Source organism: Streptomyces sp. NPDC014801 (assembly GCF_043082085.1).
Classification (GTDB): Bacteria; Actinomycetota; Actinomycetes; order Streptomycetales; family Streptomycetaceae; genus Streptomyces.
The window spans coordinates 225320-281583 of sequence record NZ_JBIBXG010000009.1; the positions used below are offsets into that span (position 1 = coordinate 225320).

Sequence of the window (56264 nt, forward strand, 5' to 3'; positions counted from 1 at the left end):
CAACGTGATGTCTTCGTTACTCACGGGACGACAGTACTGTCCCCGACCCCCACGGGCGCGAGAGCGCCGGCGACGGGGACTGACGTCGGGCGCCCGGCGGCCCTACGGCCCAGGCCACCGCGTCGGTGGACGCCCGGACCCCGGACCGCCCGGCCGCGGCCCTTCCAGCGCCCGCGGACCTCCCGGCGTACCGCGTGCCGCGTGCAGCCGCGTGCCGGGTGCTGACCGACCGCGGCCCGCGGATCGCAGCCCGGGGATCGCGGCCCGGGGATCGCGGCCCGGGGATCGCGGCCCGGAGACCACCAGCGCGAGAGCGGCGGCACTCGGTGCGCGGGGCTTGTCGGCGGGCGGGCGGGCGGCGGCCCTGCGGACCAGGCCACCCGGGGCGCAGGGCCCCCGACCGCGCCGGATCGCGGGCCCTCCCCTCATCCGCGTGCCGGGGGCAGCCGCGCCGCCCACGACCGACCGCGGGCCGGGGCGAAGCCCCCGGGCAGGGCGGCGGGCCAGGGGCGAAGCCCCCGCGCGGGAGCCGTACCGGCGGCGCAAGGGCCGGCCGGTGCCGGGGCTCGGCCGGTGCCGGGGCTCGGCCGGGCGGGCCGGTCTCGGCGATGGCGGCCCTGCGAAGACCGGGCGGCGGGTTCGGTCAGTGGCGGCGGCGGAGGACTCGGCCCACCACGATGGCCGAGGCGAGGACCGCGACCGCGGCGGGGGCGACCCAGCGCAGGGTGGTCGCTGCCGACGAGGACTGGGGTGCCGGGACGGGGGCGTAGCGGCCGCGCGGCGGGGCGTGGTCGACCTCCTCCGCGCTGCGGCCGATCATCGTGCGGCGGGCGTGCGCGGCCTCGGCGGGCGGCCGGTCGGCGTCCGGGAAGTCGTCCGCGTCGTCCATGGCGTCCGTGGCGCCCACCTCGGCCAGAGCGCCCGCGTCGTCCGTGGCGTGCAGAGCGTCCGCCGTCGGCTCCGCAGTGCCGTCCTCGTCGGACAGCGGGTCCAGGGACGGCGGTGGTACGTCGACGTCGAAGACGGACGGCGCCGGGTCGTCGTCCGCGTCGGGCGCGGTGTCGAAGTCGCTGGTCGCGGCCGTCTCGAAGGAACCGGCGGCCAGCTGCTCGGGCGACTCGGGCACGTCCGGCGTCTCACCCTGCTCCTCGGTGGCCCTTTCCGACTGCTCCGGCCCCTGCGTCGCCTCCTCGCCGAGTTGTTCCGCGGTGCGGTTCAGGAGGCGGGTCAGGGCGGAGGTGACCTCGTCCGGAGGGAGTTCCGTGATGCGGCCGTCGGCCGTGGCGGTGGCCGACACGGTGAGGGTGGTGCCGCCCTCGGTGGGCGTCGCGCGTGCGGTGAGCGTGAGTTTCACCGTGCCGCTGCCGCGGGCCTCCGTGGCCTCGCCCTCGAGGGCGCAGCCGTCGTCCCGGCCGGTGAGGCGCAGGGTGCCGCGGTAGGTGACGGAGTGGCTGCCGACGCGCAGCTTCAGCCGCCCGGTGAGGTCCGTGCCGTCCTGGGCGCCGGCGTCCCGCTGGAGCCCGGGGACCGCCCGGGCGAGCCGCGCGGGGTCGGCGAGCGCCGCCCGAAGCCGTTCGGCGGGGACCGGAACGAACACCTCATGCTCCATGTCGACGGAGCCTACCCAGCGGCACGCGAACTGCACCCCCACTCGCGCGGATCCCCGGGCCCTCAGCCGTCCGGACTACCGCGAACGGTCGTGGGCGCGGCGTCAGCGGGTGTACCGGGGGTGCACCAGCGTGGACGGCGGCAGCCCCGGCACCCGGGTGGCGGCCGCGGCGCGGGCGTCGGCGGCGAGCACGTCCGGGGTGAGGGTCGCGGCGCGGGGCCCGCGGGGGTCCAGCCGCAGCGCGGGCGGCCGGTCCCCCGTCCCGGCCAGCACGAAGCCCCAGTCCCGTGGCGCACGGGAGGCACCGACCGCGCGGTCCGGCCCGTCCGCGAACCCGGCGTCGCGCCCGCCCACCCGGTAGGGCGCGGTCCGCAGTCCCACGGCCCGCAGCGTCGACTCGACCGTCCAGAACACGCGGGGCCGGGAGGCGACGGGCCCGGCGTGCACGACGAGCCGCCCGCCGGGGGCGAGCGCGCGCCGGGCCAGCCCGTAGAACTCCTGCGAGTACAGCTTGGTGGAGGCGGTGATGCCCGGGTCCGGCAGATCCGCGATCACGACGTCGTACGACCCGGGGGCCGCCGTGCGCAGCCAGCCGAAGGCGTCGGCGGTGGTGACGGACAGGCGCGGGTCGCCGTAGACGTGGTCGTTGAGCCGGGACAGCGCCGGGTCGGTGCGGGCGAGGCGGACGACCTCGGGGTCCAGTTCGACGATCGTCAGCCGCCGCACGTCCGGGTGGCGCAGCACCTCGCGCGCGGCCAGGCCGTCCCCGCCGCCGAGGACGAGCACGCGCGCGTGCTGTCCGGCCATCGCGGGCTGGACGAGGGCCTCGTGGTAGCGCCGCTCGTCGCGGCCGCCGACGCGCAGCCGGCCGTCGAGGAAGAGGTCGAGGGGGCGCCCGGCGGTGCCGCCGGTCAGGACGATCTCCTGGACCTCGCTCTGTACGGCGACGCGCACCCCGTCGCCGTACACGGCGTGCCGCGCGGCTCGTTCGAAGTCGTCGACCTCGGCGGCGGCGAAGCCGAGGACGCCGAGCACGGCGAGGCCGACGGCGAGCAGCACCCGCCGGGCGCGCCGGCTCAGGTCGCGGCGGAACAGCCCGAGGACGAGCGCCCCGCCGGCGACGACGTTGACCGCGCCGGTGAGCAGCGAGCTGGTCAGCTGGCCCAACAGCGGCAGCAGCAGGAAGGGAAAGGCGAGCCCGCCGACGAGGGCGCCGACGTAGTCCGCGGCGAACAGGTCGGCGACCGCCCCGCCCGCGTCCTGGCGGCGGATGCGCTGGATGAGCTCCATCAGCAGCGGCACCTCGGCGCCGATCAGCAGCCCGATGGCGAGGGAGAAGGCGACCAGCAGGCACCGCGGTCCGCTCGCCCACACCCCGCCCCAGGTCCCGGTCCAGGCGAACACGGCGTACAGGGCGAGCGCGCTGCAGCCGCCGACCAGGGCGAGCGCCGCCTCCAGCGCGGCGAACCCGAGGGCCGCGTGCCGGCGCAGCCGTTTCGCGGCGAGGGAGCCGATGCCCATGGCGAAGACCATGACCGACAGCACGACCGAGGCCTGGGTGACCGAGTCGCCGATGAGGTAGGAGGCGAGGGCGACCAGTTCCAGTTCGTACACCAGTCCGCAGGCGGCGCACACGAAGACACCGGCGAGGACGAGGAACCTGCCCGTGCCCGGGCGCACGGGCAGGCGCGCGGGGCAGCCCCAGGGCGGCGGCGCGCCGGGCGGGGCGGGGGCGTGCGATTCGATCACATCTGTGACGTTACGTCAGAGGTGCGGGACGCTTCGTCACCCACACGTGTGGTGTTGGTGCTTCGCAGGTTTGCCTAGGCGGCTGCCGGTACCCGGGTGCCGACGCGGGTACGGGTGGCCACCAGCTGGCCGTCCTGGGGGTAGGCGTGCCAGGTCCGCCAGTGGACGTGGCCGTCGTGCGCCTGCGCCAGCAGCGCGGTGAAGGCGTGCGGGCTGCCGGGGAAGACGCCCGCCAGGCCGTTGGGGTGGTCGGAGACCAGCGCGAGCAGTTCCTGGGCGCGCCCCGCGAACGAGCCCGGGGAGAGCATCTCGACGCGGGCGGCGAACTCGTACTCCCAGTCGCCGACGCGCTTGGCGACGCCGAGCGGCAGCGGGGTGCTGCTGCCCGGGATGCAGGCCACGGTCTCCGAGCACACGCCCCGCTCCTCCTCCAGGAGCACCTGGTGGGAGGCGCCGAGCAGTCTCAACTGCATCTTGGCTCCGGCCAGTTCGAGATCGAGCGTGGCGAGGGCGGGGAGCGGTTCGCGTCCCAGGGCCCAGGCGAGGTCGGCCGCGCGCGTGTCGGTGTAGGAGGTCTTCAGGGTCGTGAGCATGGATCGGCTCCGCAAGCACGCAAAAGAAGAAGGGCGTTGGTCCGTCACACCCCGGTCGACACCGGGAGATCGGCCCGGTCAGCCCGGCGGGGCAGGCGTCCGCGCGAGACGTCCAGGGCGTGTCCGGTCCTTCCCGTCGTCGGCCCGGACGGCGGACGGGAAGTGTCGGGCAGGCTCTCGGGCTGGGGTGGTGATTTAGAGGGAATCATGAACTGTGCGGCCGCCACAGCGTTTTTACCCAAGTTCGGAGGGTTTCCATCCCTCAGAGGGCTGCAACGCTCAACTGTTCAACCACGGCGTGCGCCGTCCCCCGCGAGGCGTACGCCCGCGCACCGCACAGGTGCCGGAAGCCCACCGCCATGAGCCCGCGGCGCCCCCCACGGCGCGCGCCCGTCGCGCGGGCGCCGGGCGCGGAACGCCGCCGGGACCACCGTGCGGCGGCCCCCGCACAAGCGCGCGAAAGGAACGACCGCGGGGTCCGGCCCAGGCCCGGACCCCGCGGTGCGGATGCGGTTCCCTCGTTCGAGACCCGGCTGCCCCGTGTCAGCCGCTGCCTCCCCCGCATCCGCCTCCGCCGCCGCAGGACGACCCGCCTCCGCAGGACGAGCCGCCACCGCACGACGAGCTGCTGCCGCAGGAGGAGGAGTGCCCTCCCCCGCAGGAGTGCCCGGAGTGGTGGCCTCCGTGATGCCCACCGTGGTGCCCGCCGCCCGAGGACGACCCGGTGTCGCCGCCGCCGGCCCACCAGCTGCTGTCGGAGCTGCTGCTCCCCCCGTAGGCGGCGCCGGCGGCGGCGCTCCGCCGGCCGGGACGCCGGGCGGGCCGGCGGCTGCCGGTGCGCGCGATCATCACGACCAGCGCGACGATCCCGGCGAAGAAGACGATCGGTACCAGTACGAAGAGGACGTTCACAGCGTCACCCTCCTTCCTTCTCCCCCGTGGACCGCGCCGGGCGCGGGGCCCGGCACGGTCCGGCGAGGCGTCCCCCGTCGGCCGTCCCGCTCTCGGTGTGACCGAGAAATGCCCGCCCCCCGCTCGAGCCAAAGCAGAGTTGAGCAACTTCAGAGGGTTCTCACACACCAACGGCCCCTGACCTGCGCAGAAGTGCAGTTCAGGGGCCGTCCGGGCTTCACTGGGCCGTCTGGGGTGAAGGGAGGAGGCGGGGCTTCGCCCCCCTTGATTTCGTCAGTACAGCTTCACCTGAAGCTCAAGGCTGGGAAGGTGTGGGTCCGTTGAGGCGGTCTGATCGACGGCGACGGTGACGGCGAACGTCTTCAAGTCGAGGACGCACACGGTCTTTCCGTTCAGGTTCCGCACGTCGAGATCGAAGTTGCTGTCCCAGTTCTGGTTGCGAGCCGCAGCGGCGCACTCGTGTCGGCGGCTGGAATGCCCTCTACAAGCCCCTTGGTTCCTCCGAAGTCCAGGGTGGAGACGGTGCCGTTGACGTCGTCGCGGCAGGCGTTTCCCTTGTAGAGCATCAGGCGCTGGTCGTAGAGGGCTGCGTCGCCAGGGGCATCTCTGTTGCTGTCCGTGGTGACCACCTTGAGATCCGGAGTGATCACTTCCTCGGTGCTGGTGCCGTCCTTGGGGTCCTTGCACTTCAGGGCGGGAACCTTCAGGGTCTTGGTCCCTGGCACTGCCGGGGCGGCGGCGGAGGGCGCTGTGGTGCGGGACTGCGAACTCCCCTCGGCGCCGCCACCGCCACCGTCGGTACAGGCGCAGAGAGCCAGAACACACACAGCGAGCATGGGTAACAGCCTGGGCATCGTCCCACTCTCCTAGAGGAACCGATGGTTCTTTGCTCGTCGTGGTCATCATCGACAAGACCGGCACTGGCGTTTCTCGAAAGCCGTATCGCGGTGATCCCCGAGGAGGACGACGACAGACGATGACGCCCGCGACGGCTCAACCCTGGTCAGAGATGGCGCCTGGGCGCGACCGCAGCTGCGGATCGGCGGACGCGGTTGAGGAACTCCGGAGCTTCGGCGCAGGATGGCCCGCATGACCTCCAGCGCTCGCCCCCTGCTGAACCGCCGGCTCGCCGAGTTCGGGACGACGATCTTCGCCGAGATGTCCGCCCTGGCCCTGAGCACCGGGTCCATCAACCTCGGTCAGGGCTTCCCGGACACCGACGGCCCCGAGGAGGTCCGCGAGGCCGCGGTGCGCGCGCTGCGCGACGGCCGCGGCAACCAGTACCCGCCGGGCCCCGGCGTCCCCGAGCTGCGCACCGCGATCGCCGCCCACCAGCAGCGCCGCTACGGCCTGGCCGTCGACCCCGACACCGAGGTGCTGGTCACCGCGGGCGCCACCGAGGCCATCGCGGCCGCCCTGCTGGCCCTGGTCGAGCCCGGCGACGAGGTGGTCGCGCTGGAGCCGTACTACGACTCCTACGCGGCGTGCATCGCGATGGCGGGCGGCACGCGCGTGCCGGTGACGCTGCGGGCACGCCCCGACGAGGGCGCCTTCCGCCTCGACCTCGACGAACTGCGCGACGCCGTCACCGACCGCACCCGCCTGCTGCTGATCAACACCCCGCACAATCCGACCGGGACCGTCCTCACGCGCGAGGAGCTGACCGCGATCGCCGAGCTGGCGGTGGAGCGGGACCTGCTCGTGGTGACCGACGAGGTGTACGAGCACCTGGTGTTCGACGGCGAGCACGTGCCGCTGGCGAGCCTGCCGGGGATGCGGGAGCGGACGCTGACCATCTCGTCGAGCGGCAAGACCTTCTCGTACACCGGCTGGAAGGTCGGCTGGGTGACGGCGGCGCCCCCGCTGGTGGCGGCGGTGCGCTCGGCGAAGCAGTTCCTGACGTACGTCTCGGCCGGGCCCTTCCAGTACGCGGTGGCCGAGGCGCTGAACCTGCCGGAGTCGTACTTCGCCGGGCTGCGCGAGGACCTGCGGGGCAAGCGGGACCTGCTCGCGGCGGGGCTGGCGGAGGCGGGCTTCGGGGTCTTCCGCACGGCCGGCACGTACTTCATCACCACCGACATCCGCCCCCTCGGCTTCGACGACGGCTTCGCCTTCTGCCGGGCGCTGCCGGAGCGGGCGGGCGTGGTGGCCATCCCGAACGCCGTCTTCTACGACCACCGCGAGGCGGGCGCCCCCTTCGTACGGTTCGCGTTCTGCAAGCGCACGGAGGTGCTCCAGGAGGCGGCCCAGCGCCTGAAGACCCTGGCCGGCTGACGCCAAGGCCCTTCCCGGCCGACACCCCTCCGCCCGGCCGAGGAAGCCGTCCGGACACCTCCGGCCGACGTCACCCCTGCCGCTGCTCGGCGCCCGCGCGCCGGGCCGCGATGACGATGTCCTCCAGGGCGGCCAGGTGTGCCTCCAGGGCCCGGCGGCCCTCTCGGGTGAGCCCGACCCAGGTGCGGGGCCGTTTGCCGACGTAGCCCTTGCGGACGCTCACATAGCCGAGCTTCTCCAGCGCGGAGACGGTCTTGCTGGTGACCGAGTCGGAGATGCCGCAGTAGTCCCGCAACACCCCGAACTCGGCCTCCGTGCAGGAGGAGAGGTAGGCGACGAGCGTCAGCCGGGTGGGGTGCTGCAGCTCCCGGTCCAGGGCCGGGGGCGGGGTGTCGGTCACGCGTGCTCCGTTCGTATGGCGCGCCGCCCGAAGTCCAGGGCGCAGACGACCGCGAACACCACCAGCGCGCCGGTCATGCCGTACGGGATCGCGGCCAGGCCGCCCGCGGCGATCGTGGCGAGCGGTGGCACCAGGATCCGCCACAGCGGGCGGCCCTCGCGCCGGGGCCAGGGCACGCTTCCGCTGTGCCGGACGCCGGCCCACATCAGGGTCATGAAGGCGACGAAGCCGGCCAGGCCGAGCGCGAGCAGCGGCCCGGACCACCGGTCGTCCCGCGCGGCGAGCCCGAGGGCGCCGAACTCGACGGCGCAGGCGACGCCCTGCGCGATCACATAGCGGCGCGGGGTGTGCTGCGCGGCCCGGGCGGCGGCCTGGGCGTCGCGCGCGGTGTGCAGGGCCGCCGCGGCGGCGTGCGGGTCGTACGGCTGGTCGGTGCCGTGAGTCGTCATGTGGTCCTCCCCGTGTCCGGGGCGGTGGTCGGTCCGCCCCCGTGCCACCACTGTAGGCAAGTACTTTCCATATCGGCAAGTACTTTCCCTGCGACTCCCTCGCGTGGGTGACCGGCGGGCCACCCGCCTGGGTGCCCTCTGCTCGCGCCGCCCCTTCGCCGGCTGCAAGGTGCGGGATGTGAGCCACGCCGGTACGACCCTGCTGCCCCCTGCCCGCAAGCGGTCCGTCGGTGCGGTGCGGGCGCTGCCGGACACCGCGGGCGCCGGCACCGCGCTGGGGCTGTTCGCCCTGGCCCGGCTGACCGGGACGCTCGTGCTCGCCGCGGTCGCCTGGGCGGGCGGCCGGCAGCCGCTCGCGCTGCTCGGCCGCTCCTGGGACTCGCTGTGGTACCTCGGCATCGCCACCCACGGCTACGGCCGCACCCTGCACCTCGGCGGCGGGGCGATCCACAGCGACCTGGCGTTCTTCCCGCTCTACCCGCTGCTCGTCCGGGCCCTGCACGAGGTGGCCCCGCTGAGCGGCGGCGCCTGCGGGCTGGTCGTGTCCTGGCTCGCGGCGGGCGCGGCCGCCTGCGGGATCCACCGCTGCGCGGCCCTGCTGTACGGCCGGGCGGTCGCCACCGTCCTCGTCGTGCTGTGGGGCCTCATGCCCCACTCCGTGGTGCTGTCGATGGCGTACACCGAACCGGTCCTGACCGCGTTCGCCGCCTGGGCGCTGTACGCGGTGCTGCGTCGCGACTGGGTGTGGGCGGGGACGCTCGCCGCGCTCGCGGGGCTGTCCCGGCCCAACGGCTGCGCGGTCGCCGCGGCGGTGCTCGCGGCGGCGGCCCGGGAAGTGGTGCGGCTGCGCGGCCGCGGAGTTTCCCACAGGCTGTGGACGGGCGCCGCGCTCGCGCCGCTCGGCTGGACGGCGTACGTGCTGTGGGTCGGCCGGCGCACCGGCGACGTGCCCGGCGGCTACTTCGCGGTGCAGCGCCGGTGGGGCTCGACGTTCGACTTCGGTCACGGCGCGCTGCGCTTCGTACGCCACCTGCTGCTGCACGGCGACCGCTTCGCCTTCGCCATGGCCCTGGTGATCGTCGCCGCGGGTGTGCTGCTGTACGCGCTGCTGCTGGCCGACCGCGCGCCGCTGCCGCTGCTGGTCTACAGCGGGGTCCTGCTGCTGGTCGCCCTCGGCGGCTCGGGCTTCTTCGAGTCCAAGCCGCGCTTCCTGCTGCCCGCGTTCCCGCTGCTGCTGCCGCTCGCCCACGCCCTGGTGCGGACGGCGAAAGCCCGGCCCTGGCACGCGGCCGTGGTGGCCGGCGCCCTGGCCGGGCTGTCGTTCGCCTACGGCGCGTACCTGGTGGTACTCGCCCGAACGCCGTTGTAGATCAGGGTCTACTCGTCGCCCTCCTCGGGCTGGTCGGCATCGTTGATCTCCTGCTCCAGGCCCAGCTGCTCGACGAGCCACCGGTCGAACTCGATGGCGGCGCGTACCCAGCTGACGGTCGAGGAGACGAAGTGCTCCAGGCTCACGCCCATGCCGATCAGCATCTGCGCCTCGCCGATGAGGCGGACGGTGCCGTCGTCGTGGGTGTGCGTGTAGACCTTGGGCCACAGCGTGCGGCGGTTCCAGTCGTCGACGGACTCCAGCAGCTGCGGCTTCTCGTCGATCTTGTGGGGGCGGTCGTAGAACGTCCGCACCGAGAAGACCTGCTGGTCTGCCTCGCCGCGGAACATGAAGTACGTACGGAACTGCTCCCACGGCGCCGCGAGGTCACCCTCGTCGTCGACGACGTACTTGAGCTCCATCTGGTCGAGGAGCTGCTTCACGAGGTCCTGATCCGGGACGACGGGGCCCGCCGGTCCTTGGGGCTGCGGCTGGGGCTGGCCCCCGAAGTTCGGAATCGAGGACGGGTCGATGGTCACCGTGAATTTCCCTTCGTACGGATTCCGCCATCCTCCCCCAGAGGGGGAGGGGGGTGGCAAGCCCCGACGGCGCCTGTCAGCCCTGGGCTGACATGATCCGGCCGGTCGGTGGAGAGCACCGCGAACGGGAGGGGAACGGCATGAGCCGACGAGGGAAGAGATGGGGGCTGGTGGCGGCGGTCGCGGCCCTGCCCACGCTCCTGCTGATATGGCTGGTCGTGGCGGTGGTGCGGTTCATGACCAGCGACTATCCGATGGGCGGCGGCCCGGAGCAGGTCTCGTGCGAGGAGGCCCTGGCCTTCGGCGGGGCCGGCCTGCCGGAGGGGGCGTACGACACCGACTGCACGGTGCGGACCTGGCTGGACACCGACTACCAGGTCACCTTCCGCATGCCGCGGGCCGGTGTCGCGGACTGGCTGGCGCACACCTACCCCGGGGAGCGGTCGCGGACACAGTTCTGCGCCGAGGGCGCGGACCTGTGCCTGCGGCTGGACAGCGAAGGCCACGCGCCGCCCGCCGGTTCCGGGGCGAACGCCGTGACGGTCGACGTGACCTACGAGACCACGTCGACCGCACGCGTACGGTTCTCGGCGTTCACCGTGTGACCGGCGGTGAGCCGTCAGAGCGTCTTGCCCGTCGCCGGGCCCACCAGCAGGCCCTCGCCGAAGCGGTCCACGCGGACCGTGTCGCCGTCCTTGATCTCGCCGGAGAGGATCTCCTTGGCGAGCCGGTCGCCGATCGCGCTCTGCACCAGGCGGCGCAGCGGACGCGCGCCGTAGGCCGGGTCCATGCCCTCGTCGGCGAGCCAGGCCAGCGCCTCGGGGGTGACGTCGAGGGTGAGGCGCCGCTCGGCGAGCCGCTTGGCCAGCCGGGCGATCTGCAGCTCGGCGATCCGGCTCAGCTCCTGCTTGGTCAGCGCGGAGAAGACGACCAGGTCGTCCAGGCGGTTGAGGAACTCCGGCTTGAAGGAGGCGCGCACGACCTCCAGCACCTGCTCCTTCTTCTCCACCTCGCTGGACAGCGGGTCCATCAGGAACTGGCTGCCCAGGTTGGAGGTCAGCACCAGGATGGTGTTGCGGAAGTCGACCGTGCGCCCCTGACCGTCCGTCAGACGCCCGTCGTCCAGCACCTGGAGCAGGACGTCGAAGACCTCCGGGTGCGCCTTCTCCACCTCGTCCAGCAGCACCACGCTGTACGGCCGCCGCCGCACCGCCTCCGTCAGCTGGCCGCCCTCCTCGTAGCCGACGTACCCGGGGGGCGCGCCGACCAGCCGGGCCACGCTGTGCTTCTCGCCGTACTCCGACATGTCGATGCGGACCATCGCCCGCTCGTCGTCGAAGAGGAAGTCGGCGAGCGCCTTGGCCAGTTCGGTCTTGCCGACACCGGTCGGTCCGAGGAAGAGGAAGGAGCCCGTCGGGCGGTCCGGGTCGGAGATGCCCGCGCGCGAGCGCCGCACCGCGTCCGACACGGCCCGCACGGCCTCGCTCTGGCCGATGAGCCGCTTGCCGATCTCGTCCTCCATGCGCAGCAGCTTCTGCGTCTCGCCCTCCAGCAGCCGGCCGGCCGGGATGCCGGTCCAGGAGGCGACGACGTCGGCGATGTCGTCGGAGCCGACCTCCTCCTTGACCATGGTGTCCCGGGCCACCTCCTCCTCGGCCTCGGAGGCGGCCTCCAGCTCCTTCTCCAGGGCCGGGATCTCGCCGTACAGCAGCTTGGAGGCGGTGTCGAAGTCGCCGTCGCGCTGGGCACGTTCGGCCTGGCCGCGCAGGTCGTCCAGCTTCTCCTTCAGCTCACCGACCCGGTTGAGGGACTGCTTCTCCTTCTCCCAGCGGGCGGTCAGGCCCCGCAGCTCCTCCTCCTTGTCGGCGAGGTCGCGGCGCAGCTTGTCCAGGCGCTCACGGGAGGCCGCGTCGGTCTCCTTGCTCAGCGCCAGCTCCTCCATCTTCAGCCGGTCGACGGCACGCTGGAGTTCGTCGATCTCGACCGGCGAGGAGTCGATCTCCATACGGAGACGGGAGGCGGCCTCGTCGACCAGGTCGATGGCCTTGTCGGGCAGGAAGCGGGAGGTGATGTACCGGTCGGACAGGGTCGCGGCGGCCACCAGGGCGCTGTCGGCGATCTGCACCTTGTGGTGCGCCTCGTAGCGGCCCTTGAGGCCCCGCAGGATGGCGATGGTGTCCTCGACGCTCGGCTCGGCGACCAGCACCTGCTGGAAGCGCCGCTCCAGCGCCGGGTCCTTCTCGATCCGCTCCCGGTACTCGTCGAGCGTGGTCGCGCCGACCATGCGCAGCTCGCCGCGCGCCAGCATCGGCTTGAGCATGTTGCCTGCGTCCATCGCGGAGTCGCCGCCGGCGCCCGCGCCCACGACGGTGTGCAGCTCGTCGATGAACGTGATGATCTGCCCGTCGGAGTCCTTGATCTCCGCCAGGACGGTCTTCAGCCGCTCCTCGAACTCGCCCCGGTACTTCGCGCCCGCCACCATCGCGCCCAGGTCCAGCGCGACGAGCCGCTTGTCCTTCAGCGACTCGGGCACGTCCCCCTTCACGATCCGCTGGGCGAGTCCCTCGACGACGGCCGTCTTGCCGACGCCGGGCTCACCGATGAGGACGGGGTTGTTCTTGGTGCGCCGGGACAGCACCTGCACCACGCGGCGGATCTCGGTGTCCCGCCCGATGACCGGGTCGAGCTTGCCCTCACGGGCGGCGGCCGTGAAGTCGGTGCCGAACTTCTCCAGCGCCTTGTACGACCCCTCCGGGTCCGCGGTGGTCACGCGACGCCCTCCCCTCGCCTTGCGGAACGCTTCCTGGAGCTTGCCGGCCGTGGCGCCCTGGCCGGTGAGCACCTCACCGGTCCGGCCGCCCTTCGCGGCGATGCCGATGAGCAGGTGCTCGGTGGACAGGTACTCGTCGCCCAGCTCCTGCGCCCGTGCCTGCGCGTCGGCGATGACCGCGAGCAGCTCGCGGTTGGGCTGGGGCGGCGCGACCGTGGACCCGGTCACGCTGGGCAGGGACGCGAGCACCTTCTCGGCGCCCGTGCGCACGGCGGCCAGGTCCGCGTCGACGGCGGCCAGCAGGTCCACGATGTTCTCGTTGTCCTGGCCCTGCAGCAGCGCCAGGAGCAGGTGAGCGGGCGTGAGGTCGGGGTGTCCCTCCGTCACGGCCCGGTTGCCGGCGGCGTTGATCGCGTCCCGGCTCCGGTTGGTCAGCTCGGCGTCCACTGTCGCTTCTCTCCTCCTGGGCGTGCCTCGGTCAGCCGTCTCCCCGTACTGACTCAATCAACGTACACAAAGTTGAGTCTATTCCACTCAAGGCTGCGATGGGGAGCCCTTCCGCGGCGGATCACACGGTCGGCGCCGCGGCGCCGGGCCGCCGGAGGTAGGTTCCCCTCATGGCCGCGTACCCCCAGGACCCGGGCGCACCGGACGAGCCGTATCTCGCCTTCTGGCGGGAACGGCACCTGTGCACCCTGACGACACTGCGCCCCGACGGCACACCGCACGTGGTGCCGGTCGGAGTGACCTACGACCCCGAGGCGCGACTGGCCCGGGTGATCACGAACAAGGCGAGCGCGAAGGCGGGTCATGTGCGGGCCGCCGGCCCCGAGGGCGCGCGGGTCGCCGTCTGCCAGGTCGCCGGGCGGCGCTGGGCCACGCTGGAGGGCCGCGCGTACGTCCGCACGGAACCGGAGCGGGTCGCGGAGGCGGAGAGGCGCTACGCCGAGCGCTACGAGCGCGTGCCGTCGCCGAACCCGTCCCGGGTGGTCATCGAGATCGAGCTCGACCGCGCGATGGGACGCGGCTGAACGCGGGCCGCGGCCTCCGCCGGGCTGCGGGCGGCCCCGACCGGAACCAGCCGTTCGGCACCTGCGACCGGAACCGGCCGGAACCCGCGCAAAAGGCGCGGAAAATGCAGCGGCGTCACCGTGTTCAGGTCACGGTGACGCCGCTGCGGGGGGAAGCACCTGAGCGATCTGTTACGACGGGGGAATCGCGTCAGGCACTGCGGGGGGTGGCCGAGATGGTCCTCACATCGGAGATGTCCGGCTCCGACAGCCGGTGGTCGCGCTGGTCGAGGTTCACGAAGATCATTCCGTACCGGATGGCGCACCGCACCGGCTGCGGCGCCCCCCGAGGCCGCCGCAGACACCGGTACGCCCGTACGTCGCCTTCCTCGTCGCGCGTGACGACGACCGGCTCACCGAAGACGGTCACCATCAGCGAGTCACCGTTGTGGGGGATGGCGGTGACCAGGTCGATGAAGTGCCAGCCGGACCGGTAGGCGGTGGCCATTTCCCGGCGGAAGGAGCGGTCGTCAGGTGGAGTAGTCATGTCACGCCCAGACACTGTCGTCCGTGTGCACGGGAGCGGCCGCCCAGACACTGTCGTCCGTGTGCACAGGGGCCTGTGCCCAGACGCTGTCGTCGGTGTGTGCGGGAGACTCCGCCCAGACACTGTCCCCGGCGGGAGCCGGCGCAATGATCGGCGGCCAGGTGCTGTCCGCCCGAGTGTCCACCGTCGCCCCGGAGAGGTCGCCCAGCACCCCGAGGGCCGCACCGACGGAGAAGGCGGCGACAAGCACCGAGCGAAGCATTCTCTTACCCATAGTCGGCTTCGTCCTCACTTGAAGGTCCCCTCTTCCCCCGTCGAGTACGACGATGGCTTATTCAGGCACGTCAATGCCACACGATCGGTGCATCATGTTCCTGCATGTTCAGGACCCTGGGGGGTGGAGATTTGGTGACGAACCGGAAAATAACGGCACATCCCCATGCGGTGACTGAGCTGTGCGAGGAGGGTGCCCGGCTGTACGCACATGCACTCCGCTCGGGACGTATCGCCCGAGCCGACGTGGAACCGGCGCCTTGTCTGATGGAGTTCGCCCTTCTTCATCCCGATCCGGACGACGCGAGCTGGCTGCGCCCCGTCCTGCCGGCGGTCGCCCTGTCCCAGCGACTGGGCCCGCTGGAGCGCGAGATCAGCGAGCGCAGGCAGCTGTCCATGGAACTCGCTGACGCTTTCGAGCCGTTCATGGGGCTCAGTGCCCAGGAGATCGCACCCACCCACTCCATCACCGTCCTCGAGGGCAACGACCGCATCAACCACGCCCTCGACCTGGCCACCGCCCAGTGCCAGTCGGAGATGCTGACCATCCAGCCCAGCGGCTACCGGCCCGAACGCAGCCTCCTGCAAGGGCTCGAACGGGACCGGATGATGACCGAACGCGGCGTACGCATCCGGACTCTCTACCAGCACACCGCACGCTACAGCCCCGAGCGGCTGTCCTACGTGGAGCAGTTCGCCAACGGCAAGGTCGAGTACCGCACCATCGACGAACTGGTGGAGCGCCTTATCATCTGCGACGAGACCGTCGCCTTCATCCCCGTCCGCGACGACCGGCAGATCGCCCTGGAACTGCGCCACACCGGCCTCGTCCGCTACCTGATCAAGGTCTTCGAGTTCATGTGGAACCGGGCGGTGCCGCTCAGCGCCGGCGCCCCCTACGAGACCGCGCCCGACGGCATCACCGAGATCCAGCACTCCATCGCCAAACTTCTCGTCGAGGGCCACGTCGACGAGGCCATCGCCCGCCGCCTCGGCATGAACGTGCGCACCTGCCGCGCCCACATCGCCAAGCTCGCCCAGGCGCTCGGCAGCGGCAGCCGCGCCCAACTCGGCTACCTCATCGCCCAGTCCGGGATCCTCGACCAGCACCACCGGGAGCCGGGAGCGCAGGACCCCGCCTGACACCGGCGCCCCGTCCCCGGGGCTCTCACCGGGCAGTCGGGGACTCCTGGCGCGGCAGCGTGAGATGGGCCGGCGTGTCCAGCCCCACCTGGGCGATCCGCACGCCCAGCTGGGTGCGGCTGGCGGCGCCCAGGGTCTCCGACAGCCGGGCGATGTGGGCCCGGCACGTGCGCACGCTGATGCCGAGCCGCTCGGCGATGACCGCGTCCTGGTGGCCCTCCGCGAGCAGCGCCGCGATCGACTGCTCCCGGTGGGAGATGCCCTCGATGCCGCTGTCGGGGATGGGCGCGTTCAGCGGCACGCCGAGGCGCCACAGCCGCTCGAAGACCGTGACCAGGTAGGAGATCAGGGCCGGGTGGCGCAGTTCCAGGGCCATCGTGCGCTCGGTGTTGGCGGGGATGAAGGCCACCGTGCGGTCGAAGAGGATCAGCCGGTCCACGACCTCGTCGAGCGTGCGCGCCTCCACCGCGTCGCCCATCAGCTCCAGATACGTCAGCAGGCCCTGCCCGTGGCGCGCCACGTGGTTGTACAGGTCGCGCATCCGCACGCCCCGCCCGCGCAGCGCCAGCGCCCGGTGCAGGCCCTCGGAGAGCTCGTGCTCGCGGCGGATGCCGCCCGGCTGCACGGTCAGCACCTCCGTGGTGCAGGCCTGGGTCGCCTCGTCCATCGCCGCCTGGATGCGCGCCAGGCCGTCCAGCACCCGGATCGCGCTGCCCTCGCCGGCGCCGGGCCCCGTGGCGGGCGTACGGCCGCCCAGGCCCGCGTACCACTCGACGGCCGCCACCGCCGCGCCCACCCGGCGCTGGCTCTCGGCGACCTCGGCGTGCACGCCGCGCAGCAGGCGCGTCATGACCTCCTGGGGCGCGGTCGGCACCAGCCAGTCCATGTCGTCCGGGTCGGGGTGCAGCAGCGCCAGGTCGAGCAGGCAGGGCACCTGTTCGGCGTCACGGCGGGGCACCCGGCCGCGCCGTACCGCCCGGGAGTACACCCGGTCCGCGGCCGCGCACAGTCGGTCGGCACCGTGCGGGTGCTCCTCCGTCCCGTGCCCGGTCATCGCCCATCCACCCCCGGTTCACGCCTCTTCCGCAGCGCAACTATGCGCGGACGGAGCGTGCTGTGCAACACGGCTCGACCGCCTGTGACCGTGGGAAACCACCAGTTCGTACCGTTTCCTCCCGGCCTCCGTCCCACCCGGTTGCAACAAGCTGACGACCGGCCCCCTCCCCCTTCCCGTGCCACGCCCCGACAATGCCGGACATGGTCCACACAGGCCGCACGACCCCGACGTATCCCCCGATTCCACCCACCCGGAAACACGGGCCGGCCGCCCCGGCGGACGGCCCGACGGCTCACGCGGGCGGTCCGACGGCTCGGGCGGCCGGGCAGTCCGCTACGGCGGGCGGGCTGGCCGCTCCTGCGGACCTGCGGGCTGCTCGAACGGGCTCGCCGACGGCTTCGGCGGACGCCCCGGCCGCTCCCGCGGGGACGCGGGACGCTCGGCCGGGCCAGCCGGCCGCACCGGCGGCCACCCAGGGCGCTCCGGCAGGCGTTCCGGCCGTCCGAGCGGGGACCCAGGCCGCTCTGGCGTGCGTTCTGGCCGTCCGGGCGGGGGCGCGGGCCGCTCCGGCGGACGCGGGAGCCGCTCGAACGGGCGCGCCGACGGCTTCGGCGGATGCAGCGGCCGCTCGGCCGGGCCAACCGACCGCTTCCGCAGGCGCCCAAGCCGCTCCGGCGGGCAACCAGGCCGCTCGGGTGGGCGTCCTGGCCGCCCGAGCGGGGGCGCGGGCCGCGTCGGCGGACGCGGCCGCTCGGACGGGCCAGCCGATCGCTTCGGCGGGCGCGCGGGCCGCTTCGGCGGGCGCGTCGGCCGCTCGGACGGGCCAGCCGATCGCTTCGGCGGACGCGCGGGCCGCTTCGGTGGGCGCGCGGGCCGCTTCGGCGGGCGCGTGGGCCGCCCCGGCGGACGGCCCGACGGCTCACGCGGGGGCGCCGGCCGCGTCGGCGGACGCGGCCGCTCGGACGGGCCAGCCGATCGCTTCGGCGGGCGCGCGGGCCGCCAGGGCGGGCGTTCCGGCCGTGCGGGTGGGGGTGTTCGTCCTCGCCGTCGCGATGGGGCTCGTCGGCTGTGGCGCGGGCGGTGGTGGCGGCTCGCCGGCCGTCTCCGCGGGGTCCGTGCAGCGGGCCTCGGGGGAGTACCGGGACGGGCATCTGGTGTTCAGCGTGCTCGCGCTGCGTTGCGGGCTCACCGCCGTCGCCGGGACGCACAGCGAGGCGCAGCCCGACGGGCAGTTCTGCACGGCCCGGCTGCGGGTGCGCAACGCCGACCCGGCCTTCCACACCTATGTGGCCGACGCGCAGCGCCTGGTGAGCGCGGACGGCACCCGCGCGCGGCCCGACTCCTTCGCCATGGCGGTGCGCCGCCAGCACGAGCGGGTGGAGATCGGCGGGCACGACCTCATCGAGATCGAGCTGTGGTACGACGTGCCGAAGCGGGCGCGGGTGACCGGGATGCGGGTGTCCGGCGACCGGGACCCGGACGGCTACCTCAGCGGCGCGACCGTCCGGCACGCCCCGGACGGCGTGTTCGTGCCCATGACGCCGGTCACCGGGCCGTGAGCGGCCGCCCCTTCGGGCCGAGCGGCTACTTCAGGCCGATCGACGCGCACGCGCTCGCGTACTTGCCCGTGCAGATCTCCGCCGGCTTGTAGATGCCGTCCTTGACGACGGTGGCCTTGATGTTGCTCTTCGTCAGCGCGACGACGCTGACGAGCTGGGCCGGGATGTCCTTCCGCGTGGGGCTGTCGACGGTGTCGGAGGCGAGGGCGTCGAACTGGATGTCCTTGCCCTGGACCTTGGCGACGGCCATCTCCGCGGCGGCCTCGGCCTCGTCCGGGTAGGGCTTGTACACGCTCATGTACTGGTCGCCGGCCACGATCCGCTGCACGGCGTCGAGTTCGGCGTCCTGGCCCGTGATGGGCGGCAGGTCGGTGACGCCGGCCGCCTTGAAGGCCTTGATGATGCCGCCGACCATCGCGTCGTTGGCGGAGTAGACGCCGTCGATCTTCTTGGCGCCGAGCTTGGCGATCGCCTCGGCCATGTTGGCCTGGGCGTTCTTCGGGTCCCAGTCCTTGGTGTCGTAGGACTCGGCGATGGTCACCTTGCCGTTGAGCTCGCTGAGCGCGCCCTGCTTGAACTGGCCCGCGTTCGGGTCGGTCGGCGAGCCGTTCATCATCACGATCCGGTCGGACATGCCGGCCTTCTCGCCGAGCGCGTCCAGCAGGGAGCGGCCCTGCACCTCGCCGACCAGTTCGTTGTCGAAGGAGACGTAGGCCTCGATCGGGCCTTCGGCGAGGCGGTCGTAGGCGATGACCGGGATGCCGGCGTCCTTGGCCTTCTGCACCTCGCCGGCGATGGCGTGCGAGTCGACCGCGTCCAGCAGGATGACGTCGACCTTGTCGTCGATCATCTTCTGCATCTGGGCCGCCTGCTTCGAGGCGTCCTGCTCGGCGTTGGCGTACTCGACCTTGCCCTGGTTGTGGGTGAGGGAGGCGACCTTCGCGGCGATGATGGGGTGGTCGAACTTCTCGTACCGGGAGTTCACCTTCTCCGGCAGGAGCAGACCCACGGTGAGGTCGTCGCCCTTCGTGGGGCTCGCGGTGCCGCCGCCGCCCGTCGCGTTCAGCATGCTGCAGCCGGCGAGCGCGAGGATCATCGAGGATGCGGCCACGGATATGGCGATACGACGCATGCGGGGGCTCACTTCAGGTGCGGTACGAAACGCGGGTGCAGCGGCACGACCCACGTGACTGAAAAGCCAACGCGGGGGCGCCACCCTGCGTCAAGACCGGACACCTAACGAGATGACAACATCACGCTCCGCTCAGCCCGTGAAGGCCCGGAGAACTCCGGCGTATTCGCCGCCAAACACCCTTTACCGGTCCTTCACCGAAGGCCACCGACCTTCACGTACGGGCACGAACGAGCGGACGTTTTCGGCCAGGGACGAACCACGGTCACCTGTGCCGCTGTTGCGAAGTGGTGACGAAGCGCCTGTTGATCACTCGTGGAGGCGGGGTGAAGATAGGTGCACCGCGCACAGACCGGGGGTGGGTACGACCGGGGTGACTGACGCGGGTCCTTCGCTCTTCGCCTCGCCGCCGGGTTCACCGCGCCGTGCCGTGAACCCTCGTCCTTTCCTGGGGGAGTCCATGTCCGCTCGCCTCGCCGCCCGCCGTCTGCACACGGCCGCAGCGACCGCCGTGGTGCTGACCGTCGCCGGTGCCGCCTTCCTGCCCGCCGTCGCCGGCGCCGCCGAGCAGCAGCCCGTCGGCAAGCCGCTGACGATGACGCTCGGCAAGCCCGCGCCCGACGCGCCGCTCAGCCGCGGCGGGGCGACCGCGTCGATGACGCTGACGGTCAGCAACTCCTCCGACGAGCCGCAGGACTTCTCCGCCTGGCTGCTCGGCAAGGCCGACGGCCCGGCGCCCATCCAGACCGACTCCGTCGTCTTCGACGTCACCGCGCTGGACGCCCCCGCGACCAAGGCCTCCGTGGGCCGGCAGGACGGCGGCTGGCAGGGCCTGTTCTACCCGTCCTCCGGCAAGCTCGGCGACGGCTTCTCCGTCCCCGCCAAGGGCGCCCTCACCTGGAAGGTGACCGTCGGCCTCGGCAAGGCCTACCCCACCAACGACGGCGACCTCACCCTGCAGGCGAGCCCCCTCACCGGCTTCGAGCGGATCGACGCGGACAAGTCCCGCAACACCGCGGTGTTCAAGTCCGACCCGCAGATCAAGCCCGGCAAGCTCACCACCTCCTGGAACTGGGACCGCAAGGTCGCCCGCCCCGGCCAGTGGGCCGGCGTGACCCTGAACACCACCGCCACCGGCCCCGGCGAGTTCCCCGCCGAGCTGCGCCGCCGCATCACCGCCCACACCCTCTACGACACCGGCGAGCACGACTTCGTGCTGGAGGCCGAGGTGGGCGGCAAGCGGGTGCGTCTGCAGCAGGCCGAGGGCGACACCTGGGACCTGCCGCCCCTCCCCAAGGGCTTCGGCTCCTCCTCGGGCACCGCCTCCGTCAAGCTGTTCCTGAGCCTGGGCGACCACTCCGACCTGGAGGCGGACAGCGTCGTCCACCTCAAGGCCGTCTACTCCATGGGCGCCACCTACGACTTCGCCGAGTCCGACACCGAGGTCGAGGCCGGCCCGGTGCGCACCACGCCGAAGCCGCCGACCACGCCGCCGGCCGGCACCGGCTCCCCGAGCGCCTCCCCGTCGCAGTCGGCCTCCCCCAGCCCGACCGGCACGCCGTCCGCCACCGCGAGCGTCACGGCGACCGTCGCGGCCGGCACCACCGGCGGTTCCGGCACCGGGACGACCACCACGACCGCCACCGGTTCGCTGGCGTCCACCGGCTCCGGCTCCAGCGGGCTGCTCGCCGCGGCCGCCGCCGCGCTCGTCGCCCTCGGCGGCGCCGCCGCCTACGCCGGAGCCCGCCGCCGGCGCACGGTCCGCGGCTGACCGCCCACAACATGTGCGAAGGGGCCCGGAGGCAATCGCCTCCGGGCCCCTTCGCGGTCACCCACGCTAGTCCTTGGCCTTCTTCGGCCGCCACACCACCAGCGCGCTGGTCTGCTGGACCTCCTGGTACGGGACCAGGTCACGCCGGTAGGAGGCGTGCACGGCGGCCTCGCGCTGCTGCATCGCCGCCGCCGCGCCCTCCAGGGCCGCCTGCAGCTCCGCGACACGGGACTGCAACGCGGCGACCTGGTTCTCCAGTTCGATGATGCGCTTGATGCCGGCCAGGTTGATGCCCTCGTCCTGCGACAACTGCTGCACCTGGCGGAGCAGTTCGATGTCGCGGGCCGAGTAGCGCCGGCCCCGTCCCGCGGTGCGGTCCGGGGAGACCAGGCCCAGACGGTCGTACTGGCGCAGCGTCTGCGGGTGGAGACCGGAGAGCTGGGCCGCCACCGAGATGACGTAGACCGGGGTGTCCTCGGTCAGTTCATACGGCCCACGAAAATTGTCACCGTGTCGACGGCCGTCCATCCCACTCAAGCTCCCTTCGCGGCCTCGAACAGCTCCGCCCGCGGATCTTCTCCCGCGGTCGCCTCGCGATACGCCTCGAGCGCGTCACGAGCCTTCCCCGACAGGTCCTTGGGAACACTCACCTCGACGGTGACCAGCAGGTCGCCGCGGGTGCCGTCCTTGCGGACCGCGCCCTTGCCGCGGGCGCGCATGGTGCGGCCGTTGGGCGTGCCGGGCGGCAGCTTCAGCGTGACCGGCGGGCCGCCCAGGGTGGGCACCCTGACCTCCCCGCCGAGCGCCGCCTCCGCGAACGTCACCGGCACGGTCACCGTCAGGTTGTCGCCCTTGCGGCCGAACACGGGGTGCTCGCCGACGTGCACGACGACGTACAGGTCGCCGGCCGGTCCGCCGCGCTCGCCGGGCGCGCCCTTGCCGCGCAGCCGGATCCGCTGCCCGTCGGACACCCCGGCGGGGATGCGGACCTGCATGGTGCGGGAGGACTTGGCGCGGCCGCTGCCGTGGCAGACCTCGCAGGGGTTCTCCGCGATGAGGCCCCGGCCCTTGCAGTCGGGGCACGGGTCGGTCAGGGAGAAGCCGCCGCCGGAGCCGCGCGCCACCTGGCCGGTGCCCACACAGGTCGGGCACACCCGCGGCGTGCCGTTCTTGTCGCCGGTGCCGGAGCAGGCCTTGCAGGGCGCCTGCGACGACATCCGCAGCGGGACCGTCGCGCCCTCGATGGCCTCGGTGAAGCTGAGCGTGACCTCGGACTCGATGTCCTGGCCGCGCCGCGGCTGGGTCCGCGTCCCCGCGGCACCGCCCCGGTTGAACAGGCCCCCGAAGACGTCACCGATTCCGCCGCCGAAGCCTCCGCCCTGGGCGGTGCCCCCGAAGAGGTCGCCCAGGTCGAAGTTGAAGGAGCCGCCGCCCGCGCCCGGCCCCGGCCGGAAGCCGCCGTTGCCGAACAGGGCGCGGGCCTCGTCGTACTCCTTGCGCTTCTTGGGGTCGCCGAGCACGTCGTTCGCCTCGGAGATCTCCTTGAAGCGCTCCTCGGCCTTGGCGTTGCCCTTGTTGGCGTCCGGGTGGAACTCGCGGGCGAGCTTCCGGTACGCCTTCTTGATCTCGGCCTCGGTGGCGTCCTTGGGGACGCCGAGGACCTTGTAGTAGTCCTTCTCGATGAAGTCCTTGGTGCTCATCCCCGACGTCCCTCCTTCCCCTCAGTGTGTCCGACGTCAGCCCTCGTCCGGGCCACCGTTCTCCTTGTCGTCGGCCGCCTTGTCCTCGGCGCCCTCCGCCTTCGCGCCCTGCGCGCCGGGCTGCGGCTCGGCGACGGCCACCCGAGCGGGGCGGACCGTGCGCTCACCGATGCGGTACCCGGGCTGCAGGATGGCCACGCAGGTCGTCTCGGTGACGTCCGGCGCGTAGGAGTGCATCAGGGCCTCGTGGATGGTCGGGTCGAAGGGCTCGCCCTCCTTGCCGAACTGCTGCAGGCCCATCTTCGCCACGACGGTCTCCAGCGACTCGGCGACCGACTTGAAGCCGCCGACCAGCTCGCCGTGCTCCCGCGCGCGCCCGATGTCGTCGAGCACGGGCAGCAGTTCGGTCAGGAGGTTCGCGATGGCGACCTCCTTGACGGCGACCCGGTCCCGCTCGACCCGGCGGCGGTAGTTCTGGTACTCGGCCTGGAGGCGCTGGAGGTCCGCCGTGCGCTCGCCGAGCGCGGTGCGCACCTGGTCCAGCTGGGCCACCAGACCCGCGTTGTCGTTACCGTCCCCGGCCGGGGCCGCCCCCTCCTCGGAGGCGGCCTTCGGCTCGGCGTCGTCAGGGGCGGCGCCGGAGGGGACGTCGGGCTTCTCCTCGAAGCCCGGGGTCTCCTCCGTCATTACGCGGCACCGTCCTTGCGCTCGTCGTCCACGATCTCGGCGTCCACGACGTCGTCGTCGGCCTTGGCCTGGTCACCGGCGGAGGCGCCGCCCGCGGCCTGGGCGCCCTGGGCGTCGGCGTACAGCGCCTGGCCCAGCTTCTGGGACACGGCCGCGACCTTCTCCGTGGCGGAGCGGATCTCGGCGGTGTCCTCGCCCTTGAGCTTCTCCTTCAGCTCGGCGACCGCTTCCTCGACCTCGGTCTTGACCTCGCCGGGGACCTTGTCCTCGTTGTCCTTGAGGAACTTCTCCGTCTGGTAGACCAGCTGCTCGCCCTGGTTGCGGGCCTCGGCGGCCTCGCGGCGCTTGTGGTCCTCCTCCGCGTAGCGCTCGGCCTCCTCGCGCATGCGGTCGACCTCGTCCTTCGGCAGCGAGGAGCCGCCGGTGACGGTCATCTTCTGCTCCTTGCCCGTGCCCAGGTCCTTCGCGGTCACGTGCATGATGCCGTTGGCGTCGATGTCGAAGGAGACCTCGATCTGCGGGACGCCGCGCGGCGCCGGCGGCAGACCGGTCAGCTCGAACATGCCGAGCTTCTTGTTGTAGGCCGCGATCTCGCGCTCGCCCTGGTAGACCTGGATCTGCACCGACGGCTGGTTGTCCTCGGCCGTGGTGAAGATCTCCGAGCGCTTGGTCGGGATCGTGGTGTTGCGCTCGATCAGCTTGGTCATGATGCCGCCCTTGGTCTCGATACCGAGGGACAGCGGGGTGACGTCCAGCAGCAGGACGTCCTTGACCTCACCCTTGAGCACACCGGCCTGGAGGGACGCGCCGATGGCGACGACCTCGTCCGGGTTCACGCCCTTGTTGGCCTCCTTGCCGCCGGTCAGCTCCTTGACGAGCTCGGCGACGGCGGGCATGCGGGTGGAGCCACCGACGAGGACGACGTGGTCGATCTCGTTGATGGAGATGCCGGCGTCCTTGATGACGTTGTGGAACGGCGTCTTGCAGCGCTCCAGCAGGTCGGCCGTCAGCTGCTGGAACTGAGCCCGGGTGAGCTTCTCGTCCAGGTGCAGCGGGCCCTCGGCGGACGCGGTGATGTACGGCAGGTTGATCGAGGTCTCCGTGGAGGAGGACAGCTCGATCTTGGCCTTCTCGGCAGCCTCGCGCAGACGCTGCAGGGCCATCTTGTCCTTGGACAGGTCCACGCCGTGACCGGACTGGAACTGCTTGACCAGGTAGTCGACGATGCGCTGGTCCCAGTCGTCACCACCGAGGTGGTTGTCACCGTTGGTGGCCTTCACCTCGACGACGCCGTCGCCGATCTCCAGCAGGGACACGTCGAAGGTGCCGCCACCGAGGTCGAAGACGAGGATCGTCTGGTCGTCCTTGTCGAGGCCGTAGGCCAGCGCGGCGGCAGTCGGCTCGTTGACGATGCGCAGGACGTTCAGACCGGCGATCTCACCGGCCTCCTTCGTCGCCTGGCGCTCGGAGTCGTTGAAGTAGGCCGGGACGGTGATGACCGCGTCGGTCACCTTCTCGCCCAGGTAGGCCTCGGCGTCCCGCTTCAGCTTCTGCAGGATGAACGCGGAGATCTGCTGCGGGTTGAAGTCCTTGCCGTCGAGCTGGATCTTCCAGTCGGTGCCCATGTGGCGCTTGACCGAACGGATCGTCCGGTCCACGTTGGTGACGGCCTGGCGCTTGGCCACCTCACCGACGAGCACCTCGCCGTTCTTCGCGAAGGCGACGACGGACGGCGTGGTCCTGGCGCCCTCGGCGTTGGTGATGACGGTGGGCTCGCCGCCCTCGAGGACCGAGACCACCGAGTTCGTCGTGCCCAGGTCGATGCCGACCGCACGTGCCATTGCGATTCCTCCAGCTGACTTGAGTGGAACAGGCTCAAGTGTGCCTGACGCTCACCGCTGGGTCAACAGACCTGAGTCAGTCAGACTCAACTCTTATCCGTTCCTTACACGCAACGGCGCTCTGACCTGCGACGATGGCGGCCGACGGGGTGGTTGAACCCCAGGAATCGGTGGACGCCGCACCGGCTGAGGGGACTGCCGGGGCGTCCGCGCGGGCCGCGCCACGGTCTCCACAGGCCGGCGCCGCGGCGCGTACACGGGCACCCGCAGCAGCGCCAGTACGACGAGCAGCGCGCCCCCCGCGACCCACAGCGCGGCGCTCGGGCGGGCCCAGCCGGCATGCACCAGCACCCCGACGAGTACCCCGCCGCCGGCGGCCACGCCCAGGATCACGGTCGTGCCCTGCCCGGTGAGCCCGAGCCGCCGCAGCCGGTGCCCGAGGTGGTCGGGACCGCCGCGCAGCAGTGGCCGTCCGGCCAGCCGCCGCGAGAGGGCGACAAGGGCGACGTCGGCGGCGCCGAGCGCGACCAGCGGGCCGAGCACGGCGGCGGTGCCGGCCAGGTCGTAACCCGAACGGGTCAGCACGGCCGCCGAGGCCAGCAGGAAGCCGGTGAACAGCGAGCCGCAGGCGCCGAGCCCGGTGCGCGCGGGCGGCCAGCCGTGCATGAGGAAGCCGGTCAGCGCGGCCGCGAGCACGCTCAGCAGCACCGCGAGCCCGTCCATCACCTCCGCCGCCGCGCACGCCGCCGCCCCGAAGGCGGTGAGCACGCCCACGGTCCCGGCGATGCCGTCGGCGTGGTCGAGTGAGCGGAAGGCGAGTGTGGCGGCGGCGACGAAGGCGACGGCCAGCATCCCGCCCGGGACGCCGGTCTCGTCGTAGGGCACGACGAAGGCGGCCGCCACGGCCGTCCCCAGCAGCAGGAACCGCGTCTTGAGCCGCCAGACGTCGGCAGCCAGGCCGAGCGCGGCGACCGCGGCGCCCGCGATCAGCACCCGATCGACCCCGTCGCCGAGCGGCGCGAGCCGGGTCCAGTTGCCGGCCGCGGCGACCAGGCAGGTGGCGAGCGCGACGGCGGCCCCGCCGAGCAGCGGCACCGGCCGCGTGCGCCGGCGCCGGTCGACGAGCCCCAGGCGCAGGGCGGGCGTCCGGAGCGCTCCCGCGAGCAGGGCGGTGAGCAGCAGGGCGGCGGTGGCAGCGGCGATCCCGTAGAGCACGGATATAAGTTAGAGGTGAATGTACCAATTTGGTACGAATAACACGATCAGTTTGTGACCCGGGTTCCGAAAGCGCTGAGGCAACCCTCAGCGACGCAGATCACCGAACGGCGGGCTGCATTGCATCGGAAGATAGGGGTAGTCTCAGACGGACTGGATAAGTTACCGCTTAGTAATGTCGCTCGCCCAAGTACTCGCCCAGTACGAGGCCGCCTCAGGAGCCCCCAATGCAACTCGCCGCGATCATCGTGTCGCTGGTCCTGATCGTGGTCGGCGTGGCACTGTTCGGCCGCGCCCTCCTCCAGATCTTCAACCAACTGCGGATGGGCCAGCCGGTACCGGCCGGAACGCGCACCGACAACCCCGCGCAGCGCACCCTCACCGTGGTCCGGGAGTTCCTCGGCCACACGAGGATGAACCGCTGGGGCGTCATCGGCATCGCGCACTGGTTCGTCGCCGTGGGCTTCTTCACCCTCCTGCTGACGATCGTCAACGCCATCGGCCAGCTGTTCCAGGCGGACTGGATCCTTCCGGTCATCGGCGACTGGGCCCCGTACAACGTCTACGTCGAGTTCATCGGCACCATGACGGTCGTCGGCATCCTCGCCCTGATCGTCATCCGCCAGCTCAGCCACCCGCGCAAGCCGGGCCGCAAGTCCCGCTTCGCCGGCTCCAACTTCGGGCAGGCGTACTTCGTCGAGGCCGTCATCCTCATCGTCGGCGTCTGCATCTTCATGCTGCACGCCCTCGAAGGCGCCCAGCACCACGTCGAGGGCTACGAGGCCTCGTTCTTCATCTCCTACCCGGTCGTCAAGGCGCTGGCGGGTCTGAGCGTCTCCACGCTGCAGAACCTCACCTACTTCTTCGCCGGCCTGAAGATCGCGACCTCCTTCATCTGGATGATCACGGTCGCCCTCAAGACCGACATGGGCGTGGCCTGGCACCGCTTCCTGGCGTTCCCGAACATCTTCTTCAAGCGCAACGCCACCGGTGAGACCTCCCTCGGCGCCCTGCTGCCGATGACCTCCGGCGGCAAGCCGATCAACTTCGAGGACCCGGGCGAGGACGACGTCTTCGGCGTCTCCCAGATCGAGCACTTCTCCTGGAAGGGCCTGCTCGACTTCTCCACCTGCACCGAGTGCGGCCGCTGCCAGTCGCAGTGCCCCGCCTGGAACACGGGCAAGCCGCTCTCCCCGAAGCTGCTGATCATGTCGCTGCGCGACCACGCCCACGCCAAGGCGCCCTACCTGCTCGCGGGCGGCGGCAAGACCATGGAGGGCGAGGAGAAGGCCTCCGAGGAGCAGCTGAAGAACGTCCCCGCCGCGGCCCTGGCCGAAGCCGAGCGGCCGCTGATCGGCACCGCCGAGGAGAACGGCGTCATCGACCCGGACGTCCTGTGGTCCTGCACCACCTGCGGCGCCTGCGTCGAGCAGTGCCCGGTGGACATCGAGCACGTCGACCACATCGTCGACATGCGCCGCTACCAGGTCATGATCGAGTCCGCGTTCCCGTCCGAGGCGGGCACGATGCTCAAGAACCTGGAGAAGAAGGGCAACCCCTGGGGCCTGGCCAAGAAGCAGCGCCTGGAGTGGACCAAGGAGGTCGACTTCGAGGTCCCGGTCGTCGGCAAGGACATCGAGGACCTGACCGAGGTCGAGTACCTGTACTGGGTCGGCTGCGCCGGCGCCCTGGAGGACCGCGCCAAGAAGACCACCAAGGCCTTCGCCGAGCTGCTGCACATCGCGGGCGTCAAGTTCGCGATCATGGGCGGCGACGAGAAGTGCACCGGTGACTCCGCCCGCCGCCTGGGCAACGAGCCCCTGTTCCAGGAGCTCGGCATGGAGAACGTGATGGCCCTGAACACGGCGTTCGGCGAGGAGCTGGACGACGAGGGCAAGGTCGTGCCGGAGTCCGCGAAGCCGAAGTCGGCGAAGAAGATCGTCGCCACCTGCCCGCACTGCCTCAACACGATCGGCAACGAGTACCCGCAGCTCGGCGGCGACTACGAGGTCATCCACCACACCCAGCTGCTGCAGCACCTGGTGGACGAGGGCAAGCTGATCCCGGTCACCCCGGTCGAGGGCATCATCACCTACCACGACCCGTGCTACCTGGGCCGCCACAACAAGATCTACACGCCCCCGCGCGAGATCATCGGCAAGGTCCCCGGCCTGCGCAACGAGGAGATGCACCGCCACAAGGAGCGCGGTTTCTGCTGCGGCGCCGGCGGCGCGCGCATGTGGATGGAAGAGCGCATCGGCAAGCGCATCAACAACGAGCGCGTCGACGAGGCCCTGTCCGTCAACCCGGACATCGTCTCCACCGCCTGCCCGTTCTGCCTGGTCATGCTGACCGACTCGGTCAACGGCAAGAAGAACGACGGCAAGGCCAAGGAGTCCATCCAGGTCGTGGACGTCGCCCAGCTGCTCCTCGACTCCGTCAAGACCCCGGTCGACCCGGCGGGCGAGGCGGAGGCGGAGAGCGAGCCGGAGCCGGAACCGGTGAAGTGACACCCCGGTGAGGTGACACCCGGTGAGGTGACCACCGGCCCGTGAAGCCCGACGGCGCCCCCTGACCCGCACAGGCAGGGGGCGCCGTCGTCTGTCTGTCGCCGGGTGTTCCCGGCGTTCCCGGGTGTTCCCGGGTGTTCCCTGGCGTTCCCGGGTCTCCCGCCGGTCAGGCGCTCTTCGGGGCCGCCTGCTGGACCACCTCGAAGGACCACAGGGTGGAGCCGGAGGCCGCGGGCCTGGGGCGCTCGCCCTCTCCGCCGCCCTGGTGGGCGGCCTTCATCGGGCCCTCCATCCACGCCTGGAAGGACTCCTCGTCCCGCCAGCGGGTGTAGACCAGGTACTGGTCGGTGCCCTCGACGGGGCGCAGCAGCTCGAACCACTCGAAGCCGTCGGAGTTCTCCACGGCGTGGGCCCGCGAGGCGAACCGCTTCTCCAGGACTTCCCGCTGCTCGGCGGGAACGGTCAGCACATTGATCTTGACGACGCTCATGCCCCCATCCTCGCCCACGGCTGCCGACGGGGCCCGCCGCGGGGCCCCCGCTCCGGGGCCGCCCCCGAAGGCTGTCCTCCCGCCTCGAACACGTGCATGATTGCAGGGTTGTTGTCCGCGGGGTGGGTGAGGTGAGCGGTGCACGTGCGCCACGTACGAAGACGAGTGCTGCGTACGGCGGCCACCGGCGGTCTGCTCCTGCTCGCCGCCGCCTGCGACGTGGCGCCCGAGGCGGAGCACCCCCCGGCCCGCGTGGCCCAGGCCCCCGCCGTTCTGCCGGTCCCGCACGGCACCGGCAGCAAGATCCCCGACGACTTCAACGGCGACGGCCACCGCGACCTGATCCTCAACGACCTCGCCAAGACACGGGCGCACACCGACGACCCCGGCATCGGCATCGTCTACGGCAGCCCGCGCGGACTCGTGCCGGGCGCCCACCAGCTGCTCGCCCCGCGCACCCACGCGGCCCGCGCCGGCGGCGAACTGCCGGCGCTGTTCGAGGCGGAGGCCTCCTGCGACCTCGACGGCGACGGCTTCACCGATCTCGTCGTCTCCACCGACCCGCCCTACGACGGCCAGGGACGGCCGCCGGTGCCGCTGCAGCTCCTGTTCGGCTCGCCGTCGGGCCTGACCGGCCGGGGCGTCCAGCTCACCGTCCCCGACCGCGCCCGGGAGGGCGACGACTGGCCCGACCAGCCGGTGTGCGGCGACTTCGACGGCGACGGGCGGGCCGACCTGGTGCTGCACGCCACCGGCGGCAAGCTGAGCTATCTGCGCGGCCCCTTCACCCGGGCGGGCGCCCCCCGCGCGGCCGCCGCGCCGATCCCGTCCCCCGGCAACCTGCCCACCGGCCCCGCCGCCGACGTCGACCGCGACGGCTACGACGACCTCCTCATCCGTACGGCGGAACGGTCCGGGACCACCGCGCTCGTGCTCGGCGGCCCCGACGGCCCCACCCGCACCGGCGCCGTGCTGCCCGCCGGCATCGACGTGGCCCTCGGCCGCTTCGGCCGCGGCAAGGCGCTGGACGCGGCGGTCGGCACGATGGGCGGCACGGCCCTGCGCTACGACCTGCCGGACGCCGCCCGCGCCACGCTGGACTCCCCCGGCTCGGTGCTCGACGCCGCCGACTTCGACGGCGACGGCCTGAGCGAGCTGGTCTCCAGCGGCTCCCGGCTGAAGCTCTTCCGGGGCGGCGCGTCCGGCCTGTCGGCACGGGAGACGGTGACGGTGGCGCCCGTGACGCACGGCACGTCCCGCGTCGTGACCGCCGCCGACTTCGACGGGGACGGCCGGGCCGACCTCGTCGTACGCACCTACCGCGACGAGACACAGGACACGGTCACGGTGTATCCCGGGGCGCGCGAGGGACTGGTGGCGCGGCGGCCGGCGGTGAGCTTCACGACACGGGTGTTCCTGACGGCGCCGTAGGACGGACGGACCGGGCCGGGTCCTGGTCGGAGGGTGACCGGCGAGCCGGGTGGAGGGTTGAGCGGACGCCCCCGAAAGCTCCCCGAACCCGCCGCTGTTGACCCCCTAGGGGATGTCACAGCTCGGCAGCAAACCCCCGCCGGGGACTCGGCCGTGGGCACGTCACTCAGCGGAACCAGGTACGTTCGATGACGTGGCTGGATTCAGGATCGGACGCGGCGGCCGGGACGGCCGTGCCCCGCAATCGCGACCGCAACACCCCCCGTACGGACAGCAGGCGCCGCAGGGACCGTCGTACGGCTACCCGCAGGCGTACCCACCGGGCGGGGCGTACCCCCCGGGCGGCGGCGGTGGCCCGGCCTCGCCATGGCCGCAGGCCGGCGGGCACCCGCCGCAGGGCGAGCCGGAGTACTTCGGCGGCGACCCCGGCTACGGGCCCGGCCCGGCCGACCCGTACGCGGCGGGCCAGCCCGGTCACACCCAGGCCTTCTCCATCGACGAGCAGGCGCGCTACGACGAGGACTACAGCCAGGGCGGCACCTACCAGGCCGGCGCGGCGGTCCCGGCCGGCCCGATCGGCCCGCGGCTGCACTGGAAGGACCTGCTGAAGGGGATCGTGCTGTCCCCGAACCAGACCTTCCTGCAGATGCGGGACTACGCGATGTGGGGCCCGGCCCTCATCGTGACGTTCCTCTACGGCCTGCTCGCCGTCTTCGGCTTCGACGGGGCCCGGCAGGACGCGATCAGCGCCACGCTCTCCAACGCCATCCCGATCGTCCTGACGACGGCCGTGGCCATGGTGATCTCGTCCTTCGTGCTGGGCGCGGTCACCCACACGCTGGCCCGCCAGCTCGGCGGCGACGGCGCCTGGCAGCCGACGGTCGGCCTGTCCATGCTGATCATGGCCCTGACGGACGCGCCGCGTCTGGTGGTGGCGATGTTCGCGGGCGGCGACGCGTCGTTCGTGCAGGTGCTGGGCTGGGCGACGTGGATCGCGGGCGGTGCGCTGCTGACACTGATGGTGAGCCGCTCCCACGACCTGCCGTGGCCGAAGGCACTGGGCGCGTCGGCGATCCAGCTGATCGCCCTGCTGTCGATCGTGAAACTGGGCACGTTCTGACCACCCGCCCACCGCACGCCAAAGGCCCCCGGCATCCCCCCGGGGGCCTCAACGTCCCGCCGCCCGACTCAGGCGTCGAGCACCTGGCCCGCCCGTCCTCACCAGCGGGCCTGCAACACACTTGGCCCGTGACCCTCAATTCCGGCGGCGCGGCGATCGACCCCTGGGCCCTTCTCCTGGAGACGGACTGGAGCAGCGTCGAACATTGCTGCCCCGACACAGCCCCGTCGACCCCTGTCATTCTGGCCAGGCTGCTGGATGACGACGAGGACGTCCAGCGCATCGCCGTGCACGACCTCGGTCAGGCCGTGACCCACCAGAACAGCATCTACGGCGCCACCGCCCCGGCCGCGCGCTTCGTCGTCGCCGTCCTCGGCCACCCGCGAACGATGACCTCGGGGGTCTACTTCCACGACGAGCGCCGTCGGCCCATGCGCGCGGCACTCCTGCAATGGCTGGGTGACCTCGCCGACGACGCGACCTACGACGCAGACGGTCCTGGCGAACCCGACGACGTCGCCGCGGTGCGTGCCGTCCTCCCCCTGATCTACGAGGCGGCGCGGCCCTACCTTGCCGACGCGGACCTCCTGATCCGGGAAGCCGCGGTACACGCGGCAGCGATGACGCTCGCCGCGCCCGACCTGGCCGTACACATCCCGGAGATCGTGCCGCTGGTCCGCAGCACGCTGAGCACCAGCGATCACCGGGTTTATCGACATCTCGCCGAGCGGTGCCTGGTGACGTGGGGTGTGGAGCCCGGCCCCCTGCCAGGCCCGCGGACGTCGGGTTCCGAACCGACGGACGGCCCCTGGGCGGGCGGCCATTCCGACGACCCGCCCTTCTGAAACCGGCGATCGGCGGAATCACAGTGGTTTTCAAGACCGTGGACGGATCGACTCTCCCAAGACGTCGAGTGCGCCCACGGCCGTGTGGAAATGAGCCGAACCGCGACGCAACCGTTCTCCCGCACACCACCAGGACACTTGCCCCTCTGCGTCCTCCCTTGGATGCATGCCCAGGCCATGCTCGGGACACAGGGGCCACGCCTGCCACAGAAGCTCCGTGACGGTCTCCTGTGCAGCATCGGCGACGCTCGCCAGCGCAAAGGCGAGGCTGTCTCGCGAGTTCGAGTCCAGGTGATTTCCGTGCCACTCGCCGTTGGCCATGGCGACGTAGACGTTCTCCGGCTCATCCGCATCGTAGGGCGGAAGGGCCAGCAGTTGCAGGGGTTCCAGCTGGGGAAGCGTCGCCGCCAGGTCCCGGTTCAGAAGGGCGAGAGCCTGGTCCCACACCGGGTACTCGCCCGGCGAGACGCGGCGAGGCTCGGGAGGGTCGAAAAGAGCGCACATGAGCACCATCGTCCGCCACACCAGGGGCAGCCTCAATTGCTCAACAGCGCCGCCTTCCGCAAAGACCGCGTGCGGCGGCTGACATCAGCGGCTGACACCAACAAGCGCGAACAGCAGCGCTCGGCGGCGGACCTCAGCGCCTGCAAGCGGTGCGTCTAACGGCGGGGTCCCCAAACAGACGCTGGGTGGTGCCCCACTTCGTGAAGTGCGGCACGACCCAGTTCACACGATCACGAAGCGCTTGATCCAGCGCTTCTTTGTTCTCCTCGGGCGCTTCCCCCGACCAGCTCAGGCGTCGAGCACCTGGCCCGCTCGCTTCACCACGGGCGGTTCGACGCTCCAGGGGAAGTTGATCCAGTCGTCGGTGCGCTTCCAGACGTACTCGCACTTCACGAGGGACTGCGACTTCTCGTAGATGACCGCGGAGCGGACCTCGGCGACGTGGTCGAGGCAGAAGTCGTGGACCAGCTTGAGCGTCTTGCCGGTGTCGGCGACGTCGTCCGCGATCAGCACCTTCTTGTCGGTGAAGTCGATCGCGTTCGGGACCGGGGAGAGCATGACCGGCATCTCCAGGGTGGTCCCCACGCCGGTGTAGAACTCCACGTTCACCAGGTGGATGTTCTTGCAGTCCAGGGCGTAGGCGAGGCCGCCCGCGACGAAGACGCCACCGCGGGCGATGGAGAGCACGATGTCGGGCTGGTAGCCGTCGTCGGCGATGGCCTGCGCGAGCTCGCGCACGGCCGTACCGAACCGCTCGTAGGTCAGATTCTCGCGTACGTCACTCATGCTCGCGCTCACACCTGCGTCCGATGGAAGTTGATGTAGGACCGGGAGGCGGTGGGGCCGCGCTGCCCCTGGTAGCGCGATCCGTACCGCTCGGCACCGTAGGGGAACTCGGCCGGCGAGCTGAGCCGGAACATGCACAGCTGGCCGATCTTCATGCCCGGCCACAGCTTGATCGGCAGTGTGGCGAGGTTGGACAGCTCCAGCGTGACGTGCCCGGAGAAGCCGGGGTCGATGAACCCGGCGGTCGAGTGGGTGACGAGCCCGAGCCGCCCGAGGGAGCTCTTCCCCTCCAGGCGGGAGGCGATGTCGTCCGGGAGGGTGATCACCTCGTACGTGCTGGCCAGCACGAACTCACCGGGGTGCAGGATGAACGGCTCGTCGCCCTCCGGCTCCACCAGCCGGGTCAGGTCGGCCTGCTCGACGGAGGGGTCGATGTGCGGGTACCGGTGGTTCTCGAACACCCGGAAGTAGCGGTCCAGCCGGACGTCGATGCTCGACGGCTGCACCATGTCTGCGTCGTAGGGATCGATGCGGACCCGCCCGGCATCGATCTCGGCCCGGATGTCCTTGTCTGAGAGAAGCACGCCCCGAGGATACGCAAGGCGTGCGGAGCCCCCACAATCGCGACGGCCCCGCACGCCGGTGATGACCTTGGCGGGCCTTGGCAGGCCCCGGTGAACCCTGCCCGCTACCGCTTCCCGACGAGGGTGACCGGCACCGCGCTGCGGAGCCTGGCGCACCGGGGGCACCGGACGAGCCGTCCGGGGCCGAGGCGCTCGGCCTGCTGCATCGGGAACGAAGCGGTGGTGAACACGTGCCCATCGGCACAACGGACGACGGTGCGCTCCATCAAGTCCTGAAGTCCCTTCCCCAAAGAGCCGCGCCGGGCTGGACTGCCCTGACGACGGGGCCCCACATTACGGGACGAAAGGGGCGCCCCTCCAGGCGGCACTCCGACCTCGCGCAGCCCCTCTGCGACCCCTCCACGGTACGCCCCAACTCCGGTCCCCCGCAGCCGCATCCCCCACCCTCCGGAACGCACGGAGGCCCCCGTCCTTGAACACCGGGGGCCTGGGATGAGGTACAGTGGGCGACGGTTCCGACACCACCCGAGCGGGGGCGTCGGTGACTTACGCGGGTGTAGTTTAATGGTAGAACATCAGCTTCCCAAGCTGAGAGCGCGAGTTCGATTCTCGTCACCCGCTCCACAGAAAACCCCCAGGTCGACGACCCGGGGGTTTTGTCGTCGGTGAGGGTCTTCACGTCGCGAATCTTCGCGTCGCGCCTGGACCTCACCGTCTCCTTCTCCCTTACTGTCGTGCTCATGCCTCATGGGTGGCCGACGAGTCGAGGGACGACATGACCGACGATGAACTGATCGCGGTGATCAGGACGCAGACGCCCGCCGGACATCTCACACCGGTCGCCACGCCCTCCGTCGTCGCCGCCGTCGAGGCGGAGGTCGGTCATCCGATGCCCCCCTTCCTCCGCAGGCTCTATACGGAGGTCTCCGACGGCGGTTTCGGCATCGACGGCTGGGAGTGCGCCTCACTGAGCCCGCATCCCGACCACGACTTCTGCGACGCCGAGGACATCCTCGAGCTCTACCTCGGTTTCACGACTCCCACCGACGACCCGGACGACGAGACCGTCCCGCCGGGCGTCGTCCCCCTCATGGACCGCGGCTGCGCGATGTGGACCCTCGTCGACTTCCGCACACCCGACGGCCGCGTCTGGGTCTGGGACGGCAACGAGTGCTGCCGCAGGCTCTTTCCCACCACCTTCACGTCGGTCCGCGAGTACTTCGCCGAAGGTGTCGCGGGCCGGCTGGACGGCCCCAGCCCGCTGGACAGCCAGTTGGTACGGGAGCCCTGCGGGCACTGACGACGCGGCAGTCACTGGCGGTTCGGTGCCGGCGGCCGCGTAGCATCGGCGGCCGTGACGGACGCGCGGGGAGAGCTCGGCTGGTTGCAGCGGTGGTACGCGGCTCAGTGCGACGGTGACTGGGAGCACGGGTGGGGTGTTCGCATCGCGACGCTCGACAATCCCGGCTGGACCGTTGCCATCGACCTCGCGGAGACGTCCCTGGCCGGTCGTCCCTACCCGCCCGCCGACTTCCGGCGCAGCGACTCCGACTGGGTCGTGACGAAGGTGTCGGACATGGTCTTCCGCGCGGCGTGCGGGCCGCTCAACCTCGAGGAAGCGCTGCGGCTGTTCCGGGAGTGGGCCACCTCGGCGGATCGGGAATCCTGACCGCCTGCCGTTCGCGGCGGAGGCACCGCTCCCGCGGAGCGGAACGCGGTGCCAGGAAAACTGTTCTCGCCGGGGCATATCTTCGGGGGGTCGCGGCGTTAGGGTTGCCGTGCTCGGCCATTGGTGTCGAGGTTTCGGAGCGGGCGTACCGCGCCCGCCCCGGGTTTCCGCCCTGCCCCCGGAACGAAGGTGTCATGACCGCCGAGAACGCCCCCGTCGCCGACAACCTCGACGACGACGACTACCCCGCCTACACCATGGGCCGGGCCGCGGACGTACTCGGCACCACCCCCGCCTTCCTCCGGGCCGTCGGCGAGACCGGCCTCATCACGCCGCTGCGCTCGGACGGCGGCCACCGCCGGTACTCCCGGCGCCAGTTGCGCGTCGCCGCCCGCGCCCGGGAACTGGTCGACCAGGGCACTCCCGTCGAGGCCGCCTGCCGCATCGTCTCCCTCGAGGACCAGCTCGACGACGCCCTGCGCGCGAACCGGGAATTGCGCCGGAAGCTCGACGGGCGCGGCTCGGATAGCTAGTCCCGCCGTTACAGAAATGCGGATTCCGACGGCATCAGAATCGCCGGGTGATCCACTCTGCTCATGGCGGTTTCCGCAGGGCCTGTGTTAGCGTGAGAGCAGTTGCAGTTCTGATTACCGGAGATTTACTTCTTCACCGAGCTTTCCGGGACTCCCGGAGGGGTGATCACAGCGGCGACTCGGCACCGCAAAGTGCGGTGTCCGGCACTGCCCTCCAAGGGAGATTCAATATGGCATCTGGCACCGTGAAGTGGTTCAACGCGGAAAAGGGCTTCGGCTTCATCGAGCAGGACGGCGGCGGCGCTGACGTGTTCGCCCACTACTCGAACATCGCCACCCAGGGCTTCCGCGAGCTTCAGGAAGGCCAGAAGGTTACCTTCGACGTCACTCAGGGCCAGAAGGGCCCGCAGGCCGAGAACATCGTTCCCGCCTGACTCTGACGCGAACCGGCGCGGCCATCGCGAGTCGGTGGCTCGCGCCTCGTCGCATCATGGGACTGGGGCCCGCGCTCTTGGGGTGCGGGCCCCAGCTCATTGTGTTGTCTCGTTCCGGTGCCCCCGTGCTTCCGGGGTTCGGGATCCTCGGTCTTCCAGGATCCCCAGACTTTCAGGATCCGCCGGTTTCCCATGTCTTCCGGTTTTCCCGGATCACCGGCCCGTTTCGGCTCGTACGCCTTGAAACGCGCCCCCTCTTGTTTTTTCTTCGGCTCATTCTTGCGAATCCTCGAACGGTCGTCACCGTCGGACGGAATTCCTCGATACGCCGCATCGAGGAAGGTTCCCCATGAACCGCACCCGCAGCCGTTTCCGTACGCAGGGAACGGGCCGCCAGGTCCCCCGTTCGGGTGGCGGACGAAAGAGTGGTCAGGGCGGACGCCCCGCCCCGCGCCGGCAGCAGGAGTTCGCTCTGCCGGTCACCCTCACCGAGCCGCTGCCCGCGGTCGAGACGTTCGCCGCGATGGACATGCCCGCCCGCCTGCTGACCGCGCTCGCCGACGAGGGCGTGACCGTGCCCTTCCCGATCCAGGCGGCCACACTGCCGAACGCGCTGGCCGGCCGGGACGTCCTGGGACGCGGCCGGACCGGCTCGGGCAAGACGCTCGCCTTCGGTCTGCCGCTGCTGGCCCGGCTCGACGGGCAGCGCGCCCAGCCCGGGCAGCCGCTGGCCCTCGTCCTCGTCCCCACCCGGGAACTGGCGCAGCAGGTCACCGACGCGCTCACCCCCTACGCCCGCGCCCTGCGGCTGCGGCTCGCCACCGTCGTCGGCGGCATGGCGATCGGCCGGCAGACGAACGCGCTGCGCGGTGGCGCCGAGGTCGTCGTCGCGACGCCCGGCCGTCTCAAGGACCTCATCGAGCGGCGTGCCTGCCGGCTGGACCAGGTCGCCGTCACCGTGCTCGACGAAGCCGACCAGATGGCCGACATGGGGTTCATGCCCCAGGTCACCGCGCTGCTCGACCAGGTCCCCGCGCGCGGCCAGCGGCTGCTGTTCTCGGCGACCCTGGACCGCAACATCGACCTGCTGGTGCGCCGCTACCTGCACGACCCCGTCGTGCACTCGGTCGACCCGTCCGCCGGAGCCGTCACCACGATGGAGCACCACCTGCTGCACGTGCGCGACGGCGACAAGGACACCACGGTCGCGGAGATCGCCGCGCGTGACGGCCGCGTGATCATGTTCCTGGACACCAAGCACGCGGCGGACCGCCTGGCCAAGCGTCTGCTGTCCGTCGGCGTGCGGGCCTCGGCGCTGCACGGCGGCAAGTCCCAGTCGCAGCGCAACCGGACCCTCGCCCAGTTCAAGGACGGCCAGGTCACGGCCCTCGTGGCCACCAACGTCGCCGCCCGCGGCATCCACGTCTCGGGCCTCGACCTCGTCGTCAACGTCGATCCCCCCGGTGACCACAAGGACTACCTGCACCGCGGCGGCCGTACGGCACGCGCCGGTGAGTCCGGCACGGTCGTCACCCTCGTCCTGCCGCACGAGCGGCGCGCCGTGGACCGTCTCATGACCGACGCCGGCATCGCTCCCCGGACGGCCCAAATCCGCCCGGGCGAGGACGAGCTGCAGCGCATCACCGGCGCCCGCACCCCGTCCGGCATCCCCGTCGTCCTCAGCCCGCCGGCCGAGGTCCGGCCCGAGGGCAGCGGCTCCACCGGCCGGCGCCGGGGCCGTAGCGGTGGCCGTGGTACGACCGGGCGGGCCGCCGGCCGCAGCGGGAGCGGCAGCGGCAGCGGACAGGCCACCGGACGTGGCGGCAGTGGCCAGACCACCGGACGTGGCGGCAGTGGCCAGACCACCGGTCGCGGCGGCAGTGGCCAGACCACCGGACGCGGCGGGAGCGGGCGGGCCGCCGGTGCCGGACGCCGGTCCGCGTCCGGCACCACCCTCTAGGCGCCGCCCTCCAGGCACCACCCTTCTGGCCGCCACCCGCCAGACGTCGTCCTCCAGGCACCGCCCTCCAGGCACCGCCTCAGGACGCCGCCCCGTCCGCCCGCCCAGCCCTGACGCAGAGGAGAAGCTCTTGACGCCCTTGACTCCGTGTCCCACCCCGGCGCAGCAGGCCGGAAACGCCGACGGCACCGGGCTGACCGCCCGCGACGCCATGCACGCCCCCGGACCGCAGGTCGACGACCACATGGCGGTCGACGTGGCCCTGTCCGTGCTCATCGGGGCACGCGTCCCCCACCTGCTGCTCCAGGACGAGGACGGGCGGTGCGCGGGCCTGGTCACGCGGGCCCAGCTCGCCGCACACCGCGGCGGCTCCTGGTACAGCGAGCGGACGCGGCTGCGGGACATTCCGCTGGACCGCGGTCCGTTCACCTCCTCCGGGGCCGCGCTCGGTGAGGCGGAAGCCGCCATGCGGGGCCGGACCCTGGACGTCTCCCCCGTGATCGACGAACACGGTTACGCCCTGGGCGTCCTCGCCCTCACTCCCTGATCCCCGACGATCCCGACTCCGTCCACGGACGCGCCGCCGTAACCCCCGGCGTCCTTCCCCACCCTGTGGAGGCATCCATGCGCTGTGTCATCGCCCGCTACCCGTTCGACCTGACGAAGAGTGAGGTCGAGCAGTCCATGACCGGGGTCAAGCCCGAGACCGTCACGGGTGTGGCCGTGACCATCGGCCGCCGGGTCTACCCCGTGATGCAGGTCGGTGAGGTGATCACCCGGCAGAACCGCCGGGACTTCACCGTGCTGGAGATGCACCGGGCCCTGACCCGGCTCGGCTTCACCTGCCACGACGCCCGTGCGATCGCCCCGGCCCCGGCGCCCGCGCCCGCGCCGACCTCGCATCCGGCGATCCGGGCGGACGAGGACGCGCCGGGCTGGTGACCTCGTCCGGCGTGCGGCCCTGCCGGGCCTCTCACGCCGACGGCCCTCGGCCCTCCACGACCGACGCCCATGCGTGGGCGAACAGTTCGGGCAGGGTGCGGGCCGGCAGCGGGAGCGGGTTGTCCAGCCGGCCGTTGGGGGAGCGCCGCACGCCGAGCAGGTCCGCCTTCCACGCCTCCATCGGGTGGTAGGGCTTCGCGGCGTGGATCCACTCGCCGGGCAGGAACAGCCCGCGGCCCGCGCGGGGGCGCTTGTCCTCGACGACCAGGCCGCGTTCGACGAGTACGGCGGCCGCCTTCTGGTGCCGGGCGGCCTTCCAGCCGTTCCAGGTGCGGATGTTGCGGTCGCTCGGCGCCCACAGCGTCAGCAACTGCAGGTAGAGCGCCGCCGCGTCGTCGTCGACGCCGAGTGCGGCGACCACCTGCTCCACCACCTCGGGCGCGGAGTGCGCGGGATGCGTCTCGTACGACCCGGCGGGCGGCGTGGGGTCGTCGAGCCGTTCCACGATGCGCGCGCAGACCGGGCCGCGCAGCCACTCGACGAGCTCCACGTCGGGGTCGTAGCGGGAGCCCGAGCGGGCCGCACGCAGGGTGCGGGAGCGGTCGTCGTCGCAGTAGAACGCCGGGCGGAAGTACAGCTCGGGCTGGGAACGATCGCCTCTGCGGTCGACGGTGCCGTCCACCACCACGGTCAGGCCGTCGTCGAGGCTCGCGACGTCCAGCGGCTCCGGGCCTGCATAGGGGCGGGACCCGAACCGGTCCTGCACGTCGGCGACCGTACGCCCCGCCGTGGGGCTGAGGTGGCCGGCGTCCAGCAGGAGACCCGGGTGGTTCAGCCGCTCCAGCAGCGCCCGTACGAGGCCGGGGGCTCCGGCGCGGACCGGGTCGCCGGCGGGGAGCTCGGCGTAGACCTGGAAGAGGTGCGGGACGACGGTCCGCAGCGTCTCCTGGAACTCGACGAGGGCCCAGCCCTCGGCGGTCGGGAAGGGGCGGAAGTCGCTGGTGCGGATCCAGGTGTCGAGGTCCGAGCCGAGGCCGGGTATCCGGTCGTGGTCGGTGAACGCCGCGCAGAAACGGCCCGCCGACAGCAGGGGCAGGTGCAGGTCGAGGACCGCGTCGAACGTGCGCGGCGGGACCACGGTCCGCCGGCCGTACCGCTCCCGCCAGGCCCGCGCGAGCCGTTCCGCCACCGCGCGCATGCCGTGCGGCTCCCACAGCTCGGCGGGATCCTCGGGCAGGACGTCCGCCCCCAGGTCGAGGCGGTCCAGGGTGGCCATACGGCCGGGTTCGCGGACGCCGTCCTCGATCTCGGCGACCTTGAGGCCGTGGATCTTCCGCTCCCGGTCGTCGAGGCGCGGGAGGTAGCCCGCGGTGAGCATGCCCGCCAGCGCGAAGGACGCCGCCGCGCGGCCCATCCCCGTGCCGTCCCGCAGCGCGGCCACCGCGTCGAGGTCCCACGGCACCGGCCCGCGCTCCCGGACGAGGTCCACCAGCCGGCGCACCTGCCCGGCGCTGCCCCACCCTCCGCGCGGAACGCCGGCCACCTCCTCGATCGTCCCGAGGCTCGGCGGCTCCGCCTCCCCCGTCCGCAGGTCGACGAACGTCCGCAGCCCGCCGGGCGCCCAGCCGACCGCGACGGCCGCGCCCCGCTCGTCCCGGACGGCCACGGGGTCCCCGTCGCCCACCCGCACCAGACCGGTGCGGATCCGGCCGGCCTGCGGTTCGGCGAAGGGGCTGTCCGCCCATATCTCCAGCAACGCGAGCAGCCGCCGGCGCCGCTCCTCACGCGTGGGCTCCACGGCGGCGCGCAACGCCACGGCACCGAGCCGTCCCATGAAGCGGGTCCACGACCCCTCCCCCGCCGTCCCCGGCCCGTCCTGCGGCCCGCCCGGCTCCCACGTCCCGTCGAGGTAACGCCCCGTCCGCTCGATCCCGGCGAGCACGCCCTTGCGACTCCAGTACCCGGAGCCGTCGATGAGCCCGTCGAGCGCGACCGCCACACCGTGATCGTCGACGGCCCTCACCTCGGCACCCGCCGCCCGCATCCCCCCACCCGCCATCCCGTCTCCCACTACCGCGCCCGAAGCTCCCATGGTCCGATCATGACGCAGGGGTCTGACATCGAGGATGCAAGAGGGGGCGTCGGGGTGGGTTATGAACTGCGGGCTGTCATCGCCGGGGGCGCGGTGCTTCGGGGGGTTGTGCGGGACTTCTCTGACGCTCGGGTGGTCTCGCTCGGGCAGGGGCTTTCGCTGGTGCCGATGACGGACCAGCTCTTCGACGCCGCGACGGACGGCACCGACAGCCCTCTGGGGTTCTGGCGGCTTCCGGGAGGGTTCGACAGGCGGCTTGCCGAGTGGTCCTCGGCGGGGCCGTTGGCGTACGTGGAAGCCGAGTACTTCGGTGGTGCCGGTGAGCAGCACGCTGCCGTCTGGGTCGACGGAGCCGTCGTGCTGGGGCCACTCCATGCGCCGGACGGTCAGCCCTTCGGAACCGACGGGAGCCCGATCTCGCGGGCTCTCCGGAGGCTGGGTGTGGTGGTGGACGCGGGCGCGGACGAGTTCGCCGCCGTGGGGCTGGGTCGTCATCGGCGCAGTGAGGACTGGATCGGTTAGTGGGCGTGCGTTCTTTTGGCCTGCGGCCAGGCGGGGTTGACGGGCCGCACGGGCCTGGTCGACCGTGGGCGGGGCGGCTTGGGGAGGGGTTTTGGGGTTGTGGAAGAAGCGGCGTCGGGGTGGGGACCGGGCGGGGCGCGGACCGGGGATCGGGCTGCTGGGCGGTGAGATCGCCGAGGCTCAGGCGGCCGGGGCGAGCGGGCGCGCCGATGTCGCGGCTCTGTTGTTCGGGCAGCTGGTGCGGACCGCCGAGGAGTCCCTGGGGCACGACGACTCCACCACGCTCGCGCTACGTCACCAACTGGCCCACTGGACCGGCGAGTCCGGGGATCCGGAAGGTGCCGTCCGGATGTTCGAGCGGCTTCTCGCCGACCGGGTGACCGTCCAGGGCGCCGATCACGCGGACGCCGCGCTGGCCCGGCACCAGCTCGCGCACTGGCACGGGCGGGCCGGGCGGCACGAGGAGGCGGCGCGCCGCTACGACGAGCAGTACCGTGCGGCCGAGGCCGCCGGGCAGGTCGAGACCTCCCTGGAGCTGCTGTGCAACGTGGGCCACTGGCAGCAGGAGGGCGGCGACACCGCCTCCGCGCTGCGGACCTACACCCGGATGCTGCGGACGGCGGAGGACGCGCTCGGCCGGGACCACCTGCTGGCCTCCATCGCGCGGCAGCGCTATGCCGCGCTCGCCGGCGAGCTGCCGTTCGGGCACGAGCGCGGGCACGAGGGCGTGGAGGACCTGCTGACCGCCGCGCAGGAGGTCGAACGCTCCGGTGACCCGGCCCGGGCGGTGCGGATGTACGGCCGTGTCGCCGAGCGGAGCGCGCAGTTGTACGGCGCGGCGAGCACGCAGACGTACCAGGCACGCAAGCTGCAGGCGCTGGCCGCCGTCCGGGCACAGGAGTGGGCGGCGGCGGCCGAGGCCTTCCGGCACGTGCTCACCTGCATGGAGGCGCGCGGGGAAGGGCCCGGCACCTCGGAATACGAGCAACTCGCCGAGCAGCGGCAGCACTTGCTGCGGGCCGCGCGGGAGACGTCCGTCCGTATCGGGCGGGGCGTGGGGACGCGGATGGCCTCGGAGGTGGAGGCCGCGCCGGACACCGCCTTCGGGGTGCTGTCCCGCGCCGACGGTGACGCGCACGCCGCGCACCTGACCGCGATCCGTGACCGCTCCGGCGGGCCCGGCCCGCACGAGGTGACCGAGCAGGAGTGGGCGGAGGTGTCGCGGCGGCTGTCGGACCAGGGGCAGCGGCCCGTCGCCCTCTACTTCGCGCGACCCGGCCGGCGCCCCGCCCCCGACGACATCGCCCTGTGCGAGCGGCTGGGCCTGGTCGGCGTGTACGTCTCCCGCGAGAGCGCCGGCACCGTCCACGTGGAGGCCTACGCCGTCCGCGACGGCGGTGAGCTCGTCGAGGCGTCGGTCGTCGTCGAGGAGGATCCGCAGGCGGAGGAGCCGGGGACGGCACGGTCCGGGGCCGGGCAGGGGGCGGGGCGGCGTCTGGCGTTCCGTCCGGGGGCCGAGGCGATCGGGGACTGGTTCGAGCTGAAGCGGGCACGGCCCTCCCGCGCGGCGGACGATCCGGCGTCCTTCGGGCCGTACGAGGTGCTGGAGACCGTCGGGCAGGGCGGGTTCGGGCGGGTCCACCTGTGCCAGGACCCGGACGGGATCCTCGTCGCCGTCAAGACGCTGCACGCCAGGCACGCGGCCGTGACACGGATCCGGCAGGGCTTCGCGCACGAGGTGCAGGCCGCGTTGCGGGTCAGCGGACGGTTCACGGTGCCGGTGATCGCCGCCGACACGGACGCCGCGACGCCGTGGCTCGCGGTGCCGTACGTGGCGGCGCCCTCACTGCAGGAACTCGCGGAGCGCTGCGGGCCGTTGGACGAGGAGACGGTCCGGGTGCTCGGCGCGGGCATCGCCTCCGCCCTGACGGCGATCCACGCGCAGGGCATCGTCCACCTCGACCTCAAGCCCGGCAACGTCCTGCTCACCGAGGACGGTCCGCGCGTCATCGACTTCGGCATCGCCCAGATCACCCACCTGACCGAGCCGCGGCAGGGCTTCACCGGGACGTACGCCTACGCCTCGCCCGAACAGCTCGAAGGCGACGCGGTGTTCACCCCGGCCAGCGACGTCTTCTCGCTCGGCACGCTGCTGGCCCGGCTCGCGCTGGGACGCTCGCCCTGGCCGGGCCACGACATGATGGACGTCGTGCGGCGCATCCGGTTCGGCACGCCCGACCTCGACGGGCTGCCCGACGGGCTGGAGACGGTGGTGCGCGCCTGCCTGGCCCGCCGGCCCGCCGACCGGCCCACCCCGGCCGAAGTGGCGGCCGCGCTGGCGCCGGACGTCGCGGCGGAGCGCATCGGCCCGCCGCGTCTTCCGCGGGACGCACGGGACCTCATCGACGAGTACGCCACCCTCCCGGCCACCCGCCGCCTCGCCACGCTTCCCTACGCCCAGGACGCCCAAGCCCAGCCCCAGGCTCACGCCACGCTTCCCTACACCCAGGCCCAGAGCCAGGCTCAGGCCCAGTCAGGGACGTACGACACGGTCGCCTGCACCCAGGACCATCCCCACGGCTCGCAGGAGACCACCGTGGCCGCCGCGGCCGGGGACCGCGGGGTGCCGACCGAGACGGCCACCGTGCCCCTGGACGCCCCGGCCACGGACTCCACCGATGCGGTCACCGTCGCCGACCCGAACGCCCGCACCCCCGCCCCGCCGCACTCGGCCTCCGGCCCGAACGCGCACACCGCCGCCCGGCCTCCCTCGGCCTCCGGCCCGGGCCCCAGCCCCGCCCCCGATACCGCCGCCGAGCTGGAGGCCCGCGTCCTGCGGTGGGAGGCGGACGCCGGCGGAAAGCCGCACGGCCAGGTCCGCGAGGAGTGCCGCGCCCACGCCGACGAGGCCGCCGCCGTGCTCGGCGCGCAGCACCCGCTGACCCTGCGCCTGCGGGTGTCGCAGGCGCTGCTGGCCGTCGCGGACGGCCCCGACGCCCTCGCCCACGCCGAGGACGTAGTCGCCCGCGCCGCCCGCCACCTGGGCGAGGGCCACCCCACGATCCGCGACGCCCGTGCCCTGCTGGCGCTGCTCAGGCGCGGGGCGCGCGGCTGACACCTGCCCAAGGACGCGATCCCCGCGCACAGGAAACCCCCGGGTCATGAACCCGGGGGTCGCCCTGCCCGCTCTCAGGCGTGCCGTGCCCGCAGGATGCGCTGCATTCGGGCGTCGAGTTCGGCGCGTTCCTGGGCGCTGCGTTCGGCCTGGGCCACCCGGTACTGGTGGTCCAGGGTGCGCATGCGGTCGGTCGTGTCCAGCTCGACTCCGTAGCGCCGGACCTCCTGTTCCATGCGGGCGCACTCGCGCTGCACCTGGAGTTCCTCCGTGTGCAGGCGCCGGGCCGCCGTGAAGCGGGCGCCGAGCAGGTCGTCGTAGGTCGTGGTGCCGCTCATGAACTTGGCGAGGACGGGCAGCGCGTCGAAGCACAGCAGCAGCAGGTGCAGCACCACCGTGAGGAACAGCGCGAACCCGTCCGACTCGGCGACCTCCTTCAGGCCGTGCGCCCGGGTGAGGATGCCGTCGCTGTCGAGGCTGGCGGCCCGTTCCCGGGTCTTGGCGTCGATGGCCTGCTGCAGCAGCGGCTGGTAGGTGTCGGCGGCCTTGTTCTTCTTCTCCTGCAGCGCCTGTCCCTCGGCCTGCAGGGCGGCGAGCTGCTTCTCGTACGTGTCGATCTTGCTGGTCCTGCGGTACGTCGAGGAGTCGGTGCGGGCGCGTTCGCAGGTGATGGTGACGTCACGGACGCCGTTGCGCACGATCCAGTTGTCCTTGCCGCACAGCCGCTGCTCGGTGGACATCTTGTCCTGGAGCGTCTTGTTGAGCGTGGCGACCTGCGCGGACAGGGTCGTGGCGCGGGCCGTGTTGCTCTTGATCTGCTCGTTGAGTTCGGCGGGCGAGCCGGCGACCTTCAGCTGGTACGGCAGGCAGTCGGGGCGGTCGGCCGTGGTGGTGCCGTCGGTGGGGTTGCAGGAGACCAGCATGCCCCGGTAGTCGGCCACCTTGCGCACGTTGCCGATGGCTATCTCCTGGCGGATCTCCTTGTCGAAGATCTGGAAGAGGATCGGCTCGGCGATGAACAGTCCGAGGAGCACCGACAGCAGGAAGCGGAGTATCAGCGACCACTTCTTGACGCCGGCGCCGTGGGTGCTGGAGACGAGCCAGCTGTCCATCGCGAGGACCACCCAGAACCAGACCGCCGCGACCGCGAGCACGGCCCCGAGCGGCAGGTCGGAGCGGAAGCTGCCCAGGGCGAGGGCCATGGACAGGGAGCCGACCAGGGCGGTGTTGAGGACGAGCGCCCCGTACCAGGTGTAGCGGGTGCGCTCCTCCGGCACCCGGGCCAGCAGCTCCTCCCGGATGCCGATCAGCCGGCGCAGCCAGGCCGCGGGGCCGGTGCCGGGCGCGGGCGGCCGGCCGTGGCTCAGGTCGTCGTGGACGGCGGCGGCGGGGGCGGGGCGCAGCGGGGTGTCAGTGCTCAAGGCTCGCCTCCGCGTTGCCGTCGCTGTAGTCGTCGTCGTCCTCGTCGTCGCCGGAGGCCCCGGCGGCGGGTCCGGGCGCGGCGGCGGAACCGGGGGCGGGCGCGGGGGCGGGGCCGGGGCGCCGCAGGCCGCCGTTCAGCTCGGCCCGCGCCTCGCCCGCCAGCCGGCCCTTGGCGTCCCCCGCCAGTCGTGCCGTGCCGTCCCCGGCGAGCGGCGCCTTCCCGTCGGCGGCCGGCCGGGCCGTCGAGGCGCCCAGCCGCGTCCCGTCCCGCTCGCCGCCGCCGGTCGCCGCTCCCTGCGGGTACGAGACGTCGCCGACGCTGTTGATGAAGGCGCCCGCGTCGTACATCGTGCTGTCGAACAGGCCCCGGTCGATGGCCTGCTTGCCCAGCTGGGCGCGGACCGCGAGCTGCTCCTTCGCCCAGTCGCGCGCGTCCCGGTGCAGCCGCTCGGCGTCCGCCCGCTGCTCCTGGCGGCGGCGCAGCAGGTCCTCGTGCTCCAGGTCCCAGCGGCGGGCCTCCTCCTCGCGCGCCGCCTTCGCCTGCTCCAGCTCCTCGGCACGGGTCAGTTCGTGACGCCGGTCGTCGCGCTCCACCTCCCAGTGGTGTTCCTCGCGCTCCATCGCCACCCGCTTCAGCTCCTCCTCGCGCGCCACGCGCAGCCGGCTGTCGGTGAGCTCGTCGCGGCGCTCCTCCGCCGCGTGCAGCCGCTCGGCGAGCTGCGCCGCGCTGATGTCGCCGTTGCGCCAGGCGTTGAAGTCGGCGGCGATCGGGTCGGCGCCGATCAGGCGGAAGTCCTCGGCGAGTTCGGCGCGCTGGGCACGGTTGCGCTGGGCCTGCAGCGTCAGGTCGTGCTCCTGCTGGGTGGCGTCGGCGCCGCGCTGGAAACGGGAGCGCACCGACTCGTACTTCTGCCGGCCGAACTCCTTCTCCAGCTCCTCCTCCTGCCGGTAGCGCTCCTTGCGCAGCGCGCTGGTGTTGCGCAGCTCCTCGCGCTTGAGCTCCAGCTCGGTCTCCAGCAGCGCCCGGCGCAGGGCCGCCTCCTGCTCCCGCTCCTCGCGGGCCCGGTCCCAGTCGCGGCGGCGGCGGTCGTCGTCCTCCTGCGCGAGGGCCTCGGCGACCTCGCGCGGGGTGAGCACCTCGACCAGGCCGTGCCGGGCGCGCAGCCCGGACAGGGTGGCCGGGCGCATCTCGTGGTAGGCGGTCAGCCGGGCGTCGATCCGGTCGCGCACGGCGGCGGACCGCATGATCGGCTGGTCGCTGCCGTCCTCGGTGAGCCCGGGGACGTCCCGCAGATGGCCGAGGAGGAGCGCCTCCACGTCCGTGATGCCGTCGCGGACGACGGCGCACGGATCCGTGACCGTGCAGTAGAAGGTGGCCCGTACGGTGAAGTCGTCGGCCTCGGCGGACGGGATGCGGGTCTCCACCACGACGGGCACCTCGACGCGCTGGTCCACGACCGTGACGGAGCTGGCCTCGACGACCGTGCGGTCACCGGCCCGCAGCTGCCCGTGGTCCTCGACGTACTCCTCGCCGACCCGGAAGACGCGCACCTGGTGGGGGGCGACCAGCGGGAGGTCCTGGTCGTCGCGGGTGACGCGCCTGGTCAGCCAGGTGCCGCGCTTGCCCGGACTTCCGTACTCCCGCTGTTCGACCAGTGGGTATCTCTCAGCCATACCTGTCAGTCCTCCGTGCTCAGTACGGCGGTAAGGAAGGTGTCGATCAGGGGGGTGGCGGCCGGTCCGGTGCGCGCCGTGCGCGGTGCCGGAGCCTCTCGCGAGAGCAGGCCGTCGCGCAGCCGCAGCCGTTCCGCCGGCGGCAGTACGGCGCCGACGGCCGCACCGAACCGGGTGGCGGCCCGCTCCGGTTCCTCGCCCGCCTCGGCCAGCGCGCGCACGGTGGTGCGCAGCCCGGCCAGGGCGCGCGAGCGGCGGGGCAGGTTGTCCAGTACGCCGGCCCACAGCTCGGCGATCCGCTCGGCCTGCGCGGGGTCGTGGACCAGGACGTCGGCGCACACCGGGCGCCCGGTCCGGGCGTCCCGCGCCCGCAGGACGGTCAGGACGGTGTCCAGGGTGCTGTCCTTGGCGTGCCCGGCCAGCCGCTGCCGCTGGGCGCGCAGCCGGTGGGCGAGCGGCCGGAACACCGCGCCGGTGTCCTGCCCGTACTGGGCGAGGACGGCGACCAGTCCGGCCAGCGCGAACGCCGCCTCGGTGGGCCGGGTGCCGTGCCGCCCGGTCAGCCGCAGCAGGGCCTGCACGGCGTCCGTCGGGAACCGCACGCCGAGCATGCCGCTGAACGCGGCCATCGCCGCCGAGCGCAGGTCCGCGTCGCCCGAGCGGGCCCAGCCGCGGGCCACGCCGAGTGCGACGGCGGCGAGGCTCTCGTCCAGGCACATCCAGTGCAGCACCAGGATGGCCGTGGACCGTCCGGCGGGGCCGGCCGCGCCGGTCGCCCACGGGTGCAGGTAGTTCACCGCGACCTCGTCGAAGGCGGGGACGGTGAGCATGGCCAGCGCCCGGGCCACGGACAGCTGCAGGTCCAGGTCGGGCCGGGTGTGCAGGAGGAGTTCGGTCAGCCAGTCCCGCACGCCGTCCCAGTACACGGTGGAGCGCCTGGTCCACAGCTCCTGGAGCACCCACTGCTGGTACGGGGGGTGCGGGAAGACGAGGGCGGTGCGGGTGAGGGCGCCGACCTTGCGTTCCTGGACGGCGACCAGGCTGTTGCGGGTCAGCGACAGCCGGCGGTCGGCGGCGCGCCGGGCGGCCTCGGCGGCCTCCTCCTCGCCGGGCTCCGGGAAGGCGGGGGCCAGCCACTGCTCCAGCCGCTGCTGGCAGGTCTCGAAGTCGCGGTAGCCGGCGCCGGTGACGAAGGCGAGCGTGGTGACCTCGGCCCACTCCTGCGGCGTGCGCTCCCCGTCGAACCACCGGCGCACGGGCTCCGCCGCGCCGGTGCCGTACTCCCGCCAGACGTCGGCGGGCTCGGCGCCCTGCCCGATGCGGTCGGCGGCGGCGACGACCTCGGCGATGCGGCAGCCGTCGGGCATCAGCGCCACGGCCCGTTCCACGGTGTCCGGGTCGCAGGCCGCGCGGGTCAGCCGCACCCGCAGCACGGCGGCCAGGTCGGGCAGCCGCCACGGCACGTGCCGTACGGACTCGGCGGACCGGCCGTCGCCCTCGTGCACGGTGGTGACGACCAGGTGGGCGCCGGACTCCCGCACGGTGTCGCGCACCCGCCGCCAGTCGAAGTCGGCGGTCTGGGAGGGGCCTTCGTGCATCCGGTCGACCAGCAGGTAGCCGACGCCCTTGTCGAACTCCACGCGGCCGCCCGCGAGTTCCTCCAGGCTGCGGCCCGGAGAGAGCACCACGTAGTCGGTGCCCCGGGCGACGGCGGCGACGAGCGCCACGGCACCGGCCCGTTTGCCCGTGCCCGGCGGCCCCACGAGGACCACCACGGCGTCGCGCTGGAGGGCGGTGACGGCCTGGTCGAAGCAGGGCGGTTCGACGTACGACGCGAGGACGGCGTCCGCCTCGCCGGCGTCCAGGCGGCCCACGGCACGGCGGCGGGCCTTGCCGGAGTCGGCGCCGCCGCCCGTGCCGATGCCGAAGTGCATCTCCGGGGCGTCCAGAGCGCCGAGAAAGTACTGGTTGACGTTGTTGTGGTAGACCTGGCTCGCCGACGCGGCCTCGGTGTCGGCCTCGTTCCCGGCGCCTGCCCGGTCCGTCTCCTCGCTTCCGCCCGAGCGGGCCGTGTCGTGCGGGGCGCGGGTCTCGGGGTCGGGGGTCTCGGTGTCGGGGGTCTTCGCGGCGGGGTCACCGTCAGGCGGTGTGCCGTCCGCGGGGCGGGCGGCGGGATCCGCGGTGGAGTCCCCCGTGGCCTTCGGTGGGGTGCCATCCGTGGAACCCGCCGCGGGGTCCGACGGGGGACGGGCCGTGGGGTCCGTCGAAGGGGTCGTCGTGGGGCCTGTCGTGGGGCCCGTCGTGGGGTCCGTCGGGGGTCTCGCCCTGGTGGGCTTGTCGCTCGCCGGTGCGGACGCGGGTGCGGCCGGCCGGTCCGGTGCTCGCTCTTGCTCGTCCATGCTCAGCCGTCACTCGGGTTCAGTTACGGATCCCGAAGACGGCGCTCTCCATCTGGATGGTTCCGTAATTGACGTTGACCACCTCGCCGTTGATGGAGGTCGAAGCGTTCGGGGGGCGCGCGCCCACGGGTTCACCACCCCTTGCTCCCGCCTCCCCGGGGTCCGTGTCGCCGTCGTCCTCCCCGGCCAGGTCCAGCGTCCGGGTGTCGTGGCCGGGCACCCAGAGCCAGGCGCGGCCGGCGTACTCCTTCTCCGCGATCCGCACCTCGCGGAACTCCTGGGCGCGGAAGGTGGTGTACGCCTCGCGCACCACGTCGTTGAAGACGGTGGAGGAGACAGCCAGCGCCAGGCAGGCGCCGGGGGCCGCGGCCAGCGCCGAGCGCAGCACCTTGCTGTCGAGGATGCGGCCGATCTCGACCGGCGCGCGGCCCACGAAGCCGGTGGGTGCCGGGGAGGCCGTGCCGAAGTGCACGGCGGCCCGCAGGCGCAGCCACGCCTCGGGGACGCGGCCGTGGTTGAACGCCCGCAGCCCGGCGTCCAGTTGGCGCATGAACGGGTCCACCAGGTCGGGCTCGGAGGCCCCCTCGGGCAGGACCGCGAGGACCGAGTCCCCGCCCTCCTGCGTGGACCAGCGGTCCCGCTCCAGCCCGGCCGCGTCGGCCGCCTCACCGAGCAGCCGCCGGATCGCCTCCTGGAACTGCCGCTGGGTCAGCACGTCGACGCCGCCGTAGCCCTTGGCGTCGACCGCCAGCAGCAGTCTGCGACCGAACCTTGTCATGATCGAACTCCCCGCTCACTCATCGGAGTCACGCCCGCGACCGCGCGTCCGGGCATGCTGCGGAACAGCACCGGCGTCCGCGTCTCCCCCCGTGCACGCGGACGCCGGTACGCCAGTCGTACACGCCGCGCCCGCCGCGAACCCCGTCGAAGTACGGGATGTGGAAGGGGCCGAAAACATACAGCGGTCGAACGACGTTACGGACGAGTTCACCAGCCGGGGGGACCAATACCGGCCACCCGCTGCGTCCTCGCCGGCCGCCTCGCGGGTGCGGTGCCGCGGACCTGCGCCGATCCCGCACAAATGCGGGGTTCCGCGCGCCGGGACGGGGCTCAATGGAGGCGACGACCCGCCCGTACGCCCAGGAGGACGCGCATGCCGTCGACAGCCGCCGCACCCGACAGCGACCCCGTGCCCTACATGCTCGGCGCGTTGCAGACCACGCACCAGCACGCGGACACCAAGGCCGGGATCCTGGCCGCCGCGCAGGCGGCACTGGTCGGCACCGCGGCGTCCTGGAGCCGGCCCGCCCTGCACACGGTGGAGCGCGGCGGCGCCGGGGGTGTGGTGGCCGCGGTCCTGCTCGCGCTGTTCGTGGGCGGGCTGTTCGGCGGGGCGGCCTTCCTCGCCGCCGCGCTGCGGCCCCGGGTGCTGCGGCCGGAGGGCGTGAACCGCTACAGCTTCACCCACCTGGCGACCGGCCCGGACATCCTGCCGCCGCAGGGCCTGACCGGCCAGGAGGAGCGACTGCGGGAGGAACTGTCGCAGACGGTCCGCTTCCTGGCCCGGGTGGCGGTACGCAAGTACCGCTGCCTGACCGGCGCGGTCTGCTGCACGGCGGTGATGGGCGTCAGCGCGGGCCTGCTGGTGGTGCTGCGACCGTGGCTCGCCTGACGGTCCGCGGGAGGACCGGCGGGACCGTCCCCGACCCGGCGGGCAGCGATGGCGAGAACCGAACGGACGCCACCGGCGACGGCCACGGGCCGGGGTGACCGCGGTGTCCGGATGTAACCGGGGCGGGCGACTGCCGACCCGTGGTCTGCTGCCGGTGCCGGGGCGGGCGTCTGCCGACCCACGGTCAGCCCTCAGCCCGCGAGCCGCGGTCCGCCGGGCGGGTCGGCTGCCCGGCGGGTGGTGTCAGCGGGTCGGGGTGAGGTCTGCGACCTGTTCCAGGCGGGGGAGGTCGCGGATCGTCGTCGTGCGGTAGCCGGTTTCCAGGAGGCCTTCGCGGCGCAGTTCGCGCAGGCCCTTGTGGACGGTCGTTTCGGCGGCCCCGGTGAGGGCCGCCAGTTCGGGCTGGGAGAGCCGGCAGCCGACGACCAGGCCGTCGCCCGCCGGACGGCCGTACGCGGTCGCCAGCTCCACCAGCAGCCGGGCCAGCCGCACCTTGGCCGGATAGCCCCGGAAGTCCAGCCGGCGGCGGTTGGCCCAGCGCAGCCGGTCGGCCACGATCCGGGTCAGCGCCACGGCCACCTCGGGGCGCCGCATCAACAAGTCGTGCAGCGGCCCGGGTTGCACCACGCGGGCGGTCATCGGGCCGCAGGCCGTCACGGTCGCCGAGCGCGGGGACCCGTCCATGGCGGCCATCTCGCCGACGGTGTCGCCGCCGACCCGGACCGCGAGCAGCGAGGTCTCGCCGTTCTCCACCCGCGCGGTCACCTTGGCGAACCCGGACAGCAGCAGGAGCATGTGCCGGTCGTGCGCGCCCTCGCTGAGCAGCACCTCGCCCGCCTCGACCCGCTTGGGCGCGCCCAGCGTGAGCAGTTCCTGCCGGGCCGGCGGCGACAGCACTCCCAGCAGACTGCGCGCGGGCCACTCCACGGCGCTGTAGGGCATGGGCACGCCCCCCTCCCCGACGGACTGCGGACACTGCGCATCCTGCCCGCTCGGCCCGCCGGCCGCGACGCATCCGCGGCACCTCGCCCGTACGGAGGTCGCCGTCGGTGAAGTACCCGGCGACGTCGGCGACCAGGTCGCTCGCGCCTGCGCCTCGGCGCGGCCGACTGGCGGCTATGTCCGGGTACATCCGGCTTGTCATGGTCACGTTTTGGCAGCGGGTCCGGCCCTCCCTTGGCAGGCCCGTCCGGCTGCTGATAGAGATTCTTTTCTGGCTGTCGTCCACCGCGTGGGAGCGGTGACACCGCCGGGGGGGCTCTACGTGGTCCGGCTGGGTCCGGACCTCCTGAACGGACTCTTCACGCCTGCGCCGTGCCCGCATGCCCGCATGCCGTTTCGTGCCGCATGCCCGCGTGCCCGCAGCGGCGCTCGCGCACCCTTCCGCGGTCTCACCTGTCCGCACGCACCCCGGGCGACGGAGGTTGACGAAGAGGGAGTGTGCATGGGCCGAACCGCCCGTGAGAAGGCGTACAGATGGGGGGCGGCGACGATAGCCGCCCTGGCCGTCACCGCCACCGTGGCACCGGTGTCGTACGCGGCCACGTCCGGCGAGCCGGCCCCGCAGCGGGTCGGCGGCGCGCCGAAGGTCCCCGCGGGGGCCGTGCGCGCGGCGGACCCGAAGGCCGGGGAGGCGCTCGACCTGAGCGTCGTCCTGGAGCCCCGCGACCCCGCGGCGCTGAACCGTTTCGTCGCCGAGGTGTCCGACCCGGCGTCCCCGAACTACCGCAAGTACCTGGGGACCGGCGAGTTCGCGGACCGCTTCGGCGCGCTGCCGCAGACCGTCGAGCGCGTGCGCGCCGACCTGGAGGCGCAGGGCCTGGAGGTCGGCGCCCTGGAGTCCGACGGGCTGACGCTGCCCGTGCACGCGACGGTCGGCAAGGCCGCCGAGGCCTTCGCCACCGACTTCGACGGCTACAAGCTCAAGGACGGCCGCACCGGCTTCACCAACACCCGCGCCCCGCAGTTCGCCGGCGACGTCGCCGGTGAGGTGCGCGGCGTGGTCGGCCTGAGCACGCTCACCCGGTACGTGCCGCGCAACACCGGCGCCAAGGGCCCGGCCCGGGCGGCGGACACCTCCGGCGGTGCCCTGCAGTCCCGGCTGACCGGCACCACCGGCACCATGTGCACGGACATCAAGAACCTGTACGCGACCTCGGGTCCCGGTTACCCGGCCGCCTACGACAAGCAGGACTACTGGTCCGCCCGGTCGCTGGCGACCGCGTACAACATGGCGGACCAGCCCAACGTGCAGACCGGCACCACCATCGCGGTCTACTCGCTGGAGAACTACGACCTGCGCGACATCAACAGCTACCAGGCCTGCCACGGCACCAAGGCCTCGGTCAGCTCGGTGCGCGTCAACGGCGGCCCGTCCGACCCGGCGAGCGCCGACACCGGCGTCGGCCTGGAGACCGCGCTGGACGTCGAGACCATCGTCGGTCTCGCCCCGCAGGCCAAGGTCCTCGTCTACCAGGGCGAGAACGACTGGACCAACGCCACGGCCACGCTGCGCCGGATCGTCACCGACAACCGCGCCAAGGTCGTCTCCATCAGCTGGGGCCTGTGCGAGGCGAACACGCCGAGCGACGTCGTCAACGCGGAGAACCTGCTGTACCAGCAGGCCGCCGCGCAGGGCCAGACCGTCGTCGCCGCCTCCGGTGACAGCGGCTCCACGGGCTGCTACAACCCGTCCTACAACGCGCCCTACGCCAACCAGCTCGTCACCGACTGGCCCGCGAGCTCGCCGTACGTCCTCGGTGTCGGCGGCACCAGCATGCGGAGCGCCGTCACCAACCAGACCACCTGGACGGGCTCCGGCGGCGGTGTCTCCCAGCTGGTGAAGGTCGCCTCGGACGGCTTCCAGAACCGCACCGGCGCCGGCTACAGCAACGTCTGCGGCGCCGACGCGAGCTCGGCCTGCCGCCAGGTGCCGGACGTCTCCGCGGTCGGCGACCCGGC

At 72.6% G+C, this 56264-nt stretch carries 50 protein-coding genes and 1 tRNA gene (2 of these 51 running past the window's edge); 23 read left to right on the forward strand and 28 right to left on the reverse strand.

Annotated elements, in window-relative coordinates; genetic code table 11:
* The 6 genes from ACF1AL_RS22920 to ACF1AL_RS22945 all read right to left on the reverse strand — a co-directional run.
* Nucleotides 1-24 carry the beginning of an aldose 1-epimerase gene (locus ACF1AL_RS22920; RefSeq protein ID WP_391827147.1) on the reverse strand. Its footprint begins 774 nt before the window's first position, so the window shows 24 of its 798 coding nt (coding positions 1-24); it begins with the start codon at nt 22-24; the stop codon falls past the left edge of the window.
* A 619-nt stretch (nt 25-643) separates the two neighbouring features.
* Nucleotides 644-1609, reverse strand: coding sequence for an SRPBCC family protein (locus tag ACF1AL_RS22925; RefSeq protein WP_391827149.1), 966 nt, complete (start codon nt 1607-1609; stop codon nt 644-646).
* A gap of 102 nt (nt 1610-1711) precedes the next feature.
* Complete coding sequence (locus ACF1AL_RS22930) at nt 1712-3358, reverse strand: polyamine aminopropyltransferase (RefSeq protein ID WP_391827151.1); 1647 nt, start codon at nt 3356-3358, stop codon at nt 1712-1714.
* A gap of 74 nt (nt 3359-3432) precedes the next feature.
* Complete coding sequence (locus tag ACF1AL_RS22935; RefSeq protein WP_384201716.1) at nt 3433-3951, reverse strand: DUF2617 family protein; 519 nt, start codon at nt 3949-3951, stop codon at nt 3433-3435.
* A 543-nt stretch (nt 3952-4494) separates the two neighbouring features.
* Complete coding sequence (locus ACF1AL_RS22940; RefSeq protein WP_391658880.1) at nt 4495-4863, reverse strand: hypothetical protein; 369 nt, start codon at nt 4861-4863, stop codon at nt 4495-4497.
* A gap of 392 nt (nt 4864-5255) precedes the next feature.
* Nucleotides 5256-5717 carry a hypothetical protein gene (locus ACF1AL_RS22945; RefSeq protein WP_391827153.1) on the reverse strand — a complete coding sequence of 154 codons (462 nt, stop codon included), beginning with the start codon at nt 5715-5717 and terminating at the stop codon, nt 5256-5258.
* A gap of 226 nt (nt 5718-5943) precedes the next feature.
* Here ACF1AL_RS22945 and ACF1AL_RS22950 point away from each other — a divergent pair, with 226 nt between their 5' ends.
* Nucleotides 5944-7137, forward strand: coding sequence for a pyridoxal phosphate-dependent aminotransferase (locus tag ACF1AL_RS22950; protein ID WP_391820729.1), 1194 nt, complete (start codon nt 5944-5946; stop codon nt 7135-7137).
* Nucleotides 7138-7207: 70 nt separating this feature from the next.
* On the opposite strand, the gene ACF1AL_RS22955 is transcribed toward ACF1AL_RS22950, so the two are convergent.
* Nucleotides 7208-7537, reverse strand: a complete 330-nt coding sequence (locus ACF1AL_RS22955) for a winged helix-turn-helix domain-containing protein (RefSeq protein WP_391820728.1) — start codon at nt 7535-7537, stop codon at nt 7208-7210.
* Complete coding sequence (locus ACF1AL_RS22960; RefSeq protein ID WP_391820727.1) at nt 7534-7986, reverse strand: hypothetical protein; 453 nt, start codon at nt 7984-7986, stop codon at nt 7534-7536. Before ACF1AL_RS22960 ends, ACF1AL_RS22955 begins: the two co-directional genes overlap by 4 nt.
* A gap of 235 nt (nt 7987-8221) precedes the next feature.
* On the opposite strand from ACF1AL_RS22960, the gene ACF1AL_RS22965 reads away from it, so the two are divergent.
* Entirely contained in the window at nt 8222-9355 is a 1134-nt protein-coding gene (locus tag ACF1AL_RS22965; protein WP_391820817.1) for a hypothetical protein, read from the forward strand.
* 8 nt (nt 9356-9363) lie between these two features.
* Here the strand turns inward: ACF1AL_RS22965 and ACF1AL_RS22970 are convergent, their stop codons facing one another.
* The gene (locus ACF1AL_RS22970; protein ID WP_366835397.1) at nt 9364-9894 is read right to left on the reverse strand and encodes a YbjN domain-containing protein; all 531 of its coding nucleotides are present in this window, start codon (nt 9892-9894) and stop codon (nt 9364-9366) included.
* Between the two features lie 140 nt (nt 9895-10034).
* On the opposite strand from ACF1AL_RS22970, the gene ACF1AL_RS22975 reads away from it, so the two are divergent.
* A complete protein-coding gene (locus ACF1AL_RS22975) occupies nt 10035-10499 on the forward strand; it encodes a hypothetical protein (RefSeq protein ID WP_391701318.1) in 465 nt (154 codons plus the stop codon).
* A gap of 14 nt (nt 10500-10513) precedes the next feature.
* Here ACF1AL_RS22975 and clpB read toward each other — a convergent pair whose 3' ends face one another.
* Nucleotides 10514-13111: an ATP-dependent chaperone ClpB gene (gene clpB / locus ACF1AL_RS22980; protein WP_391820726.1), complete on the reverse strand. Its 2598-nt coding sequence runs from the start codon at nt 13109-13111 to the stop codon at nt 10514-10516.
* 170 nt (nt 13112-13281) lie between these two features.
* Here clpB and ACF1AL_RS22985 point away from each other — a divergent pair, with 170 nt between their 5' ends.
* Nucleotides 13282-13695 carry a TIGR03618 family F420-dependent PPOX class oxidoreductase gene (locus ACF1AL_RS22985; protein WP_366835394.1) on the forward strand — a complete coding sequence of 138 codons (414 nt, stop codon included), beginning with the start codon at nt 13282-13284 and terminating at the stop codon, nt 13693-13695.
* Between the two features lie 190 nt (nt 13696-13885).
* On the opposite strand, the gene ACF1AL_RS22990 is transcribed toward ACF1AL_RS22985, so the two are convergent.
* On the reverse strand, nt 13886-14221 hold the full coding sequence (locus ACF1AL_RS22990; RefSeq protein WP_103779386.1) for a hypothetical protein: 336 nt from the start codon (nt 14219-14221) through the stop codon (nt 13886-13888).
* Between the two features lie 378 nt (nt 14222-14599).
* Between ACF1AL_RS22990 and ACF1AL_RS22995 the strand changes: the two genes are divergently transcribed.
* Nucleotides 14600-15637 (forward strand): helix-turn-helix transcriptional regulator, encoded by a 1038-nt coding sequence (locus ACF1AL_RS22995; RefSeq protein ID WP_366835393.1) that lies wholly within the window; start codon nt 14600-14602, stop codon nt 15635-15637.
* A 25-nt stretch (nt 15638-15662) separates the two neighbouring features.
* On the opposite strand, the gene ACF1AL_RS23000 is transcribed toward ACF1AL_RS22995, so the two are convergent.
* Entirely contained in the window at nt 15663-16691 is a 1029-nt protein-coding gene (locus ACF1AL_RS23000; RefSeq protein WP_366835392.1) for a helix-turn-helix transcriptional regulator, read from the reverse strand.
* A gap of 1028 nt (nt 16692-17719) precedes the next feature.
* On the opposite strand from ACF1AL_RS23000, the gene ACF1AL_RS23005 reads away from it, so the two are divergent.
* Nucleotides 17720-18253, forward strand: coding sequence for a hypothetical protein (locus ACF1AL_RS23005; RefSeq protein WP_391827155.1), 534 nt, complete (start codon nt 17720-17722; stop codon nt 18251-18253).
* A gap of 25 nt (nt 18254-18278) precedes the next feature.
* On the opposite strand, the gene ACF1AL_RS23010 is transcribed toward ACF1AL_RS23005, so the two are convergent.
* Nucleotides 18279-19385, reverse strand: a complete 1107-nt coding sequence (locus ACF1AL_RS23010; protein WP_366835390.1) for a substrate-binding domain-containing protein — start codon at nt 19383-19385, stop codon at nt 18279-18281.
* A gap of 460 nt (nt 19386-19845) precedes the next feature.
* Between ACF1AL_RS23010 and ACF1AL_RS23015 the strand changes: the two genes are divergently transcribed.
* Nucleotides 19846-21156 carry a hypothetical protein gene (locus tag ACF1AL_RS23015; RefSeq protein WP_391827157.1) on the forward strand — a complete coding sequence of 437 codons (1311 nt, stop codon included), beginning with the start codon at nt 19846-19848 and terminating at the stop codon, nt 21154-21156.
* 66 nt (nt 21157-21222) lie between these two features.
* Here ACF1AL_RS23015 and ACF1AL_RS23020 read toward each other — a convergent pair whose 3' ends face one another.
* The 5 genes from ACF1AL_RS23020 to ACF1AL_RS23040 all read right to left on the reverse strand — a co-directional run bounded on the left by ACF1AL_RS23020 (nt 21223) and on the right by ACF1AL_RS23040 (nt 26599).
* Nucleotides 21223-21684, reverse strand: coding sequence for a heat shock protein transcriptional repressor HspR (locus ACF1AL_RS23020; protein ID WP_366835388.1), 462 nt, complete (start codon nt 21682-21684; stop codon nt 21223-21225).
* Between the two features lie 5 nt (nt 21685-21689).
* Nucleotides 21690-22856, reverse strand: a complete 1167-nt coding sequence (dnaJ, locus tag ACF1AL_RS23025) for a molecular chaperone DnaJ (RefSeq protein WP_384201683.1) — start codon at nt 22854-22856, stop codon at nt 21690-21692.
* A gap of 36 nt (nt 22857-22892) precedes the next feature.
* Complete coding sequence (gene grpE, locus ACF1AL_RS23030; protein ID WP_366835386.1) at nt 22893-23543, reverse strand: nucleotide exchange factor GrpE; 651 nt, start codon at nt 23541-23543, stop codon at nt 22893-22895.
* Entirely contained in the window at nt 23543-25384 is a 1842-nt protein-coding gene (gene dnaK / locus ACF1AL_RS23035; RefSeq protein ID WP_366835385.1) for a molecular chaperone DnaK, read from the reverse strand. The genes grpE and dnaK overlap by 1 nt, the downstream gene beginning before the upstream one ends.
* Nucleotides 25385-25477: 93 nt before the next feature.
* Nucleotides 25478-26599: an MraY family glycosyltransferase gene (locus ACF1AL_RS23040; RefSeq protein ID WP_391827159.1), complete on the reverse strand. Its 1122-nt coding sequence runs from the start codon at nt 26597-26599 to the stop codon at nt 25478-25480.
* Between the two features lie 227 nt (nt 26600-26826).
* Between ACF1AL_RS23040 and ACF1AL_RS23045 the strand changes: the two genes are divergently transcribed.
* Complete coding sequence (locus ACF1AL_RS23045) at nt 26827-29109, forward strand: (Fe-S)-binding protein (RefSeq protein WP_384201677.1); 2283 nt, start codon at nt 26827-26829, stop codon at nt 29107-29109.
* Nucleotides 29110-29275: 166 nt separating this feature from the next.
* On the opposite strand, the gene ACF1AL_RS23050 is transcribed toward ACF1AL_RS23045, so the two are convergent.
* The gene (locus ACF1AL_RS23050; protein ID WP_366835382.1) at nt 29276-29599 is read right to left on the reverse strand and encodes an antibiotic biosynthesis monooxygenase; all 324 of its coding nucleotides are present in this window, start codon (nt 29597-29599) and stop codon (nt 29276-29278) included.
* A gap of 144 nt (nt 29600-29743) precedes the next feature.
* Here ACF1AL_RS23050 and ACF1AL_RS23055 point away from each other — a divergent pair, with 144 nt between their 5' ends.
* The 3 genes from ACF1AL_RS23055 to ACF1AL_RS23065 all read left to right on the forward strand — a co-directional run bounded on the left by ACF1AL_RS23055 (nt 29744) and on the right by ACF1AL_RS23065 (nt 32995).
* Nucleotides 29744-31030, forward strand: coding sequence for an FG-GAP repeat domain-containing protein (locus ACF1AL_RS23055; protein WP_391827161.1), 1287 nt, complete (start codon nt 29744-29746; stop codon nt 31028-31030).
* A 112-nt stretch (nt 31031-31142) separates the two neighbouring features.
* Nucleotides 31143-32150, forward strand: coding sequence for a Yip1 family protein (locus tag ACF1AL_RS23060; protein ID WP_384201671.1), 1008 nt, complete (start codon nt 31143-31145; stop codon nt 32148-32150).
* A gap of 128 nt (nt 32151-32278) precedes the next feature.
* Entirely contained in the window at nt 32279-32995 is a 717-nt protein-coding gene (locus tag ACF1AL_RS23065; RefSeq protein ID WP_391827163.1) for a hypothetical protein, read from the forward strand.
* A gap of 30 nt (nt 32996-33025) precedes the next feature.
* Here the strand turns inward: ACF1AL_RS23065 and ACF1AL_RS23070 are convergent, their stop codons facing one another.
* The 3 genes from ACF1AL_RS23070 to dcd all read right to left on the reverse strand — a co-directional run bounded on the left by ACF1AL_RS23070 (nt 33026) and on the right by dcd (nt 34869).
* Nucleotides 33026-33499 carry a hypothetical protein gene (locus tag ACF1AL_RS23070; protein WP_391820721.1) on the reverse strand — a complete coding sequence of 158 codons (474 nt, stop codon included), beginning with the start codon at nt 33497-33499 and terminating at the stop codon, nt 33026-33028.
* A gap of 288 nt (nt 33500-33787) precedes the next feature.
* Complete coding sequence (locus ACF1AL_RS23075) at nt 33788-34285, reverse strand: phosphoribosyltransferase (protein WP_384201662.1); 498 nt, start codon at nt 34283-34285, stop codon at nt 33788-33790.
* An 8-nt stretch (nt 34286-34293) separates the two neighbouring features.
* Nucleotides 34294-34869 carry a dCTP deaminase gene (dcd, locus tag ACF1AL_RS23080; protein WP_366835376.1) on the reverse strand — a complete coding sequence of 192 codons (576 nt, stop codon included), beginning with the start codon at nt 34867-34869 and terminating at the stop codon, nt 34294-34296.
* A 550-nt stretch (nt 34870-35419) separates the two neighbouring features.
* On the opposite strand from dcd, the gene ACF1AL_RS23085 reads away from it, so the two are divergent.
* The 8 genes from ACF1AL_RS23085 (at nt 35420) to ACF1AL_RS23120 (ending at nt 40407) form a co-directional block, all read left to right on the forward strand.
* Nucleotides 35420-35493 (forward strand) — tRNA-Gly (locus ACF1AL_RS23085).
* A gap of 151 nt (nt 35494-35644) precedes the next feature.
* Nucleotides 35645-36169: an SMI1/KNR4 family protein gene (locus ACF1AL_RS23090; RefSeq protein WP_391827165.1), complete on the forward strand. Its 525-nt coding sequence runs from the start codon at nt 35645-35647 to the stop codon at nt 36167-36169.
* A 54-nt stretch (nt 36170-36223) separates the two neighbouring features.
* Entirely contained in the window at nt 36224-36538 is a 315-nt protein-coding gene (locus tag ACF1AL_RS23095; RefSeq protein ID WP_391701296.1) for an immunity 53 family protein, read from the forward strand.
* A 194-nt stretch (nt 36539-36732) separates the two neighbouring features.
* Complete coding sequence (locus tag ACF1AL_RS23100) at nt 36733-37071, forward strand: MerR family transcriptional regulator (RefSeq protein WP_391827167.1); 339 nt, start codon at nt 36733-36735, stop codon at nt 37069-37071.
* A 230-nt stretch (nt 37072-37301) separates the two neighbouring features.
* Complete coding sequence (locus tag ACF1AL_RS23105; RefSeq protein ID WP_069779708.1) at nt 37302-37505, forward strand: cold-shock protein; 204 nt, start codon at nt 37302-37304, stop codon at nt 37503-37505.
* 349 nt (nt 37506-37854) lie between these two features.
* The gene (locus ACF1AL_RS23110) at nt 37855-39465 is read left to right on the forward strand and encodes a DEAD/DEAH box helicase (protein ID WP_391827169.1); all 1611 of its coding nucleotides are present in this window, start codon (nt 37855-37857) and stop codon (nt 39463-39465) included.
* 139 nt (nt 39466-39604) lie between these two features.
* Nucleotides 39605-40012: a hypothetical protein gene (locus ACF1AL_RS23115; RefSeq protein WP_366835439.1), complete on the forward strand. Its 408-nt coding sequence runs from the start codon at nt 39605-39607 to the stop codon at nt 40010-40012.
* A 77-nt stretch (nt 40013-40089) separates the two neighbouring features.
* On the forward strand, nt 40090-40407 hold the full coding sequence (locus tag ACF1AL_RS23120; protein WP_366835372.1) for an SCO5918 family protein: 318 nt from the start codon (nt 40090-40092) through the stop codon (nt 40405-40407).
* A 31-nt stretch (nt 40408-40438) separates the two neighbouring features.
* Here ACF1AL_RS23120 and ACF1AL_RS23125 read toward each other — a convergent pair whose 3' ends face one another.
* Nucleotides 40439-42466 carry a hypothetical protein gene (locus tag ACF1AL_RS23125; protein ID WP_391827171.1) on the reverse strand — a complete coding sequence of 676 codons (2028 nt, stop codon included), beginning with the start codon at nt 42464-42466 and terminating at the stop codon, nt 40439-40441.
* Nucleotides 42467-42508: 42 nt separating this feature from the next.
* Here ACF1AL_RS23125 and ACF1AL_RS23130 point away from each other — a divergent pair, with 42 nt between their 5' ends.
* Both ACF1AL_RS23130 and ACF1AL_RS23135 read left to right on the forward strand, forming a co-directional pair.
* Nucleotides 42509-43021: a hypothetical protein gene (locus ACF1AL_RS23130; RefSeq protein ID WP_391827173.1), complete on the forward strand. Its 513-nt coding sequence runs from the start codon at nt 42509-42511 to the stop codon at nt 43019-43021.
* 91 nt (nt 43022-43112) lie between these two features.
* Entirely contained in the window at nt 43113-46136 is a 3024-nt protein-coding gene (locus tag ACF1AL_RS23135) for a protein kinase (protein ID WP_391827175.1), read from the forward strand.
* Between the two features lie 74 nt (nt 46137-46210).
* Here the strand turns inward: ACF1AL_RS23135 and ACF1AL_RS23140 are convergent, their stop codons facing one another.
* From ACF1AL_RS23140 to ACF1AL_RS23155, 4 genes are read right to left on the reverse strand one after another with little or no spacing between them, the layout of a single operon-like run.
* Entirely contained in the window at nt 46211-47557 is a 1347-nt protein-coding gene (locus ACF1AL_RS23140) for a DUF4407 domain-containing protein (protein WP_391820715.1), read from the reverse strand.
* On the reverse strand, nt 47547-49232 hold the full coding sequence (locus ACF1AL_RS23145; protein WP_391701277.1) for a hypothetical protein: 1686 nt from the start codon (nt 49230-49232) through the stop codon (nt 47547-47549). The genes ACF1AL_RS23140 and ACF1AL_RS23145 overlap by 11 nt, the downstream gene beginning before the upstream one ends.
* A 5-nt stretch (nt 49233-49237) precedes the next feature.
* A complete protein-coding gene (locus ACF1AL_RS23150; protein ID WP_391827177.1) occupies nt 49238-51631 on the reverse strand; it encodes a hypothetical protein in 2394 nt (797 codons plus the stop codon).
* A gap of 19 nt (nt 51632-51650) precedes the next feature.
* On the reverse strand, nt 51651-52409 hold the full coding sequence (locus ACF1AL_RS23155) for a hypothetical protein (RefSeq protein ID WP_391827179.1): 759 nt from the start codon (nt 52407-52409) through the stop codon (nt 51651-51653).
* Nucleotides 52410-52784: 375 nt separating this feature from the next.
* Here ACF1AL_RS23155 and ACF1AL_RS23160 point away from each other — a divergent pair, with 375 nt between their 5' ends.
* Complete coding sequence (locus ACF1AL_RS23160) at nt 52785-53303, forward strand: Pycsar system effector family protein (RefSeq protein ID WP_384201629.1); 519 nt, start codon at nt 52785-52787, stop codon at nt 53301-53303.
* Nucleotides 53304-53546: 243 nt separating this feature from the next.
* On the opposite strand, the gene ACF1AL_RS23165 is transcribed toward ACF1AL_RS23160, so the two are convergent.
* On the reverse strand, nt 53547-54245 hold the full coding sequence (locus ACF1AL_RS23165) for a Crp/Fnr family transcriptional regulator (RefSeq protein ID WP_384202107.1): 699 nt from the start codon (nt 54243-54245) through the stop codon (nt 53547-53549).
* A gap of 502 nt (nt 54246-54747) precedes the next feature.
* Between ACF1AL_RS23165 and ACF1AL_RS23170 the strand changes: the two genes are divergently transcribed.
* Nucleotides 54748-56264, forward strand: partial view of a protease pro-enzyme activation domain-containing protein gene (locus tag ACF1AL_RS23170; protein ID WP_391827181.1) — the 5' portion only. 1480 nt of this gene lie beyond the right edge of the window; 1517 of the gene's 2997 nt are visible here — the first part of the coding sequence; the start codon lies at nt 54748-54750; its stop codon lies off the right edge, out of view.

Bases quoted from the DNA above. Each gene is read 5' to 3' on its own strand.
- ACF1AL_RS22925 (WP_391827149.1), bottom strand. From the start codon at position 1,609: ATGGAGCATGAGGTGTTCGTTCCGGTCCCCGCCGAACGGCTTCGGGCG.
- ACF1AL_RS22935 (WP_384201716.1), bottom strand. From the start codon at position 3,951: ATGCTCACGACCCTGAAGACCTCCTACACCGACACGCGCGCGGCCGAC.
- ACF1AL_RS22945 (WP_391827153.1), bottom strand. From the start codon at position 5,717: ATGCCCAGGCTGTTACCCATGCTCGCTGTGTGTGTTCTGGCTCTCTGC.
- ACF1AL_RS22950 (WP_391820729.1), top strand. From the start codon at position 5,944: ATGGCCCGCATGACCTCCAGCGCTCGCCCCCTGCTGAACCGCCGGCTC.
- ACF1AL_RS22960 (WP_391820727.1), bottom strand. From the start codon at position 7,986: ATGACGACTCACGGCACCGACCAGCCGTACGACCCGCACGCCGCCGCG.
- ACF1AL_RS22975 (WP_391701318.1), top strand. From the start codon at position 10,035: ATGAGCCGACGAGGGAAGAGATGGGGGCTGGTGGCGGCGGTCGCGGCC.
- ACF1AL_RS22985 (WP_366835394.1), top strand. From the start codon at position 13,282: ATGGCCGCGTACCCCCAGGACCCGGGCGCACCGGACGAGCCGTATCTC.
- ACF1AL_RS22990 (WP_103779386.1), bottom strand. From the start codon at position 14,221: ATGACTACTCCACCTGACGACCGCTCCTTCCGCCGGGAAATGGCCACC.
- ACF1AL_RS22995 (WP_366835393.1), top strand. From the start codon at position 14,600: ATGTTCAGGACCCTGGGGGGTGGAGATTTGGTGACGAACCGGAAAATA.
- ACF1AL_RS23000 (WP_366835392.1), bottom strand. From the start codon at position 16,691: ATGACCGGGCACGGGACGGAGGAGCACCCGCACGGTGCCGACCGACTG.
- ACF1AL_RS23010 (WP_366835390.1), bottom strand. From the start codon at position 19,385: ATGCGTCGTATCGCCATATCCGTGGCCGCATCCTCGATGATCCTCGCG.
- ACF1AL_RS23015 (WP_391827157.1), top strand. From the start codon at position 19,846: ATGTCCGCTCGCCTCGCCGCCCGCCGTCTGCACACGGCCGCAGCGACC.
- ACF1AL_RS23020 (WP_366835388.1), bottom strand. From the start codon at position 21,684: ATGGACGGCCGTCGACACGGTGACAATTTTCGTGGGCCGTATGAACTG.
- dnaJ (WP_384201683.1), bottom strand. From the start codon at position 22,856: ATGAGCACCAAGGACTTCATCGAGAAGGACTACTACAAGGTCCTCGGC.
- grpE (WP_366835386.1), bottom strand. From the start codon at position 23,543: ATGACGGAGGAGACCCCGGGCTTCGAGGAGAAGCCCGACGTCCCCTCC.
- dnaK (WP_366835385.1), bottom strand. From the start codon at position 25,384: ATGGCACGTGCGGTCGGCATCGACCTGGGCACGACGAACTCGGTGGTC.
- ACF1AL_RS23045 (WP_384201677.1), top strand. From the start codon at position 26,827: ATGCAACTCGCCGCGATCATCGTGTCGCTGGTCCTGATCGTGGTCGGC.
- ACF1AL_RS23050 (WP_366835382.1), bottom strand. From the start codon at position 29,599: ATGAGCGTCGTCAAGATCAATGTGCTGACCGTTCCCGCCGAGCAGCGG.
- ACF1AL_RS23060 (WP_384201671.1), top strand. From the start codon at position 31,143: ATGTCACAGCTCGGCAGCAAACCCCCGCCGGGGACTCGGCCGTGGGCA.
- ACF1AL_RS23070 (WP_391820721.1), bottom strand. From the start codon at position 33,499: ATGTGCGCTCTTTTCGACCCTCCCGAGCCTCGCCGCGTCTCGCCGGGC.
- ACF1AL_RS23075 (WP_384201662.1), bottom strand. From the start codon at position 34,285: ATGAGTGACGTACGCGAGAATCTGACCTACGAGCGGTTCGGTACGGCC.
- ACF1AL_RS23090 (WP_391827165.1), top strand. From the start codon at position 35,645: ATGACCGACGATGAACTGATCGCGGTGATCAGGACGCAGACGCCCGCC.
- ACF1AL_RS23100 (WP_391827167.1), top strand. From the start codon at position 36,733: ATGACCGCCGAGAACGCCCCCGTCGCCGACAACCTCGACGACGACGAC.
- ACF1AL_RS23105 (WP_069779708.1), top strand. From the start codon at position 37,302: ATGGCATCTGGCACCGTGAAGTGGTTCAACGCGGAAAAGGGCTTCGGC.
- ACF1AL_RS23110 (WP_391827169.1), top strand. From the start codon at position 37,855: ATGAACCGCACCCGCAGCCGTTTCCGTACGCAGGGAACGGGCCGCCAG.
- ACF1AL_RS23120 (WP_366835372.1), top strand. From the start codon at position 40,090: ATGCGCTGTGTCATCGCCCGCTACCCGTTCGACCTGACGAAGAGTGAG.
- ACF1AL_RS23125 (WP_391827171.1), bottom strand. From the start codon at position 42,466: ATGGCGGGTGGGGGGATGCGGGCGGCGGGTGCCGAGGTGAGGGCCGTC.
- ACF1AL_RS23130 (WP_391827173.1), top strand. From the start codon at position 42,509: ATGACGCAGGGGTCTGACATCGAGGATGCAAGAGGGGGCGTCGGGGTG.
- ACF1AL_RS23145 (WP_391701277.1), bottom strand. From the start codon at position 49,232: ATGGCTGAGAGATACCCACTGGTCGAACAGCGGGAGTACGGAAGTCCG.
- ACF1AL_RS23150 (WP_391827177.1), bottom strand. From the start codon at position 51,631: ATGGACGAGCAAGAGCGAGCACCGGACCGGCCGGCCGCACCCGCGTCC.
- ACF1AL_RS23155 (WP_391827179.1), bottom strand. From the start codon at position 52,409: ATGACAAGGTTCGGTCGCAGACTGCTGCTGGCGGTCGACGCCAAGGGC.
- ACF1AL_RS23160 (WP_384201629.1), top strand. From the start codon at position 52,785: ATGCCGTCGACAGCCGCCGCACCCGACAGCGACCCCGTGCCCTACATG.
- ACF1AL_RS23165 (WP_384202107.1), bottom strand. From the start codon at position 54,245: ATGCCCTACAGCGCCGTGGAGTGGCCCGCGCGCAGTCTGCTGGGAGTG.